57 protein-coding genes and 1 riboswitch (2 of these 58 only partly in view) are annotated in these 55,663 nt (G+C 57.0%); of the genes, 9 read left to right on the top strand and 48 right to left on the bottom strand.

Going from position 1 to position 55,663, the window contains the following annotated elements; translation table 11 throughout:
- Positions 1–328, top strand: partial view of a CatB-related O-acetyltransferase gene (locus B5E84_RS07630; RefSeq protein WP_087221451.1) — the 3' portion only. The gene continues 314 nt to the left of window position 1, outside the view; only the last 328 of its 642 coding nucleotides appear in the window; the start codon falls outside the window, past its left edge; its stop codon occupies positions 326–328.
- 19 nt (positions 329–347) lie between these two features.
- On the opposite strand, the gene B5E84_RS07635 is transcribed toward B5E84_RS07630, so the two are convergent.
- The 24 genes from B5E84_RS07635 to B5E84_RS07750 all read right to left on the bottom strand — a co-directional run bounded on the left by B5E84_RS07635 (position 348) and on the right by B5E84_RS07750 (position 22,872).
- Positions 348–1,226 carry a hypothetical protein gene (locus B5E84_RS07635; RefSeq protein WP_087221454.1) on the bottom strand — a complete coding sequence of 293 codons (879 nt, stop codon included), beginning with the start codon at positions 1,224–1,226 and terminating at the stop codon, positions 348–350.
- Entirely contained in the window at positions 1,198–1,740 is a 543-nt protein-coding gene (locus B5E84_RS07640; RefSeq protein ID WP_087221456.1) for a sigma-70 family RNA polymerase sigma factor, read from the bottom strand. Before B5E84_RS07640 ends, B5E84_RS07635 begins: the two co-directional genes overlap by 29 nt.
- 9 nt (positions 1,741–1,749) lie before the next feature.
- Positions 1,750–2,445 carry a hypothetical protein gene (locus tag B5E84_RS07645; protein ID WP_087221459.1) on the bottom strand — a complete coding sequence of 232 codons (696 nt, stop codon included), beginning with the start codon at positions 2,443–2,445 and terminating at the stop codon, positions 1,750–1,752.
- Positions 2,446–2,547: 102 nt separating this feature from the next.
- Positions 2,548–2,886: a hypothetical protein gene (locus tag B5E84_RS07650; protein ID WP_087221462.1), complete on the bottom strand. Its 339-nt coding sequence runs from the start codon at positions 2,884–2,886 to the stop codon at positions 2,548–2,550.
- 227 nt (positions 2,887–3,113) lie between these two features.
- Positions 3,114–5,114, bottom strand: coding sequence for a molecular chaperone HtpG (gene htpG, locus B5E84_RS07655; protein WP_087221465.1), 2,001 nt, complete (start codon positions 5,112–5,114; stop codon positions 3,114–3,116).
- A gap of 441 nt (positions 5,115–5,555) precedes the next feature.
- Positions 5,556–5,936 carry an Asp23/Gls24 family envelope stress response protein gene (locus tag B5E84_RS07660; RefSeq protein WP_087221468.1) on the bottom strand — a complete coding sequence of 127 codons (381 nt, stop codon included), beginning with the start codon at positions 5,934–5,936 and terminating at the stop codon, positions 5,556–5,558.
- Between the two features lie 107 nt (positions 5,937–6,043).
- Entirely contained in the window at positions 6,044–6,820 is a 777-nt protein-coding gene (locus B5E84_RS07665) for a SpoIIIAH-like family protein (protein WP_087221471.1), read from the bottom strand.
- Between the two features lie 16 nt (positions 6,821–6,836).
- Positions 6,837–7,403: a hypothetical protein gene (locus tag B5E84_RS07670; protein WP_330374209.1), complete on the bottom strand. Its 567-nt coding sequence runs from the start codon at positions 7,401–7,403 to the stop codon at positions 6,837–6,839.
- Positions 7,375–8,286 carry a stage III sporulation protein AF gene (locus B5E84_RS07675; RefSeq protein WP_087221477.1) on the bottom strand — a complete coding sequence of 304 codons (912 nt, stop codon included), beginning with the start codon at positions 8,284–8,286 and terminating at the stop codon, positions 7,375–7,377. Before B5E84_RS07675 ends, B5E84_RS07670 begins: the two co-directional genes overlap by 29 nt.
- A gap of 11 nt (positions 8,287–8,297) precedes the next feature.
- Entirely contained in the window at positions 8,298–9,560 is a 1,263-nt protein-coding gene (locus B5E84_RS07680; RefSeq protein ID WP_087221479.1) for a stage III sporulation protein AE, read from the bottom strand.
- Positions 9,561–9,569: 9 nt separating this feature from the next.
- Entirely contained in the window at positions 9,570–9,956 is a 387-nt protein-coding gene (gene spoIIIAD, locus B5E84_RS07685; protein WP_087221481.1) for a stage III sporulation protein AD, read from the bottom strand.
- 12 nt (positions 9,957–9,968) lie between these two features.
- Positions 9,969–10,163, bottom strand: a complete 195-nt coding sequence (gene spoIIIAC / locus B5E84_RS07690) for a stage III sporulation protein AC (RefSeq protein WP_087221482.1) — start codon at positions 10,161–10,163, stop codon at positions 9,969–9,971.
- Between the two features lie 9 nt (positions 10,164–10,172).
- On the bottom strand, positions 10,173–10,700 hold the full coding sequence (locus tag B5E84_RS07695) for a stage III sporulation protein AB (RefSeq protein WP_087221484.1): 528 nt from the start codon (positions 10,698–10,700) through the stop codon (positions 10,173–10,175).
- Positions 10,681–11,646: a stage III sporulation protein AA gene (gene spoIIIAA, locus B5E84_RS07700; protein WP_087221486.1), complete on the bottom strand. Its 966-nt coding sequence runs from the start codon at positions 11,644–11,646 to the stop codon at positions 10,681–10,683. The genes B5E84_RS07695 and spoIIIAA overlap by 20 nt, the downstream gene beginning before the upstream one ends.
- Positions 11,647–12,042: 396 nt before the next feature.
- Positions 12,043–12,786: an N-acetylmuramoyl-L-alanine amidase family protein gene (locus tag B5E84_RS07705; protein WP_087221488.1), complete on the bottom strand. Its 744-nt coding sequence runs from the start codon at positions 12,784–12,786 to the stop codon at positions 12,043–12,045.
- Between the two features lie 113 nt (positions 12,787–12,899).
- A complete protein-coding gene (locus B5E84_RS07710) occupies positions 12,900–13,532 on the bottom strand; it encodes a hypothetical protein (protein ID WP_087221490.1) in 633 nt (210 codons plus the stop codon).
- A 13-nt stretch (positions 13,533–13,545) separates the two neighbouring features.
- The gene (locus B5E84_RS07715; RefSeq protein ID WP_087221492.1) at positions 13,546–14,787 is read right to left on the bottom strand and encodes a hypothetical protein; all 1,242 of its coding nucleotides are present in this window, start codon (positions 14,785–14,787) and stop codon (positions 13,546–13,548) included.
- Positions 14,788–15,155: 368 nt separating this feature from the next.
- On the bottom strand, positions 15,156–16,568 hold the full coding sequence (locus tag B5E84_RS07720; RefSeq protein WP_087221494.1) for an oxaloacetate decarboxylase subunit alpha: 1,413 nt from the start codon (positions 16,566–16,568) through the stop codon (positions 15,156–15,158).
- A 46-nt stretch (positions 16,569–16,614) separates the two neighbouring features.
- Positions 16,615–17,766, bottom strand: coding sequence for a sodium ion-translocating decarboxylase subunit beta (locus B5E84_RS07725; protein ID WP_087221496.1), 1,152 nt, complete (start codon positions 17,764–17,766; stop codon positions 16,615–16,617).
- A 50-nt stretch (positions 17,767–17,816) separates the two neighbouring features.
- Positions 17,817–18,188, bottom strand: a complete 372-nt coding sequence (locus B5E84_RS07730; protein WP_087221498.1) for a biotin/lipoyl-containing protein — start codon at positions 18,186–18,188, stop codon at positions 17,817–17,819.
- Positions 18,189–18,207: 19 nt separating this feature from the next.
- Positions 18,208–18,978 (bottom strand): OadG family protein, encoded by a 771-nt coding sequence (locus B5E84_RS07735; protein ID WP_087221500.1) that lies wholly within the window; start codon positions 18,976–18,978, stop codon positions 18,208–18,210.
- 18 nt (positions 18,979–18,996) lie between these two features.
- A complete protein-coding gene (locus tag B5E84_RS07740) occupies positions 18,997–20,451 on the bottom strand; it encodes an acyl-CoA carboxylase subunit beta (protein ID WP_087221502.1) in 1,455 nt (484 codons plus the stop codon).
- Between the two features lie 125 nt (positions 20,452–20,576).
- Positions 20,577–21,461 (bottom strand): YitT family protein, encoded by an 885-nt coding sequence (locus B5E84_RS07745; protein WP_087221504.1) that lies wholly within the window; start codon positions 21,459–21,461, stop codon positions 20,577–20,579.
- A gap of 169 nt (positions 21,462–21,630) precedes the next feature.
- A complete protein-coding gene (locus B5E84_RS07750; protein ID WP_087221506.1) occupies positions 21,631–22,872 on the bottom strand; it encodes a D-alanyl-D-alanine carboxypeptidase family protein in 1,242 nt (413 codons plus the stop codon).
- Positions 22,873–23,172: 300 nt separating this feature from the next.
- Between B5E84_RS07750 and B5E84_RS07755 the strand changes: the two genes are divergently transcribed.
- Both B5E84_RS07755 and B5E84_RS07760 read left to right on the top strand, forming a co-directional pair.
- Positions 23,173–24,453, top strand: a complete 1,281-nt coding sequence (locus B5E84_RS07755; protein ID WP_087221507.1) for a DNA polymerase Y family protein — start codon at positions 23,173–23,175, stop codon at positions 24,451–24,453.
- Positions 24,431–25,372, top strand: a complete 942-nt coding sequence (locus B5E84_RS07760; RefSeq protein ID WP_087221509.1) for an RluA family pseudouridine synthase — start codon at positions 24,431–24,433, stop codon at positions 25,370–25,372. The genes B5E84_RS07755 and B5E84_RS07760 overlap by 23 nt, the downstream gene beginning before the upstream one ends.
- Here B5E84_RS07760 and B5E84_RS07765 read toward each other — a convergent pair.
- The gene (locus tag B5E84_RS07765; protein WP_087221573.1) at positions 25,332–26,759 is read right to left on the bottom strand and encodes an RsmB/NOP family class I SAM-dependent RNA methyltransferase; all 1,428 of its coding nucleotides are present in this window, start codon (positions 26,757–26,759) and stop codon (positions 25,332–25,334) included. The two genes, B5E84_RS07760 and B5E84_RS07765, sit on opposite strands and share 41 nt — an antisense overlap.
- A gap of 95 nt (positions 26,760–26,854) precedes the next feature.
- Between B5E84_RS07765 and B5E84_RS07770 the strand changes: the two genes are divergently transcribed.
- The gene (locus B5E84_RS07770; RefSeq protein ID WP_087221511.1) at positions 26,855–27,403 is read left to right on the top strand and encodes a hypothetical protein; all 549 of its coding nucleotides are present in this window, start codon (positions 26,855–26,857) and stop codon (positions 27,401–27,403) included.
- Positions 27,404–27,472: 69 nt separating this feature from the next.
- Here the strand turns inward: B5E84_RS07770 and B5E84_RS07775 are convergent, their stop codons facing one another.
- From B5E84_RS07775 to yedF, 3 genes are all read right to left on the bottom strand, one after another.
- On the bottom strand, positions 27,473–27,886 hold the full coding sequence (locus tag B5E84_RS07775) for a DUF6465 family protein (RefSeq protein ID WP_087221513.1): 414 nt from the start codon (positions 27,884–27,886) through the stop codon (positions 27,473–27,475).
- A gap of 202 nt (positions 27,887–28,088) precedes the next feature.
- Positions 28,089–28,610 (bottom strand): DNA-deoxyinosine glycosylase, encoded by a 522-nt coding sequence (locus tag B5E84_RS07780; RefSeq protein ID WP_087221515.1) that lies wholly within the window; start codon positions 28,608–28,610, stop codon positions 28,089–28,091.
- Positions 28,607–29,611, bottom strand: coding sequence for a sulfurtransferase-like selenium metabolism protein YedF (gene yedF / locus B5E84_RS07785; protein ID WP_162612826.1), 1,005 nt, complete (start codon positions 29,609–29,611; stop codon positions 28,607–28,609). Before yedF ends, B5E84_RS07780 begins: the two co-directional genes overlap by 4 nt.
- 222 nt (positions 29,612–29,833) lie before the next feature.
- On the opposite strand from yedF, the gene B5E84_RS07790 reads away from it, so the two are divergent.
- Positions 29,834–30,949 carry an aldo/keto reductase gene (locus tag B5E84_RS07790; protein ID WP_087221519.1) on the top strand — a complete coding sequence of 372 codons (1,116 nt, stop codon included), beginning with the start codon at positions 29,834–29,836 and terminating at the stop codon, positions 30,947–30,949.
- Between the two features lie 15 nt (positions 30,950–30,964).
- Here the strand turns inward: B5E84_RS07790 and B5E84_RS07795 are convergent, their stop codons facing one another.
- The 7 genes from B5E84_RS07795 to B5E84_RS20600 form a co-directional block, all read right to left on the bottom strand.
- A complete protein-coding gene (locus B5E84_RS07795) occupies positions 30,965–32,071 on the bottom strand; it encodes a patatin-like phospholipase family protein (protein ID WP_162612827.1) in 1,107 nt (368 codons plus the stop codon).
- 290 nt (positions 32,072–32,361) lie between these two features.
- Positions 32,362–34,734, bottom strand: a complete 2,373-nt coding sequence (locus B5E84_RS07800; protein ID WP_087221523.1) for a ribonucleoside triphosphate reductase — start codon at positions 34,732–34,734, stop codon at positions 32,362–32,364.
- Positions 34,735–34,910: 176 nt separating this feature from the next.
- The gene (gene hflX / locus B5E84_RS07805) at positions 34,911–36,164 is read right to left on the bottom strand and encodes a GTPase HflX (protein WP_087221525.1); all 1,254 of its coding nucleotides are present in this window, start codon (positions 36,162–36,164) and stop codon (positions 34,911–34,913) included.
- A gap of 6 nt (positions 36,165–36,170) precedes the next feature.
- Positions 36,171–36,998, bottom strand: coding sequence for a tetratricopeptide repeat protein (locus tag B5E84_RS07810; protein WP_162612828.1), 828 nt, complete (start codon positions 36,996–36,998; stop codon positions 36,171–36,173).
- A 92-nt stretch (positions 36,999–37,090) separates the two neighbouring features.
- On the bottom strand, positions 37,091–37,522 hold the full coding sequence (locus B5E84_RS07815; RefSeq protein WP_087221529.1) for a dUTP diphosphatase: 432 nt from the start codon (positions 37,520–37,522) through the stop codon (positions 37,091–37,093).
- 11 nt (positions 37,523–37,533) lie between these two features.
- Positions 37,534–38,025, bottom strand: a complete 492-nt coding sequence (gene nrdG, locus B5E84_RS07820) for an anaerobic ribonucleoside-triphosphate reductase activating protein (RefSeq protein WP_087221531.1) — start codon at positions 38,023–38,025, stop codon at positions 37,534–37,536.
- 141 nt (positions 38,026–38,166) lie between these two features.
- Positions 38,167–38,340, bottom strand: a complete 174-nt coding sequence (locus tag B5E84_RS20600) for a hypothetical protein (protein ID WP_162612829.1) — start codon at positions 38,338–38,340, stop codon at positions 38,167–38,169.
- 197 nt (positions 38,341–38,537) lie between these two features.
- Here B5E84_RS20600 and B5E84_RS07825 point away from each other — a divergent pair, with 197 nt between their 5' ends.
- Positions 38,538–38,999, top strand: coding sequence for a MarR family winged helix-turn-helix transcriptional regulator (locus B5E84_RS07825; protein ID WP_162612830.1), 462 nt, complete (start codon positions 38,538–38,540; stop codon positions 38,997–38,999).
- The gene (locus B5E84_RS07830) at positions 38,996–39,484 is read left to right on the top strand and encodes a GNAT family N-acetyltransferase (protein ID WP_087221535.1); all 489 of its coding nucleotides are present in this window, start codon (positions 38,996–38,998) and stop codon (positions 39,482–39,484) included. Before B5E84_RS07825 ends, B5E84_RS07830 begins: the two co-directional genes overlap by 4 nt.
- 51 nt (positions 39,485–39,535) lie before the next feature.
- On the opposite strand, the gene B5E84_RS07835 is transcribed toward B5E84_RS07830, so the two are convergent.
- Entirely contained in the window at positions 39,536–40,339 is an 804-nt protein-coding gene (locus B5E84_RS07835) for a MerR family transcriptional regulator (protein ID WP_087221536.1), read from the bottom strand.
- Positions 40,340–40,422: 83 nt separating this feature from the next.
- On the opposite strand from B5E84_RS07835, the gene B5E84_RS07840 reads away from it, so the two are divergent.
- A complete protein-coding gene (locus tag B5E84_RS07840; protein ID WP_162612831.1) occupies positions 40,423–41,751 on the top strand; it encodes an MATE family efflux transporter in 1,329 nt (442 codons plus the stop codon).
- A 137-nt stretch (positions 41,752–41,888) separates the two neighbouring features.
- Here B5E84_RS07840 and nrdD read toward each other — a convergent pair whose 3' ends face one another.
- The 8 genes from nrdD to B5E84_RS07880 all read right to left on the bottom strand — a co-directional run bounded on the left by nrdD (position 41,889) and on the right by B5E84_RS07880 (position 49,839).
- Positions 41,889–44,021, bottom strand: a complete 2,133-nt coding sequence (nrdD, locus tag B5E84_RS07845) for an anaerobic ribonucleoside-triphosphate reductase (RefSeq protein WP_087221540.1) — start codon at positions 44,019–44,021, stop codon at positions 41,889–41,891.
- Positions 44,008–45,267 carry an SMC-Scp complex subunit ScpB gene (scpB, locus tag B5E84_RS21490; protein ID WP_330374210.1) on the bottom strand — a complete coding sequence of 420 codons (1,260 nt, stop codon included), beginning with the start codon at positions 45,265–45,267 and terminating at the stop codon, positions 44,008–44,010. The genes nrdD and scpB overlap by 14 nt, the downstream gene beginning before the upstream one ends.
- A 33-nt stretch (positions 45,268–45,300) precedes the next feature.
- Positions 45,301–46,095 (bottom strand): segregation and condensation protein A, encoded by a 795-nt coding sequence (locus tag B5E84_RS07855; RefSeq protein ID WP_087221542.1) that lies wholly within the window; start codon positions 46,093–46,095, stop codon positions 45,301–45,303.
- A gap of 102 nt (positions 46,096–46,197) precedes the next feature.
- Positions 46,198–47,037: a metallophosphoesterase gene (locus B5E84_RS07860; protein ID WP_087221544.1), complete on the bottom strand. Its 840-nt coding sequence runs from the start codon at positions 47,035–47,037 to the stop codon at positions 46,198–46,200.
- An 11-nt stretch (positions 47,038–47,048) separates the two neighbouring features.
- Positions 47,049–47,642: a rubrerythrin gene (rbr, locus tag B5E84_RS07865; RefSeq protein WP_087221546.1), complete on the bottom strand. Its 594-nt coding sequence runs from the start codon at positions 47,640–47,642 to the stop codon at positions 47,049–47,051.
- 99 nt (positions 47,643–47,741) lie between these two features.
- The gene (locus B5E84_RS07870) at positions 47,742–48,116 is read right to left on the bottom strand and encodes a winged helix-turn-helix transcriptional regulator (RefSeq protein ID WP_087221548.1); all 375 of its coding nucleotides are present in this window, start codon (positions 48,114–48,116) and stop codon (positions 47,742–47,744) included.
- Between the two features lie 155 nt (positions 48,117–48,271).
- The gene (locus tag B5E84_RS07875) at positions 48,272–49,003 is read right to left on the bottom strand and encodes an ABC transporter permease (protein ID WP_087221550.1); all 732 of its coding nucleotides are present in this window, start codon (positions 49,001–49,003) and stop codon (positions 48,272–48,274) included.
- Positions 48,994–49,839: an ABC transporter ATP-binding protein gene (locus B5E84_RS07880; RefSeq protein WP_087221552.1), complete on the bottom strand. Its 846-nt coding sequence runs from the start codon at positions 49,837–49,839 to the stop codon at positions 48,994–48,996. Before B5E84_RS07880 ends, B5E84_RS07875 begins: the two co-directional genes overlap by 10 nt.
- Before the next feature lie 201 nt (positions 49,840–50,040).
- Positions 50,041–50,199, top strand: a riboswitch (M-box (ykoK) riboswitch).
- A gap of 237 nt (positions 50,200–50,436) precedes the next feature.
- On the opposite strand from B5E84_RS07880, the gene mgtE reads away from it, so the two are divergent.
- A complete protein-coding gene (gene mgtE / locus B5E84_RS07885; RefSeq protein ID WP_087221554.1) occupies positions 50,437–51,840 on the top strand; it encodes a magnesium transporter in 1,404 nt (467 codons plus the stop codon).
- A 120-nt stretch (positions 51,841–51,960) separates the two neighbouring features.
- Here mgtE and B5E84_RS07890 read toward each other — a convergent pair whose 3' ends face one another.
- The 4 genes from B5E84_RS07890 to B5E84_RS07905 form a co-directional block, all read right to left on the bottom strand.
- Positions 51,961–52,248, bottom strand: coding sequence for a DUF503 domain-containing protein (locus tag B5E84_RS07890; RefSeq protein ID WP_087221556.1), 288 nt, complete (start codon positions 52,246–52,248; stop codon positions 51,961–51,963).
- Positions 52,245–53,030, bottom strand: coding sequence for a nucleotidyltransferase domain-containing protein (locus tag B5E84_RS07895; RefSeq protein WP_242963323.1), 786 nt, complete (start codon positions 53,028–53,030; stop codon positions 52,245–52,247). Before B5E84_RS07895 ends, B5E84_RS07890 begins: the two co-directional genes overlap by 4 nt.
- Positions 53,031–53,032: 2 nt before the next feature.
- Positions 53,033–54,049 carry a nucleotidyltransferase domain-containing protein gene (locus B5E84_RS07900; protein ID WP_087221577.1) on the bottom strand — a complete coding sequence of 339 codons (1,017 nt, stop codon included), beginning with the start codon at positions 54,047–54,049 and terminating at the stop codon, positions 53,033–53,035.
- A 140-nt stretch (positions 54,050–54,189) separates the two neighbouring features.
- A protein-coding gene (locus tag B5E84_RS07905) for an ATP-binding protein (RefSeq protein ID WP_087221558.1) crosses the window boundary here: on the bottom strand, positions 54,190–55,663 show its 3' portion. Its footprint extends 707 nt past the window's final position; 1,474 of the gene's 2,181 nt are visible here — the last part of the coding sequence; its start codon lies beyond the right edge, outside the window — the gene reads right to left on this strand; the stop codon is at positions 54,190–54,192.

Genomic DNA, 55,663 nt, shown 5'->3' on the forward strand with positions numbered 1-55,663 from the left:
AAGAGACGTCACCAAAGCCTGGGACAATAAAGGGGACATTACCATCGGAAATGATGTATGGATTGGATATGAGGCCATAATTTTGGCTGGCGTCACCATTGGCGACGGAGCGGTGATCGGAGCGCGCTCCGTGGTCACAAAGGATGTGGCGCCGTACACCATCGTGGCAGGCGCTCCCGCCCGGCCAGTCCGGAAACGGTTTTCAGAGGAAACCATCAGAAAACTACTAAAGATCCGGTGGTGGGACTGGCCCCAGGAGCGGATCTCCCGCTGCCTGGAGGCCATCCAGACCGGCCAAATTGACCGGCTTACGGCATCGCCCCAATAAGGGCTCTGCCCATGAAACCTTATCCCGCCGGGGCCTCTCCCATTCTGCCGCTGTCCACATACAGAGAAAAGTCGTCGCCGTAGCGCTCCTCTAAAGCTACCGCTGCCTCCTCCGCGTCCTCTCTGGTATCGTAGCCTCCCACAGCGATGAGATAGTCTCCGCTCTCCGCCTTCACCTGGACGGGGGATTCCTTCCAGTACTGCTCCAGCAGCTCCCTAAGCTCATCCCCGAAGGCAACCGCTTGAGAGCGAAGGAAATAGATCTCCTGATCCGGGTGGGGTTCCCCTTTCTCATAGTAAGCATCGGGATAAAAGCTCACAGTCAGCTCTCCCGGATCCGCAAACTCCATCACTTCGTAGTTATAGCCCTTGTTCAGCGCGATGACAAAACTGAAGTCCGCAGCCCGTCTGGCAATGGTTTCATAGACGTCCCGCACGGCCGTGGCCTTTAAAATCTCTTTCCGGATCATCTCAAAATCCATCTGGGCGGCGCCATGGAAAATGACCTCCAGCCTGGCCGGTGCCAGATGAGAAGACACAGAATAGGAGAGGGCGCGGTCCGTCTGTCCGTCCTCCCCCACAAAGGAAATCACCGCCTCCTTCGGGCCGCCTTCCACCAGAACAGCTACGTTCTCCAGCTCCTCTCCGCCCTCTCCCGCCTGAAAGGCCTGTACAAAAAAGCGCAGAATGGGAATCTCCTCCGCATAAGCGGAGACAGAAGGAACATTGGCACACACGGAAACGGCCAGGAATACAGAGGCCGCGGATACCGCGAACCGGCGCAGCCGTCTCATTCTCCTCATCCGATGGTTCTTCACAAACCCCCGGTCAATGGCCAGGAGTAGCTTATCATCCGGTATGGGGATCAGGTCATACCGTTCTTTTCCCGGATTTCCCATCTCGCTCCCCTCCTTCCATATAGGTCCGCATCCGCCTCAGGCATTTGTACACCCGGGACTTTACCGTGCTCTCCGGCTCTCCCAGCATGGCGGAAATGTCGCTGAACGAATATTCTTCAAAGTACTTCAGGATAATCCACATCCGTTCCTCCGGCTCCAGGATGTCCATGGCGGAGTAGAGGTCAAACAGGATCTCCTCGTCCGGAGGATCCGCAAACAACCCCTGTTTTTCCACCATGCCGTCCTCCAGCGCGACCCATCTGCCCCGCCGTTTCACATCGTCAATGGCCGTATTGATCACAATCCGCGTCATCCAGGTGAGGAACAGGGATGGCTCCTTTAAGGAACGGATATGTTTCAATCCCTTATAGGTGGCCTCACTCACAATATCCAGAGCATCGTGCTCGTTTTTCGCATAGCTGTAGGCGATCCGGTAGAATCTCTGCCGATACTCCGTCATCAGCGCCGCGAATTCCTGCTCGCTGATATGGCCCCTGCCCTCCAGAAATCTCATAAAAGCTGATCAATCCTCCAAGGTGAGAACATCCGCATTCTCGTCATAAGTCATGTTGTCACAGATCACGGCGGTCCCCTTCAGCTCATTGGGATCCACCATCTTTTCGGTATCCCACACATTCTCGTAAATTCCGTCCTCAGACGCGGTGAGCTCCACGATCTCTGAGCTGCCTCCATCTGTCCGCTCCAGCACCAGGTTGTGATAGCCATTGGTACTCTCCTCGGAGATCACCACCGGGGCGTTAAAGGCGGTAAACGCCTGGCGGACCGTCATATCGTCGTTTAACAGAAGGGCAGAGGTGCCGCCGGAGCCGCCCACATACTGGCCTACGGCCAGCACAAGGATCTCATCCTTTCCGTCATCATTCAGGTCCACATGATTATAGTAATATCTCGTATTGGCCAGCTCCTCATCCGGGACCTCATAGTAGTCCACAATGGCGTCCCGGATCTTCTGATCCGGCTCCGTCTCGGAATTCATCATCTCTACGCTGTCCGGAATCCAGGCTCCGGAAACCGGAATTTCCGCGAAATCATCCTCCATGAGAATTTCTTCCTCCGCGCTCTCGCTGTCTGCGGCCGCGCTCTCAGTCACCTTTCCCAGCCCACGTCCTTCCTTTAACTGATCTATCACTCCGCAGCCTGCCAGCAGGGACAGGGACGCGGCTCCAAGGCACGCTATCTTCGCAAAATTTTTTCTCATGTTCTTTATCCTCCGTCTTAAAAAAGATTTTGTATACTTATTAGACGGAGCAAAGACCAGTTTCGGCGAAACCATTTATAAAAATTTTTATTTTTTTCTCTTTCAGTCCCACCGGTAGCGGCATTTGGGGTTCTGACACTCGTACTGCCTTCCCATCGCCTGCCTCTCATAAGGCTCTCCCGCGATCAGAGCCGCCAGCAAATTCGACCGCACCATCCGCTCCTCCACCGACAGCCGCCTCACCTCCCTGCAGCCGCATTTCGGACAGAAGGGATACCGGCCGCTTTCGTCCCTCTCACACTGGGGCACAAAAGAATTCCAGGGAAACTCCCGTCCCGCGTCCTCCACATAGGCGCCGCAGGTCCTGCATTTTTTCACTTCCACCTGGTTCACCGTCTCCACCTCAAATTCCGTTCCCCCGCAGTGCGGACAACGCTCCATAACCATCTCTCCTTCCGGATTTCCAATTCCTGTATGTCCTTGATTCTATCACAGGGCCGGGCAGGGATTCCATTACCATTCTCTTATATTTCTCTTAAAAAACAAAAAAAACGGAAAACATCCCTTTGAACCAGCAAAAAGGCGGAAACTCCTCCGTCCCACCGGATTCGTCTCCGCCTTTTCCCGATTTCTAACCGCTCATTTCTTTCCAATCGCTTATGAACCGCTTATTTCTCCGCCATAGCCATCATAATCTCATTGCTTCTCTCAATAAATTTCGTCATTCGCTCCGGCGTCAGGGTGCCGTGGCTGAGCTCTGCCAGGTCGTAGAGCTGCTCACAGATCGCCGAAGTGTGGGCTCCGTCCTCGTGCTCCAGCACGTATTTCACCAGCGGATGGTTCACATTTAACACCAGCGTCTCGCTGTTTCCGCCAAACATGGAGGTGTCGCCCATGCCGTACATTTTCATCATATCCTGCATTCTTCTGCTCTCCTCGGATACGGTGATCATGGAGGCTAAGGACGCGTCCTTTAATTTCTCCGCCTTCACCTCCAGCTGATCCATGGAAAGAGCCTTTCTCACGATGCCGGTCAGCTTTTCGCCCAGCTTGCCAAACTCCTCGGCGTCCTCCTCCTTCGTCTCCTCCTTAAACACATCGTTTAAATCGGCGTCAATGCGGAGGAATTTTAAGCCCTCGTTCTTCTGCTCCAGATGGCTGATGAAGGGGTTGTCAATGTTGTGAGGAAGGATGACCGCGTCCAGTCCCTCTTTCTGAAACATATTGATGTACTGGCTCTGTTCCTTCTCGTCCGTCACATAGAAAATGGTGTTTTCGTGCTTTTCCTTGTTCTCCTCCAGGCAGTCCTTTAAGGTCAGGTATTTTCCATCCAGGTTTTTAAACAGGATGTAGTCGTTCATCTTCTCCGCGAATTTCTCGTCCTTGATGCAGCCGAACTTGATAAACGGAGCTAAGTCATCCCAGTATTTCTCGTAGGTCTCCCGCTCGGTCTTGCACATTCCTGACAGCTTGTCCGCCACCTTTTTGCTGATGTAGTCGGAGATCTTCTTCACGAAACCGTCGTTCTGCAGCGCGCTTCTGGACACGTTCAACGGCAGGTCCGGGCAGTCGATGACGCCCTTTAACAGCAGCAGGTACTCCGGAATCACTTCCTTAATATTATCCGCGATAAACACCTGGTTGTTGTACAGCTTGATGGTGCCCTCCAGGCTGTCGTACTCCGTGTTGATCTTCGGAAAATAGAGGATTCCTTTCAGATTAAAGGGGTAGTCCATGTTCAGATGGATCCAGAACAGGGGCTCTCTGTAGTCCAGAAATACCTTCCGGTAAAAGGCCTTGTACTCCTCCTCCGTGCACTCGTTGGGGTGCTTGTTCCACAGAGGATGGGTGTCGTTTAAGGAAACGGGACGTTTTAAAATCTTATACTTTTCCGTCCGGGGAGAAACGACCACCGTCTCCTTGGTGCCGTCCTCATTCTCCTTCTCCTCCGTCTTTTCCTCCTCCACGATGGTCTCCACCACCGTGTCCTTCTCCGTCAGCTCCTCTTTCTCCACGGTCTCGTACTGCGGCTCCGCGTCTGCGTTCACCAGGTAAATGGGGAAGGGCATGAACGCGCAGTATTTCTCAATGACCTCTCTGGCCCGGTACTCGTTGGAAAACTCGGCGCTGTCCTCGTTTAAATACAGGGTCACACAGGTTCCCGTGCCCTCCCGGTCGCCGTCTCTCATCTCAAACTCCGTGCCGCCCTCGGACTCCCAGTGCACCGGGGCCGCGGCCGCCTTGTAGGAGCGGGTGTCGATGGTCACCTTGTCCGCCACCATGAACGCGGAGTAAAAGCCCAGTCCGAAATGGCCGATGATCTGATCCTCGTTGGCCTTGTCCTTGTATTTATTTAAGAAATCCTGGGCGCCGGAGAAGGCGATCTGGTTGATGTACTCGTCCACCTCGTCCGCCGTCATTCCCATGCCGTTGTCCTCCACGGCGATGGTGCGCTCCTTCTGGTTTACCGTCACAGTGATCTTGTACTCCGGGTTTTCCGGCTCCTCGTACTCGCCCATGAGAGCCAGTTTCTTTAATTTCGTGATGGCGTCGCAGCCATTGGAAATCAGCTCCCGGTAAAAAATGTCGTGGTCGGAATACAGCCACTTCTTGATGATTGGGAATATATTCTCGCTGTTGATGGACAAACTGCCTTTCTTTTCTGACATTTCAAAATCACTCCTCATTTTCTTTATTTGCCGCGGCCGGCGACAGAACAGTCCAGATTCCTGAACCCCCTTGTTCCCTTGCCGGACTTCCGTTTCCGGCCTTTTGGACGCCGGACCGCCGCTTTATCCGGACAGCGGGCGGGCCGCTGTTCTAGTTTGATTATCACAAACCATATTATAATACTGCGGTTTTGAAATGTCAACGAAAAATCAGCACTCATTTTTATCGAGTGCTAACACAGAGGATACAGGACGCTACCGCACCGTCCAGTGAGATAAAAAATGGGCGCATCCGCATAGCGGGTGGTTTCTATTTCTCACGTCTCCGTTCCTATGCTAAGAAACTCCAACATCCTCAACCCGGTCTATCCGCCCCACAACGAAAAACAGCGCGGCAGGAGCTCTCCCGCCGCGCCGCAGTCCGCAAACGCTTTTTTCACATTAATTGTTCATATTGACTCCGGCAATCTTCACGTTCACATCCAGGACCATGAGGCCGGTCATGTTCTCAATGGCTGTCTTCACCCGGTCCTGCACCTTCTCGCTGACGGCGGGGATCTTGTAGCCATACTTGATATTCAGGGAGAGATCCACGGAAACGTGCTCCTCCGTCACATCCACCTTCACGCCCTTGGAGAGATTTTTCATGCCCAGCTTGCCAACCAGCTCGTTGGTAATATTGCCGGCCATGGAATCCACGCCCTCCACCTCTGTGGCCGCCAGTCCGGCGATGATCGCCACCACCTCGTCGGCGATCTGGACCTCGCCCAGTTTTTCCTTCTCGTACACTTTATGGGTGTTTCTGTTATCCATCTCTGCCATGTCAAATCCCTCCTGTATATCAAATTTCTGCAATTCCGTTTCTTATGGCTTATTTTATCACAACGGCAGGGATTTGACAACGGGCGGCGAAAACCTTTTCCGGTCTTCTACCCCTCTGTGTCCAGCAGGGTGATCACGATGTTTTCCGCCCCCACCTCCGCTTTCCGTTTTACAATATCCTCAATCTGAGCCCGCTGGGGATCGGTGATGCTGGCGGCGTTGATGACCACATCCACCTTCTCGCCGGTGATGCTCACCACCGGGTCCGCAAACCCTTTGGCCAGCAGCAGGGTCTCCGCCGCGTTCTCCTTCTCCGCCACCTCCGTCAGCTTTACCATGTTCTGGACGGCCTCCTGCCTGGAGCTTTCGTCCAGGGTCTGGTTGTTGATGATCTCCGTCAGGGTCTCTTTATTTTTGGCGCGGACCTGCTCCCGGTTCAGCTGCACCCCCGCTATGTACTCAGAAACATTCATCCCGCTGGTGAGAACCGCCTCTCCCGGATTGTCAATGCCCGCATCCGCCGCGTCCGAGGTCTGGATCTGCTCTCCCGCTGCCGCCTGTTCCGCCGCCATGGTGGCCTCCTCCACGCTGGCCGCGTTCTCCGCCTCGTCGGAGGGGTCATTGTCCAGGCTGGGGATCTCAAGCAGTCCGTCTGCCCCGGCTGCCGCCTGGTTTTCCGCCAGAATATCCTCGTCGGAAATCTCCATCACTCCCGCCTCGTAGACCTCGTCCCCGGCCGCCAGCTGCTCTTTTCCCGCATAATTCAAATATCCCGCCGCCGCGATCATCACAGCCAGCGTGGTGATGATGATCTGGTTCCTGCGGAATATCTTTTTCACCTTGAGATTTTTCATGCCCTTCATATGGCTCCTGATCGTCCTCATCGCTGCATACACTCCTTTATTCCACCCGCTTTAATACTCTTATCTTATGCTGAGGCACATGGAATAATGCCTCCATGGCCGCGGAAATTTCTGCCTGCAGCCGCACATCCCCGCCTCCCTGGGCGCTGATCACCACGCCCTCAATCTCCGGCATCAGCTCCTTTTCCACAATGGGCTGGGAACTGCTGCCGCTCCCGGTGAGCACGGTGCTCTCCTGGCTCTCCCCGTTTTTCACGCTCCGGCTGCCCCCGGCGCTGTCCGTCTCCTCCGTCACCGACTGGGATTCCGAACGGTCGATTCGAAGCACCTTTTCCTCCGTGGATTTTAAGGTGATCATCACCTCCACCTCCCCCACGCCGTCCACCGTCCGCAGAAACTCCTCCACCCGCCGCTCCAGCTCCCGCTCGTAATTTCTCCCGGAGGAAACGGCCGTTCCCCCGGCCGGGGCGTTTCCGGCGGCGGTCTGGGCCGACGGGGCATTTCCCTGCCTGCCGGACGGCACCGCTAAGAGCATCAGGCAGATTCCGGCGGCCAGCACCAGCAGCCATTTTTCTTTACTCATGTTCCAGTTGAATTTCCACATGGCCTTCCTCCAAATGATAATATTCCGCGATCCGGCGGCGCAGGTCCGCGGAAACCTTCGATTCCCCGGCGGAATCCAGATTCTGTTTCGGAGCTGTTTCCGCCTCCTCCGGCGCCGTTTCCGGCTCCTGTCTGGCGGTCACCGCGGCATTTCCGGAGGACGCGGGGGCATTTTCCGGCTTTGAGCCGTTTCTTTCTCCATCATCCGGCCCGGATTTGGGCGCTGGGCCGTCATCAGGGGCGGGAGCTGGCGCAGTTTCCCTCTCTGATTCAGTTCTCTCAGGCAAATCCAATAAAACTCCCTCTTGTCCCCCGTCCCCTCCGGCCGTCTCCTGCCCCGCCTTCCCTTTCTCCTTTCCGATTCCGATCTCCACCGGCTCCACCTCCCGGACCGCCTCTACGGAAATCCGGCTGCCTTCCAGACTGGTTTTCCGCGGCTCTGTTTCCGTTTTTCCCTTTCCAGCGGCCACCACCGCCACCTCCGTCACCATCCCAAACCTCTCGCTCTCCCGGTCCCCGTCGATCTCCACCTCCACCCGCTCCGGCTCCACCCCGGCCTCCCTGGCCATCTCTCCCACCTGCTCCGCCACCGTTTCCTCATATTTGCTCGTCAGCTCCTCCATACGCCGTTCTTCCATTCCCATCAGCTCCCGTTCAAAATCCGCCGCCTCATTCTGAAAGCTCACCTGCTCCATATACCCGGCCAGCTTTTCCTCCAGCCGCAGGCTCACCGTAAAGGGGCGGACAGCCGCCAGCACAAATACCATCCCCGCGAACAGCCTGACGTATTTCTCATACTTCCCCGCGGGCAGAAGGCTGAGCGCCAGAGTCAGAAACAGGAGATAAAACACGAGATTTTTTACCCAATCCACCACGCCTTCCATATTCTGCCCTCCTAACTCCCGTAATACGTCACATTGGTCGCCATGCAGATCATGGCAATGGCAATCACAAACAGCCCCAGGGCCGACGCCACCAGTTTGACCAACAGCTTGTACCCTTCCGCCGCCTCCGCCACACAGGAGGTGATCCTCTTGTCACACACCGGTTCCATAGCCGCCGACGCCAGCTGATAGAGCACCGCCAGCACGGCCAGCTTGACTAACGGAGCTAACACCGTAATCGCCAGTACAAACACTGCCCCGGCTCCCATGGTATTTTTAATCAGCACCCCGGAGCCCATAACCATCTTTGCCGCCACGCCAATCCCGCGGCCGATTCCCGGAATCGCCTCCAGCGCCTTCGTGATCCCGCTGTTTTTCACCGCGTCCGCGTAGGGCAGGATCATGCCCTGAAGCAGGTTGATCCCCACCACCAGGCCGGCCATGGTGCGGATTCCCCAGCTCACCGCCGTTTTCACCAGGTCCCGAAACCGGGACAGCATATCTTCCTTTATCATATGCCCCGCCAGCACCAGCAGGAAATAAATCTGCACCCCTGGCAGCAGTACCGTCAGAAACAGCCACTGCACGCCGGAAATCAGGAACAGCATTCCCTCATAAAGTCCCGCCGCCGTCACCGCCCCGCCGGAAAACGCCGCCGCCAGAAAATAGGCAGGCATCAGGGCCCGCATAAATTCCAGCACATCCTCCAGAGCCCCCTGGGCCAGGGCCGCCCCCTGGGAAAATCCGGCCGCCAACAGGGTAAACACCAGCAGATAGGTGACGAAAAACCCGGTTTCTGAGATCTGTCCCGTCTGAAACACTCCGGCAAAGCCCGCGAACACCGCCCCGGCCACTCCCAGGACCAGAATCTGGCCCAGAAATCCGGCGCTATCCGCCATTCCCCCAAGAAACGCCTCCTTCGCCGCCGTCACCAGCAGCTCTGCCGCCTCAGAAAACTGTCCCGCCATCAAACGCTCCAGAAGGCTGCTGAAGGAAATTTCCTCTCCCCCGTGCCCTTCCAGCTGATCCAAAAACTGCTCCACCTCCGTCAGATCGTAATCGGACAGCTCCGGCGCCGCCCACTCCCCGCCTCCGGAATCCTCCGTGGCCGGCGCCGCGGTTTCATACGTCACAATTTCTCCTCCGCTGTCCCGTTCCGCCCCTGCCGCTGTCCCCGCGGCCATTCCCACCGCGGCTGCCACCACCGCCGCTGCCAATGCCAGCCGCGCCAGAGGCGCCAGGTATCCCTTTCCCCTTTTTCTCCGCCCGCTCACATCCGCCTCCTACCCCAAAAACGACTGCATCGTCTCGATCAGCCCCACAAATACCGGCATACTCACCGCCAGAATGGACAGCTTGCCAAACATTTCAATTTGGCTGCCCACCGCCCCATATCCGGCATCCTTGCAGATCCCCGCCGCGAACTCCGCCACGTAGGCAATGCCGATCATTTTCACAATGGTATCCAGATACACCCGTTCCACCTGGATATTGGAGCGGATCAGCTCCAGGGTCTCTAAGATCACCCGAAACTTAGAGCAGCCGTAGAGAAAAATAAAAACGCCGGCCGCCATCACCAGATAGACGCCGTACTCGCTTTTTACGCTTTTTAACTGCACCGCCAGCAGCACTGCCGCCAGGCCTGCCGCCGCGATCCCCACGATTGTCAACTCTCATCCCTCCTACAGCGCGAACAGCTCCTTGATGGTCTCAAACAGCTCATAGATATATGGAATCATCCAGAACAGCACCAAAATAAGCCCTGCCAGGCTGGTGAGAAACGCCTGCTCCTCCCGTCCGCTGTGTTTCAACACCTGGCAGACCACGGAGACCAGGATCCCCACCGCCGCGATTTTAAAAATCAGATTGACCTCCACGCCATCCTCCTAACACATCAGAATAATGAAAAAAATCCCTCCCGCCAGGGACAGGCCTGTATACAGCCGGCACGCCTCCTGCCTTCTCTCCCTCATGGAGCGGATGGAGAGCTCCAGCTGTTCCAGGTAAAGGAGCATGGTCCGCTCCTGCATCTGCCGGTCCAAATACCCCAGCTGCCTGCCAAATTCCTCCAGCTGTCCCAAATCCTCCTTGGAAAGGGGAAGATCCTGGAGGTTTTTCACTTCCTCCCTCCAGATCTCTCCGAACCCCCGGCCCTGTTTCTCACCGATCCGCTCCGCCACCTGGACCGCCAGCCCTCCCATCCGGCCGCCCAGACGGTGCCCCGCCCGGCAAAACGCCTCGTCCAGGGAAGAATTGGCGTAGAGGATTTCTCCTTTTAACAGGTAAACCAGCCGCCTCGCCTCCTCCAGCAGCCGCAGCCTGGTGAGAAACCGGGAAGAAAACATTCTCCCCATTCCCCCCGCTCCCAAAAGCACCAGCACCGCCCCTGCCGTCCTAGCCATCAAAGATGCCATTCCACACCAGCCTCCCCTCTCCGTCCCGGATCTCCCGGACCCGTCCGGCCTGCTCTCCGTTTCCCAAAAGCACCAGCCTCCCAAACAATCCCCCTCTCACCAAAGCCCCCAGCCCCGGTTTTCCAAGAATCTCCTCCAGACTGCCGCCGTGAGCCGTAGCCAGCACCGCGCAGCCGCAGCCTGCGGCATATTCCACCGCCTCCAGATCCTCCCGGCTCCCGATCTCGTCCACCGCCACCACCTGGGGCGCCATGGAGCGGATCAGCATCATCATTCCCAGGGCCTTCGGACAGCAGTCCAGCACATCCGTCCGCGCCCCCAGGTCGTTTTGAGGGATCCCCTGATAACAGGCTCCGATTTCCCCCCGCTCGTCCACCACTCCCACATTTCTGCCGGGGACCGTCTCCGTCCCGTCTGAGAGCAGACGCACCAGATCCCGCAGCAGGGTGGTCTTTCCTCCCCTGGGCGGGGAAATGAGCAGACTATGGCAGAGCCTTTCTTCCTCAAACAAAAAGGGCAGCACCTTCTCCCCACAGCCCTTGATCTGGTGGGCAAACCTTACATTGAGGGCTGATATGTATTTCAATGTTTTCAGATTCCCATTCTCCATCACCGCCTTCCCGGCAAGCCCCACCCGGTGGCCTCCCCGTACTGTGAGAAACCCCTGACGGATCTCGTCCTCAAAGGCATAGAGGGAATAATTTCCCATACATTCCACCGTCTCCCGCAGCTCCCGCTCCGAAATCCGCCGGAGCCCTTCTCTCCCAGCCTGTCCCAGCTGCCCTCCTTTCGTCACCCCGTACTCCCTGTTTCCATACCAGAGAAATAAAGGGGCATCCACCCGCATTCGGATTTCCTGCAGCTGTTCAAACTCCAGGGAAAGGCCTTCCAGCACATCCCGGACGCTCCTGGCGAACATCCGGCTCCATTTCTCTCCTCCACCCATGTCCTCACCTCTTTATCTCAATATATGAGGGCCTGTTCCAATTATTCCGCTCCCTTTTTCCCATCCGTTCCTCACCGGGCCTGTGAGAGAACCGTTTCCAGCCTCAGGAGCGGACCTTTCGTAAATTATGTGCCCCCTCCAGGCCGTCTTCTCCCACGGGATACCGCCCTGGAGCGCAGGGTCACGGACAATCTGCTCTCTGCGGCATACAGGAGGGACGTCTGCGGCGCCGGGTACGCCGGTTTCTCTGCCATAAAAAGTGTGCGCCTCCCGCCGGAGGCTTTTGTGTCATAGGGGACGCAGTTCCCTACGGCGCAAAAAAAGAGGACCACCTCACTCCGTGATCCTCTCATTCTTTCCTATATTTATCTCTTTTCTGTCTTCCGTTTTCACACCCTACTGCTGGCAGATCCCATTGGCATCCACATAGAAACCGTCCGGCGTCGTAGTGTTGGTGAGCATGGCCCCGCTGGCGTCGCAGTAATACCAGACTCCATTCCAGGAAACCCAACCGGTTTTCATGTAACCGGACTCATCAAAGAAATACCACAGGTCGCTGATGTATCTCCACTGGCTCACCGGATAGGTTCCATCCGTATCCAGCCACCACCAGCCCACATTGTCCTTCTGCCAGCCGGTCTGTGCCGTCCCCGTAGTACCTGACGGATCCTGACCTACCGCGTCCCCAGGCCCGGAGGCTCCCGACGGGATATAGACCTTATCCTCCGAATTCTGGCTGAGGTTCTTATTCTTCTCTGCCATGGTCTCGTCCACCACGTAGCTCTCCGACTCCTCGGACCACTCGCTGTGGTAAAAGCTGGAGCTGCCGCTGCGGGCCCGGGCCCGCACCTGGAACGTATACTCACCGGAACGGTCCATTCTGGATCTGCACTCCAGTTTCGTGCTCTTGGTCTTCACCGTATCCACCCGGTAGCCGTCCCGGTAAATCTTCACCTCATACTGGTAGGCATCCTCAATCTCGTCCCACTCTGCCTTCGTGTCTTCCCACCAAACTCCCGGCGTTTCTAACTGCACCGGTTCATCGGAATCGCCTTTTGCCGCCCAAGCGCTCATGGCGCTACCGGCCAGCATGGACACTGCCATTCCTAAAACGGCAACCATCCGCATCCATCTTTTCATATGCCATTACCTCCAAAAGGCCCGCGCAATCTCAAATTCCCGCGCAGCCAACCTGTTTTGCCTGTATTATACTCCCTGGCCTCATCCGGCCGCAACTACATTTCGCCGGGAATTCATGAATTTTTCGTGAACCCTTCTCCCACGGTCCGCTCAATATACCTCTGGATTCCCTCCTCCGGATAGGACAGCAGCCGGCCGAATTCCTCTGCGATCCGCCTTCGGTTCCCTCCCTCGTAGGAGCCTTCCTCCTTCATCCTGGCCTGCTCCTTTTTTAAAGACAGGTAAGCCTCCAGCGTCTCCTCCGTCCGGTAAAACAGGTAATTATACTTTCCCTTATTTAACTCCTCCGGAAACAGATCCGTCAGAAACGCCTCATCTTCCCCGTAGAAACATACCCCGTACCGGCGGCACAGCGCCTCCACAGCCTCCTGGTAGGAATCCCGTTCCTCCCTCGTATCGCAGGGATGGCTCATGGCCAGCCGTTTCAAACCGGCCGCCACCATCTCGCAGAAACAGTCCATCACTCCCAGCTCGTAGGAGTACCGGTCCACCGGCCGTCCCCTTTCCACGTCCGCCAGCTCATATTCCTCCTCGTCCAAGGATAAAGGCACCCCGGAGGGGGTGGTCACATGAATGCCTCCGTACCACGTCCCCTCCACGGTAAACACGTCTCCCACCTGGTAATCCTGGGAGTAGTCGTCATTCTTTTTTACAATCCGGACCTTTGCGCCCTTTTTCGCGCCCATGGCCTCCGTCCTCCTAATTGATTCGTTTAATGATGTAGCCGCCGTCGTCGTCCTTGTCCACGTCATATTTATTTCCGTCGGCATCGGTGGCGGTTCCTCCGGTCTTCACCTTTCCACTCTCATTCACCAGATAATCCTTGCCGTCCACGGTCACAACCTCGTAGCGCAGGCCTTCCTCCGCCCGCACCAGAGCACCGTTGTCATAGAGGTAGCCGTCCTTTACGCCAGTGTATCCCGCGCCGATATTTCCCAGGGATCCGCTCTTGTCGTAGTAGAAGGTCTCTCCGTCGATCTCTACCCGCCCTGTCACCATGGCGCCGCTCTCATCAAAATAGTAGATCCTTCCGTCCGAAAGCTCCAGCTCACCGGTGACCATTCTGCCCCGGTTTGTAAAGCAGTACACCTTATTGTCAATTCGGGCTACCCCGTAGCGGTCATTTAAGGCTGTGGTCTTATAGGAAGACGTGTAGGCCCGGCCGTTCCGGAAATAGTACCAGTTCTCATCCGACTCGTCGGGAGTCACCAGATAGCGCCAGCCGCTGGCCGCCGCGCCGCTGGACTCACAGTAGATCAGATGGTTCACATCCTCTGTCACATTGTCATAGTAGGAGCTGGTGAAATGCTCCGCGTCCACCCATCCCGTGAGCATCCGCCCGTACTGGTCAAACACGTAGTCCGCCCCTCCGATGGTCTGCTCCCTGGATTTGGACATCCGCCCAGTAGAGCTGAAATAGTACCAGTTCTGGTCGCTCCAGTCGTCCGCCCGGTCGGAATAGAGATACTGCCAGCCGGTAACCATAACGCCGTCGCTCCCCAGATAATAGGTATTGTCACCGTCGTCAAACCATCCCGTATCCATCTGCTGGCCGGAAAAATGATATTTCACGCCGCCGATGGTCTTCCAGCCGTCCTCGTAGGCCTGACCGTTGCTGCCGAAATAGTACCAGTGGCTCTGAGCCGACCAGGGATCGTCCTGGATCAGTCTCCAGCTATTGGTGATCATGACTCCGCTCTCATTCACATAGTACGTATCGTCAATGAGCTGGCTCACCGCCATGGTGCCGTCATAGTCCAGAAAATACCAGTTTCCATTGTCCTGGACCCACTGCCCGTACAGCGGGGAACCACTGTCGTTGTAGTAATACCACTGTCCATTGTTCTGTGCCCAGCCCGCCGCCTGAGCCGTCACTGCCATCCCGGCACTCATGACCGCCGCGCAGGCAACCGCAATCAGCATTCTGTTCCGTTTTCTCATATCCACTCCTCCTTTATCTTAATATATCTGGAAATTTATCGAAATTCCCTATATGTTTCTTTTATTATAGCATAGATTTCAGAAAATTTCCCAACTTAATTCTTACGATTCCGTTTAGATTTCTTAAGGAAATAAGGAGTGTACCAGTCTGAACCGACGCTAGGGCAAATAAATCACCGTTTCCGGCGCTGACCATGAGGCACAAACCCGCGCCGGAGCGGGACTGCTATCGAAGGCTTAATGTAGTAGGAAACGGCGTTTCCTGTTACATACCTGCTACACAAAAGGCCCGGTGCCTGACGGCACCGGACCTCTTTTTAAGCTTTCCCAAATCTCCTGGGAAAAGCCATACCTTTCTGCAAATGAAATTATACGGGATAAGCCTTGCTCCCCGTGTCCGCGACAGCGGCATCCACTTTCTTCTGCTGTGCCTCGCGGTACTTGAAGAACTCCTCTGCCACCTTCGGGAACAGGGCGTAGGACAGCACATCCTCATCCTGCTGTTTCCACTGAGCGCACTCTTTCTCAAACTGCGGCAGCTGCGGCTCGATTAAGTCGGCCGGACGGCAGGTGATGGGCGTCTCGTCGCCGATGATCTTCTTCTGAACCTCTTTGTTGAACGGAGCTACCGTCTGTCCGAACTCGCCCAGCATGATCTTCTTGGACTCCTTCGGCACCAGCTTGTAGCGCTCGCCGGCGATCACGTTCATCACCGCCTGAGTGCCCACGATCTGAGAAGACGGGGTTACTAAGGGCGGATCTCCGAAGTCTTTTCTCACTCTCGGGATCTCCTCCAGTACCTCCTGGTACTTGTCCTCCTTGCCGGCCTCCTTCAGCTGGGAAACCAGGTTGGAGAGCATTCCGCCGGGAACCTGATACTGCAGGGCTTTAATGTCCACACCCAGCACCTTCGGGTTCATCAGGCCGCTCTTTAAGCACTCCTCCCGAAGGGGACGGAAGTAGTCCGCGATCTCCGCCAGCAGGTTCTGGTCATAGCCAGTGTCATAGGGAGTGGGACGGAAGGTCTCCACCATCACCTCCGTAGCCGGCTGGCTGGTGCCAAGGGCGAAGGGGCTCATGGCGCAGTCGATAATGTCGCAGCCTGCCTCCACAGCCTTTAAGTAGGTCATGGACGCCACGCCAGAGGTATAGTGGGTGTGCAGGTCGATGGGCAGGGAGGTAGACTCCTTCAGGGCACCCACCAGCTCTGCGGCCGCATAAGGGGTGAGCAGTCCGGCCATATCCTTGATGCACAGGGAATCGGCTCCCATCTCCTCGATCTCCTTCGCGATCTTCTTCCAGTACTCCATGGTGTAGGCATCGCCCAGGGTATAGCAGAGAGCGATCTGCACGTGAGCCTTCTCCTTGTTGGCCGCCTTCACCGCCGTCTGCAGGTTGCGGATGTCGTTCAGACAGTCAAAGATACGGATGATGTCGATTCCGTTTGCCACGGACTTCTGCACGAAATACTCCACCACGTCGTCGGCGTAGTGATTGTAGCCCAAGATGTTCTGGCCGCGGAACAGCATCTGCAGCTTTGTGTTCTTAAAGCCGTCTTTCAGTTTCCGCAGTCTCTCCCACGGATCTTCCTTTAAGAACCGCAGGCAGGCGTCGAAGGTGGCGCCGCCCCAGCACTCCACGGCGTGATAGCCAACCTTGTCCATCTTCTCTACAATAGGAAGCATCTGCTCGGTGGTCATTCTGGTTGCGATTAAGGACTGGTGGGCGTCACGCAGGACGGTTTCCACAATCTTAACCGGCTTTTTCTCTATTTCAGCCATGATTATTCCTCCTAAAACGAAATGTATGAAACCTCAGCAAGAGGCATTATTTGACTCCAAAGATCGCCATGAAGGCTCCCGCCGCCACAGCCGTACCGATTACGCCGGCCACGTTGGGACCCATAGCGTGCATCAGCAGGAAGTTGGTGGGATCCGCCTCGGCGCCCACCTTCTGGGACACACGGGCTGCCATGGGCACTGCCGACACGCCGGCGGAACCGATCAGCGGATTGACCTTGCCGCCGCTCAGCTTGCACATGATCTTTCCGAAAATCACGCCGGCCGCCGTACCCAGGGCAAAGGCCACAAGGCCCAGCACCACGATCTTGATGGTATCCAGCTTTAAGAATGCCTCAGCGCTGGTGGTAGCACCAACAGAGGTTCCCAGCATGATTACCACGATGTACATCAGGGCGTTGGAAGCGGTCTCCGTCAGCTGTTTTACCACGCCGGACTCCCGGAACAGGTTTCCTAACATCAGCATACCAACCAGGGGCGCCGTGGTGGGAAGGATCAGACAGACCACAACGGTTACGATGATGGGGAACAGGATCTTCTCCAGCTTGGAAACGGGACGAAGCTGCTCCATCTTGATCTTTCTCTCCTTCTCCGTGGTCAGGAGTTTCATGATCGGAGGCTGGATAATGGGCACCAGAGCCATGTAAGAGTACGCCGCCACCGCGATGGGGCCCATGTACTCCTTCTGTCCCAGCTTTCCGCACAGGAAGATGGAGGTGGGGCCGTCCGCTCCGCCAATGATGGAGATGGCAGCCGCCGCCTTGTCGTTAAAGCCCATGAAGATGGCCATAAAATACGCTCCGTAAATACCGAACTGAGCCGCTGCGCCTAACAGAAAGCTCTTGGGGTTGGCGATCAGGGGACCGAAGTCCGTCATGGCGCCTACGCCCATGAAGATCAGAGACGGGAAGATGCTCCACTCATCCAGAATGTAGAAGTAGTACAGCAGGCCGCCCACCCCGTTTGCGGAATCTTCAGGAGCCAGCATAATATCCGGATAGATATTTACCAAAAGCATACCGAAGGAGATGGGAACCAGAAGAAGCGGTTCAAATCCCTTTTTGATCGCCAGATACAGGAACACGAATGCCACTGCGATCATAACGAAGTTGCCCCAGGTCAGATTTACAAATGCCGTCTGCTGAAGAAGATTCCCAAATGTTGTTAAAATATATTCCATTGTTCATCCCTCCATAAAGATACGCTCAACTCACGCATCCGATTCCAGTATTAGTTTAAGGTTGCGATGGTCGCGCCAGCCTCTACGGAGTCACCAACAGCTACATTGATGGATGCCACAGTTCCATCCTCGGGAGCCACGATCTCATTCTCCATCTTCATGGCTTCCAGGATCAGCAGAACCTCACCCTTCTTCACAGCCTGGCCCACGCTTGCCTTCACGCCCAGGATCTTGCCCGGCATGGGAGCGGAAACGGTAACTGCGCCCTGTGCTCCGGCGGGTGCTGCCTTGGGAGCTGCCTTCGCTGCGGGAGCGGCCTTCGGGGCTGCCTTGGGAGCGGCTGCGGGAGCGCTTACGGCTCCGTTTTCCTCTACGGTTACATCATATACATTGCCGTTTACAGTGATCGTATAGCTTTTCATCTTTTTCTTCCTCCTAGAATTATACTCGTTTCCATTTTGAACCCGGCGCTCTCTTGATGGAACGGACCACCAGTCCGTCTGCCGGTGTGCCGGTAGATGCCGCGATTGCCGCGGTGATGACCGCTACCAGCTCCAGGTCATCCACAAGCTCCTCCTCTGCTGGAACGGCTGCCTCCGCGGCTGCCGGTGCGGGAGCGGGAGCCGGCTCTGCCGGGGCATTCTTCGCTGCCATCTTTTTCTCCCAGGCATTGATGAATTTAAAGCAGCTGATCAGCAGGCTGATGAAAATCAGCACAATAAACACGGTTCCCATACCGATCAGCGTGTTCAAACCGGCTTTCACAAGACGCTCGCCTGTGGTGTACCGGGGAGACATACTGATGGAGGTTATCTCTGATATATCCTTTGTGTAATAAATGGTGCAGTCCACCAGGCGTTCCTCAAACTGAACCACCATGTCGCAGGCGTACTCGTCATCCTGCAGTGTCACATTCGTGCTCTCTACCTTCACAAAGCTGCCGGTGTCCGCCATAATGTTTTTCCAGGTGGTATACGCCTCCACGGAAAAGGCGCTGTCCGCCTCCTCGCTCTCCGCGATGTACTGGTCCACCGCATCCTCCGACACGGAAGTGACACTCTGCAATATTCCTTCGGAATACATGGAAACGGCGCTGGTAACTCCAAGATCCAGCTCCTTCGGCGCATTCTCCTGAGGAGCCGAGCAAGCCGACAGCGCAGCGATACCGGCCGTCACGCAAAACGCCAGCAAAATTTTCTTTATCTTCCTCATATCACTGTCACCTCGTCCTTAGACCGTGCCATGTTTCTTTGCCGGCCTGTCCTCTCTCTTTGTAAACAGCATCTCAAACGCAGCGATCACCCGTTTTCTCGTCTCCTGCGCCTCAATAATATCGTCTACATATCCCCTTCTGGCTGCTGCCTCCGCGCTGGACTGAAGTGCGCGGTACTCCGCCGCCTTCTCGCTGATCAGGGCCGCCGCGTCCTCTGACTGGGCGATCTCGCCGGCATACATGATCTTTGCCGCGCAGGCCGCATCCATCATGCCGATCTCAGCGTTCGGCCAGGCGTATACCATATCCGCTCCCACTGCCTTGCTGGCCATGGTCAGATAGGCGGTGCCGTAAGCCTTTCCGGTGATCACCGTCACCTTCGGAACGGTGGCGTTCGCGTAAGCATAGGTCAGCTTTGCCGCTGCCTTCGCGATCTTCTTCTCCGTGCACTTTACAGCCTGATAGCCCTTTACATTTACCAGGGTCAGCACCGGGATATTGAAGGCGTCGCAGAACTTCACCATCTCCTCGGCCTTCTCGCAGCCTCTGGAGGTGAGTCCGCCGTCAAATTCCTTCTCCTTCTCTCCGTTCTCCCCGTACACTTCCGTGCGGTTGGCCACACAGCCTACGGTCATGCCGTTTAAGCGGATAAAGCCGGTCACCATGGCCGGTCCGTAAGCCGCTTTCGTCTCCACGAAGAAGTTGTCATCGGAGATGGCCTTTAACGCCTCTTTCGTATCGCCGGCCCAGCCCTCAATGCCTTCGCAAAGACGGTTCAAGTCATCGGTGCACTCGTCGTAGGACATATCGTCTTCATTGTTTGCGGGAAGAATGGAAATGAGAGTTCTGATCTGCTCCAAAACCTCTGCCTCAGAGCCGGTGAAATCGACGGTTCCCGTCTCCTCACTCTGGAACTTCGCGGAGGAGGTGTCGCATTTCTCCTTATAGTTTCCGTCCAGGGTGTTCGGGGAATTGACAAAGAGCCTGCCTGTCTTCTCCTCCATGAGGGTAAAGTCAGCGAGAGCCGCGGACACTGCCATGCCGCCGCCGCAGGAACCAAATATAGCACAGATCTGCGGAACGACGCCGGAGGCCAGGGACTGTGCCAGGTACAGCTCACCGAATCCGGCCAGGGCATCGGTCGCTTCCTGCAGTCTCAGTCCGGCGCAGTCGATGAGGCCAATGACAGGGGCGCCCATCTTCATCGCCATTCCGTAGATATTGGAAATCTTTTTCGCGTGCATCTCACCGATGGAGCCTCCCAGTACAGAGGCATCCTGGCTGTACACATAAACGAGCCCGCCGTCAATGGTGCCGTATCCGGTAACCACGCCATCGGCAGGAGTTTCTTTCGCAGTCATGTTAAAATCAGTGTTTCTGGCAGTCACGCGACCGCCGATTTCCACAAAACTGCCCTCATCAAGTAACATCTGAATCCGATTACTTGCTGATGTTTGTGCTGAATTACTCATTTTGCAGCCCTCCATTTTGTAATATTTTCACAATAGTGTTAAATCCTTAACAAACTATTGCTTGGTAAATCAAATTTCTGCCGATTATAATTGTATAATGAGTTCCCAAAAATTTCAAGTGATTTTTAGGAATTTTTGCCAATGGATCCACTCTGCTGTTCTTTTTCTAAAAATCGTTTCCCGAGGGTGAATCCGCGGCCCCGCACCTCCGTAACCCGGTTGATGATCATAAAGGCTTTGGGATCCAGCTCCGTCACCAGGGCGCTCAGCCGGTGGAGCTCCCTGCTGCTTAAAACAGTCATGATCTCGTAGGACTCCTCTCCCAGATAACCGCCCTTCATGGCCAGAAGGGTGGTGCCCCGGTCCAGGCGGGTCTGGATGGCCAGGTTGATCTTCTCGTAGTTTCCGCTGATGATCTTTACCTGTACCTGAGAGGTGCCCAGAGTGATGATTTTGTCGATCACCGTGGTGTAAATGACGATCAGAATAATGCTGTAGAGCATCCGCTCCAGGCCGGAAAAGCCCACCTGGAAAGCCAGGATGCAGAAGTCAAACACGTACATGGTGGCCCCCACGGGAAGTCCCAGTTTCCGGTTCAGAAGGATGGGCGGGATGTCCATGCCTCCGGTGGAGGCGCCTACCCGCAGCACCAGGCCCAGGCCCAGACCCACCAGAAGGCCGCCGATGACTGTGGCCAGCATCATGTCCTCTGTTAAAGGCACCGGCACCATGCGCTGCACCAGCTCCAGAATAAAGGGGGAATAGAAGGTGCTGATGATGGTCATAAGGGCAAAGCCTTTCCCGAGAATGGCCGCCCCCACTAAAAATAAGGCCACGTTAAGCACCGCCAAAGCCACGGAGACGGGGATTCCCGTGTAGTGATTCACCGCCAAACCGATACCGGTGGCCCCTCCCATCATCATCCCCGCCGGGATGAGAAAGCCGCCGATCCCCAGGGCGGATATGGTATTTCCCAAAAATACGCTGCCAATGGTCATGATCCGTTTCATAACATTTCTCCTTTTATCACTTTAGTCCTTTACAACAGGCCCGCCGCAAAGGAAAAGGCAGGCCCTGGGGCCTGCCTGTGGTTTCTGATGATGCTGTTGTTCCATTTTTCCATCTTGTGCGGTCTGTCATAATGGTACTGCCTTTCTTTACCTGTCTGAGTATAGCACGCTAGCCGCGGCTGCGCAAGAAGTATTTTCCCAGCACATCCTCCAGACACCAGCGCATGGTGATCTCCCCCACATTTCCTCTGGCGGTCACGGGAAAGGTGGCCACCACCTCCCCGTTCAGAGAGTAGATCACCCGGCCCACCTCCTCCCCTTCCCGCACTGGGGCGCGCAGGGTTTTCGATTCCCGATAGCTCACCTTTACCTCCTCTCCCTCCTTTAAAAGGAGCTCCAGACTCCCGCCTCCTTCCGGCAGGCCGATTTCCACCTCCGCTTTCTTTCCCAGATTCCCGTCCTCCGGGATCCCGTTTTCCACAGAGGCCGGGAGGAAGGAACGGTCCCTCCACACATCGCGGTACTCGTATTCCTCCAGGCCATATTCCATCAGCTCTCTCGTATCGGACCACTTATACGTCTTGTGAGGGGGCCAGCCGCAGCCTAAAAGGGCCACGATCAGGGATTTTCCGTCCCGCTCCAGGGCGCCCACGTAGGAGTAGCCGGCTCCGCCTGTAAATCCCGTCTTTCCCGACAGCGCTCCTTCCATCATGGTGAGAAAGGCGTTGTGGTTTACACAGGAATAGGTTCCTTTCCCGTCGAGATCGGAAAAGGAGTAGGACGGGGCCCTGGTGATTTCCAGAAATTCCTCCCGTTTCGGCGATTCGTAGACGCAGTAGCGCATGATCCGCGCCAGATCCGCCGCCGTGGTGGAATGGGGACGCTCCGTTCCCGTCTCGTCCGCGGAGGCGGCGTCCAGGCCGTTTGGCGTCACAAACCACGTGTCGGCACAGCCCAGCTCCCCGGCTTTTTCATTCATCCGGGCAGCAAAGTCCTCCACAGTGCCGGCAATGGCCTCTGCCACTGCCACCGCCGTATCGTTGTGAGACTCCAGCATCAGAGAATGGAGGAGATCCTTCAAATAGAATCTGCGGCCGGCGGGAGCGCCCAGTTTTACCTGGGGCTGGGAGGCGGCCAGGGAGGAAAATTCCACCTCCGCCGCCGGATCCCCCTGCTCCAGGGCCAAAATGCAGGTCATAATCTTGGTGGTGCTGGCCATGGGCCGCTTTTCTCTCTCATTTTTTCCATATAAAATGCGGCCGGAGTCCCCGTCCATGAGCACTGCCGACTGGGCGTACAGCTCCGGTGCTTTTTCCCTTTCCTCTCCGCGGACGGCCTCCGCCCCGCCGCCGCTTATGAGCGCCGCCGCAAGCAGTGCCGCCAGAAAATGCCTCAGCCGCCGGATCCTCATTTCCGCCAGCCTCCCGTCCCGGTTTCCTTTTATTTTATTCGCGGCGGGGCGGTTTTATGCGGCTGGGTTTTATGCCTGGATGTTTTATAATATTGAAGGAATTTCTCTGCTGACTTTCAGGGCTGACTTTTTGGTGCATTTTTTGCAAAAGCCCTCTTGTAATCGAACATACATTCTGTTATAATAAGGACAACCCTTTCTTCCCGGTGATTGTCTGATCCGTTTCCCCCTTTCTTTCAGATTGATTTCCTCCCGCAGGAGGATGGCCGCCGGAAGATTTCTCTGCTGTGAGGTGATATTATGGAACGGGAACGTCTGATTTTTCATATTGATGTGAATTCCGCTTTTTTAAGCTGGGAGTCCGTGGACCGGCTAAAGAAGGATCCTACGGCTCTGGATCTGCGCACCATCCCTTCCGCCGTGGGCGGCGATGCCAGCAAACGTCACGGCATCGTGCTGGCAAAGTCCACCCCGGCGAAACGATACGGCGTCACCACGGGAGAACCTCTGGCTCAGGCGCTGAAAAAGTGTCCGCATCTGATGGTGGTTCCCTCCCACTTTGAGATCTATGTGGCCAGCTCCCGCCGGCTTTTAAAACTTCTGGAGGAGTATACCCCGGACATTGAGAAATTCAGCATTGACGAGGCGTTTCTGGATATGACGGAGACCATTCATCTCTTTGGGGAGCCTCTCGCGGTGGCGGATGGAATCCGCAGACGGGTGCGGGAGGAACTGGGCTTTACGGTAAACGTGGGCATTTCCTCCAATAAGCTCCTGGCAAAAATGGCCTCTGATTTTGAGAAGCCGGACCGCACTCACACCCTGTTTCCCGCCGAGGTTCCGGAGAAAATGTGGCCCCTGCCGATCCGGGAGCTGTTCCTGGTGGGAGGAGCCGCCCAGAAAAAGCTGGAGTCCCTGGGACTGCACACCATCGGCGAGCTGGCTCACAGCGACCCGGAGCTTTTAGCCCTGCATTTAGGCGGAAAATACGCCCGCCTCATCCACGACTATGCCAATGGGCTGGACAGCGAGCCGGTTGCCGAGCGAACTGCCATGAACAAGGGCTACGGCAACCGGATTACCCTTTCCCGTGACGTCTCCGACATGGAGGAGGCCCGCCACGTCCTCCTGTCCCTGGCGGAGACCGTAGGCGCCCGCCTGCGGGCGGACCACGTACTGTGCAACCAGGTGTGCGTGGAGCTGAGGGACTGGAGATTCCATTCTTCCTCCCACCAGGGCGCTCTCCACTTCGCCACCGATTCCACTTCCGTGATCTACGAGGAGGCCTGCCGGCTGCTGGAAGAATTCTGGGACCGAACGCCCGTCCGCCTCATCGGGATCCGCACCGGGAAAATCTCCGATCACGGCTTTGTCCAGATGAGTCTGTTTGAGACAGAGCAGGACCGGAAACGTCTGGAAATGGAAAAAGCAGTGGACGCCATCCGCAGCCGTTTCGGCACTGACAGTGTGAAACGGGCCAGTTTCCTGGCAAAGGATTCCCTGGTCGATCACGCAGCCTCCAAACACAAGCATCTTGGAAATCAGAAGGGAGACCCTCATGAAACGGACACTGACCTATGAGATTGAGCCGGAAGCAGCCGGCCTGACCGTGGGACAATACTTAGAGGAGCTTGGATGCTCCAGAAATGTCATTTCCCGCCTGAAGACTTCTCCGGCAGGGCTTTGCGTGGACGGAACGGAAGTCTTTTCCTCTTACCGCCTCACTGCCGGGGAAGCCCTGACCATCTGCCTTCCGGAGGAGGAGACTCCCCAGGCCTTCGCGCCGGAGCCTATGGATCTGAATCTTGTCTACGAGGATGAAGACCTGCTGGTGGTAAATAAGGCCAGCGGCGTTCCCGTTCACCCTTCCCCCGGCCATTATACCGGCACTCTGGCCAACGGGATGGCCTGGTATTTTCTTCAGAAGGGAGAACCCTTCGTATACCGGGCAGTCAACCGGCTGGACCGGGACACCACCGGCCTGCTGATCCTGGCCCGGAACCAGCTCTCCGCCTCCATTCTCTCCTCCATGGGGGAAAAGCGGCTTATCCGGAGAGAGTATCTGGCCATCGCCAAGGGGAAGGTTCCTGAGGAAGGCATCATCGACGCCCCCATCGCCAGAAAGGAGGGCTCCATTCTGGAGCGGATCGTGTCCCCAGGCGGAGAAACGGCCCGCACCCGCTACCGGACGCTCCTGTACCATCCTTCTCTGGATCTCTCCCTGGTGAGTCTGCGGTTGGAGACGGGACGGACGCACCAGATCCGCGTCCATATGGCCCACATCGGCCATCCTCTGCCAGGTGATTTCCTGTACTGCCCCGACTTTTCCGTGATCCAGCGGCAGGCCCTTCACTCCCACGCGCTGACCTTTCCCCATCCCATCACGAAAAAGGAGCTCCATTTCGAAGCTCCTCTGCCAGATGATATGCAGTTTATTCTCTCCGGCGTCTCTCTGCCGGCTACAGCTGGCGGCGCAGGCCTTTGGGGTAGTGGTTTTTAATCATTCCGCCGGCCTGCTTTCCCCATCCCAGGGAATAGCCGTCCACCGTCACCAGGGTCCATCCCTTTTCCCCAGCCTGGCTTATGGTTTCTCCTCCTACGTACCGTTTTGCCTGTTCCTCGTCCAGGCGGCAGACGCGGGCAGCCTCCTGCTCCTTCAGCGCGGCCGCCAGGGCGTGAGCCGGCTCCAGGCGTCCTTTCCGGACTGTTGCCACGTGAAGGCCCGGCCGCAGCACCTTCAGGCCGGCAAAATCCGGCATCTCCTCCGGCAGCAGATACACCTGTTCGCCAAACAGAATCCATTCTTTTCTGTCCCGCAGCCATTCCGCTCCAGGGCAGATCTCCCGGATCATCGTCTCCAGCGATTTGCAGAGGGTTTTGTCCCTGCAGTATCCCGGCATCCGGATGCCCTCCGCCCGTTTCGTTCTGCGGCCTGCGCTGACCTGACCAACGTCTTCCCCGCTGTCCACTTCTCCCCGTTTTTCCAGCAGGGCCAGATAGTGGCCTTCCCCGTCCGCCTTATGGGGCCAGATACGGAAGGTCCGGGAGAGATCCTCTCTCCCGCCTTCCACCCACTGAGGCCGTCCCTGGGACGCACCGGGAACCTCCCGCCCCTCCCCAATGGAAAACTCCGGATGGGAGGCCAGAAAGCGCTCCACAGCTCCCTCATCTTCCTCCGGGGCAAAGGTGCAGGTGGAATAGACCAGCTTTCCGCCGGGGCGGAGCATGGCTGCCGCGCAGTTTAAGATCTCCTGCTGCCTGGCTGCGCAGAGGGCCACATTCTCCGGGCTCCACTGCGTTCTGGCCTCCTCGTCCTTGCGGAACATTCCCTCGCCGGAACAGGGCGCGTCCACAATGATCCGGTCAAAAAAGCCGGGGAAATAGGCCACCAGTCCCGCCGGATCGGAACAGACCGTCACGCCGTTTTTGCAGCCCATCCGCTCCATGTTCTGGGAGAGGATCCTGGCTCTGGCGGGATGGATCTCATTGCTCACCAAAAGCCCCTCTCCTCTCATGCGGGAGGCGGCGTGACTGCTTTTTCCTCCGGGAGCGGCGCACAGATCCAGCACCCGCTCTCCCGGCTCCGGAGCGAGGAGCTCAACCACGGCCATGGCACTGGGCTCCTGGATGTAGTATGCCCCGGCTTCGTGGTAGGGGGATTTTCCAGGCCTGGTGTCCCCGTCATAATAAAAGCCTTCCTCCGCCCAGGCTACCGGGCGAAGGCCAAAACGGTCTGCCAGTTTCGCAAACCGTTCCCTGTCCCCTTTCAGAAGATTCGCCCGAAGTCCCTGGGATCTCTCGTTCCCGTAACTGGCCTCAAACGCCTCGTATTCTTCTCCTAAGAGCTCTTTCATCCGTTCCGCAAATAATTCCGGAAGTCCTGTCATTCCAAACCTCTTTCCAACCTCTCCCGTCAGGAAAATATCCCCAGCCTTCCCGTTCCGTTTTCCGGGCATACTGAACCTGTAAAGGAGACAGTTTCATGATCTACGATTTTCTTGCTTATGTGTTTATTCCGCTGGCCTCCGTGTGGTTCGCCGGAGCCACTGACTGGATGACCACCAATTTTTCCATTCTCCGGAACAGCGGGGAAAAGGAAATTCTGTTCCTGACCTGGGGAGCCATCCTCCTGTTTTGTTTCTCTCTCTGGTTTCGGGACATCTCCCGCAGGCTGGACCACACCCGGACTGCCCTGTGTCTGACACGGGCCGCCTGTCTGATTCTCATTCTGGCAATGCTGACCCCTTACCTGCCGGAGCGGTTTCCCTTCTGGTCCAGGATTCATTTTTACTGCGCCTTCCTGTCACCGGTGCTCTTTTTAATCGGGCTGCTGTTTCTTCTGCTGCGCTACCGCCAGGAAAATCCCTGCATCGCCAAACGGTATCTGTGGGGATTCTGGATCATTTCCGCCCTCTCCCTGATTCTCTTATGGAAGGCGGGAATGGTCACCAGCGCCCTGGAAATTTTCTTTGCCTCCTCCTGCTCCATCCTGCTGCGCCGCCTGCACAGGAGGGTGGCCGGCTGTCCGTGACAGCGGGAGCACCATTCCCTATAACACGAAGAAAGCCGCATACCCTTCCGGTATGCGGCCCTCACCGTCTTAAAACTCTACCTTATCCTCGGGATCGCCGACTCCGCCGTTTACTACGTAGTAAGCTACGGACTCCTCCGGCTTAATATATAAGTGGATGCTCTTTAACTCGGTTCCTTCGTGTTTCTCAGCAAAGTCCTTCTTCGCTGCCTCCAGCACATCTTTTGCAACGATCTGTCTGCCGCCAAACTCGATCACAACCTCTGCCGCCGGCTCTGCTTTCTTTGCCGCCGCTCTCTTTGCAGGAGCCTTCGCCGGAGCTTTCTCCTCGGCCTTCGCCGCGGTCTTGGCCGTCTTTGCGGTTTTCGCTGCCTTTGCAGGAGCCTTTGCCTCTGCCTGTGCGGCAGCTACCTTGGACTCAGCCTTTACCGGCTCCGCTGCCTTCGCCGTATCCACCTTTGTAGTTGTTTTTCTGGGTGCCATAACTTTTTCCTCCTCGTAATCTTTTCCCTATATATTCAGGTATTACAAGCTGTCTCGTTCTAGGAATTACCGAGGAGATTATACCCCTGTTCTTCCCATTTGTCAACACGGGGGCAAATTCCAGCTGCAATGGCAGGCATTGGAAGGACATTGGCAAGCCCTTTTTCCATCGCGGAAACCGACTGTTTCCAGGGTCATCCCGTCACAGATATTCCAGGATCCGCCGGTACTCCTGCTCCAGGGTTTCCCGAGAAACACGGCAGTTTGCCGGGCTGGTGGACGGCAGTGGAATCGGCTCTAAACCAGCGTCCTCCATACAGTAGCGCCGAAACAGGGCCGTGGCCTTCGTGCCGGTGGTAAACACCGCCTGGATATTGGCATGGTCCATGATTTTCCTCATCTGATTGGGAACGGGATTGCGGATGCTGGTGTCGTCAGCCCCGTGAATCTCGCAGCTTTCCAACACATCCCAAATAGCCACGCCGTGTTTTAACGCCAGGTTCTTCTTCTCCTCTATGGTTTGGGGACAGGATTCTCCGAGAACGGCTGCCAGAACCGGCCAGAACCGGTTTCTGGGATGGCCGTAGTAAAACCCCTGCTCCCTGGACTTGGGCGAAGGCATGGTCCCCAGCACTAAAACCCTGGAATTTTTGTCAAACACTGGCGGAAACTGGTGGGTGACCCGCTCCAGGCCGGCCGGGGACGAAACGGCGTGCCCGGTCATGGCCGGATGATCTTTCCGGCCTGGAACATCAGGCTGGCCAGCTCATACATATTGGTGACCTCTCCTACCTTCAGCTTGTCAAACAGGCCGTAGTGATTTAAGCAGGTGCCGCAGGAGAGCAGGCGGACGCCTCTGCGCTCCAGCTCTTTTAAGTCGTTGAGCACCGCGGAGCCCTCTGTAGTAAGAAATACGCCGCTGTTGTAAAACAAGATGGTCTCCGGGAGCTGTACCTGCTCCACCGTCGCATAGAAAAATCCCTTCATAAGAAGGCGGCCCAACTCGTCATCCCCGTTTCCCATGGCATCGGAGGCCAGCACCAGCACAGTTCCCTTCGCGGTGGGGGAAGGAATGCCTGGTTTCGGCTGCTCCTGGGGCACAGAGGCCGGAGGTACGGGTACGGGTGCCGCTGCCGGAGCAGAAGATACCGCAGGCGCAGGTGCCGCTGCCGGGGCCGGCGATACCGCAGGCGCGGGCACCGCTGCCTTCGAAACTTTGGATCCCGCAGACTCGGGCGCTGCCGCCAGAACCGGCGATTTCTCAGAAACCGGCTCGTCTAACGGTTCTGCCGGGGCCTGCGGCTCCAGTCCAGCCTTTTTCAGCACCTCCTGAGGGCTCATCAGCTCACAGGTCTCACAGCTCTCCGGCCCTCCCTCTGCCGCCTCACGGACGGGCTCCTGAGACTCTGCCGGTTTCTGCCACTCCTGCTTTGTCTCTGCCTCCTGTTCCTTTTCGTGATGCGTATCAAAAATATTAAAATATTCATCCACTTCCCGCAGAGCCTTCTGACCAACCAGGATCTGGACCTTAAATTCCTTCTCTCCCGTTTTGGACCAGTTGGAGGTGTATCCTTTATATTCCGCGAATTTTTCCAGATTCTGGACTGCGGCCTGATTATCTACCACAACGATCAGCTCGCCGGCAATCATATTGTCCGTTTTCTTTTTGACGGCCACCACCGGCCCAGGGCAGGGAACACCCCGCATATCCATGGTTTCTCTCATGTTTCGTTCAGTCTCCTTTTCCATTCCTGCATTCCCCGGGAGCGCCGTCCCTTTGCCGGCCTCCCAATACAGGCGTTATTTTCTTTCCCATCATATCACAAACTTGCGGGAAATAAAAGGCGCCGCCCGGGAAATCCATGGGAACCATGGGAAAAGGACTTGACGGAGGCTCCCGTCCCTGTGGTAACATAGAGACAGATTCAAAGAAAGAGGGGATAATTCATGAAAAAATTAGGTTTTGGATGTATGCGGCTCCCGCTTTTAAACGGGGATGATCCCACCAGCGTGGATCTGGACCAGTTTTGCCGGATGGTGGATTTGTTTCTGGAGCGGGGATTTACCTATTTCGACACCGCGTATATGTATCACCAGAATACCAGTGAGGTATTTGTGCGGAAGGCTCTGACGGAGCGCCATCCGCGGGAGAGCTACGCCCTGGCCTCCAAGCTGCCGACCATGTCCTTAAAGGAGCCGGAGGATCAGCCGCGGATTTTTGAGGAACAGCTAGAAAAATGCGGGGTGGACTATTTCGACTACTACCTGCTCCACAACTTAAACTCCGTCAACTATCCCATTGCGGAAAAACTGGGCAGCTTTTCCTTCATCCAAGAAAAACAGAAGGAGGGAAAAATCCGCCATATCGGCTTTTCCTTCCACGACAGCGCCAAACTGTTGGATGAAATCCTCACCGCCCATCCGGAAGTGGAATTCGTCCAGCTCCAGATCAATTATCTGGACTGGGAGGACGAGGGAATCCAGTCCAGAAAATGCTATGAGACAGCCGTCAAACACGGCAAAAAGGTCATTGTCATGGAGCCGGTGAAGGGCGGCGCTCTGGCCCGTATCCCCAAGGAGGGAGAGGATCTTCTCCGCGCCTGCCATCCCCAGTGGTCCCCCGCGTCCTGGGCCGTGCGCTTTGCCGCCGGGCTGGATCAGGTGATGATGGTGTTAAGCGGAATGTCCAGCCTGGAGCAGCTGGAGGACAATACCTCCTATATGCAGGAATCCGTTTCCCTGAACCCGGAGGAGCTGACTCTCTTAGACCAGGTAACCGCCATCATCCACGGCGCCATCGCCGTTCCCTGCACCGCCTGCGGCTACTGTGTGGAAGGATGCCCGAAAAGCATCCCCATTCCCAACTACTTTGCCCTCTATAACGCCGAGTGCCAGGAGCTGACCAAAGGGGTCAACACCCATCGGTTCTACTATAACAACTATGCGAAATCCGGCGGACGGGCCTCCGACTGCATCGGCTGCAGAGCCTGTGAACGCGCCTGTCCCCAGCATCTGGAAATCTCCCGGCTGCTCAAAGACGTGGCGGCTGCCTTCGAGGACTGACCGGAGACCGGAATCTCACCGGTACGCCTGTTTCCACTTGCGAAAGCTCCACGTCTCCAGAAACCTTCTGGCCGCCCGCTCTCCATTTTGAAACAGGGCGGCCTGCTCCTCCTCCGTGATGGAGAAATCGGCGGCCCCGATCTTCTTCTCTCCCGCCCCGGTATCCACGGTGGCGGGAATGAGGATGGACCGTTCCCGGTCCCCCGCCTCCATCCGGCTGTTGTCGATGGCGTCCAGGCTGGTGGAGACAATGGACTGGAGATAACTGAGAAGACCTGGCCGGGAGGCGGCAAATGCCCCCTGTGTTTCGCGGAGGCAGGCCGTTCCCGGCTCCCGGTCTTTCGGACAGGGTTCTCCCCTCCGGTTCCCAGCATCGGAACCGGAAGGGTTCTTTAGCCTCCCACCTCCAGGATCACAGCCTTCTTTTGCGCTCCCGTCTCCATTTGATCCCTCCCCGGTCCCGTCCCCGTCTTCCCTGCCGCAGAACCGAAAGCCGAACACCGGCCGCTTTGTCTCCCTGCCGTCAAAGAGCCAGATGGGGTAATTGCTGAGGAGGCCGCCGTCCACGATCAGATGCGTCCTGCCGCGCCGATCTGACAAGCGGCACGGTTCAAAATAGATGGGAATCCCGGCGCTCATGCGCACCGCCTCCCAGACCGGAAAGGAATCGGGATCCCGTCCAAATTCCGTCAGGCTGTCCGGAAAAATAAGGAGTTTCCTGGCCGTCACATCGCTGGCAGTGATCTTAAGCTGCCTTCCAGACCCCTTCAGGTCCCCGAACGTCTCCACCCCCTTATTTTGCAGCAGCCCTCGCACCCACTGCCCCAGATAAACGGTGTCGTAGATTCCCAGGTGGAGGAGAAGGGATGCCCCTTTTCCCAGGGTTCCCAGGCGGTCCAGCCGGTCCCGTCCCCGCATTCGCCTGTAATCCGCCCGCCCCATCTCCCGTTTCAGCTCCCCGCAGTCGTACCCGGCAGCCAGAAGGGCAGCCACGATCGCCCCGGCAGAGGAACCGGCCAGGCGGCAGAACCGGTATCCCGCCTGTTCCATTACACAGGCAGCGCCCACGTGGCCGATGCCGCGGACGCCGCCGCCCTCAAACACTCCGTCGCACTCCTTCATCCCGTCCTCCCTTTTTCCGTCTCTCCCTGCCATCTTATGCAGAAAGGCCCGGAGACGGGACTGTCTCCGGGCCTTGTTCTTTAACAGGAAACTTCGTTTCCTGTTAAACAAGAATGCTCCGCAAGGAGGCACACTCCGCGCAAAGGAAAACGGCTGCTGGCGCAGCCGCGCTCCGGCGCGAGTGTGCGCTTGGCGCACACTTTTTTACCATAAAACCTGACATTCAGGTCATTTCTTCACAGGATGACGGCATCTCCGTTTTTACCGGGATGACATCGTTTTTAAAAAAATCAGTGTTTCCGCTCCTCTGTGTAACGGCGGATATTGGACGCGTTCACGTACTTCTGGATCTTTCCGTCCTTCACCAGCACCAGGGTGGGAGCCTGCATAATGCCTAACTGGCTGGACAGCTCCGGATTCTCCTCGGCGTCAATTACCTTGTACTCCACATCCTTTAAAAATTCCTTTGCAGCCTTGCAGTTGGGGCAGGTTTTTGTGGTGAACAGGTAAGCTCCCGCCGGCATGGCCTCCTGGGAGTTCTCCTCTTTCTCCTCCTTGGCGCTGATTTCCGCCTCCTTCACCTTCCAGCCCATGTGGAGCACGTCGTAGGTCTTCCGGTTCTTGTACTCCTGGAGCTTTCCTTCGTTCCAGTTTTTCACCGGACGGTAGTAGCCGGTGATCCGGCTGTACACCTCCGCCTCCTTGCCGCAGACGGGGCAGGTGAAGTGCTCTCCCGTCAGGTAGCCGTGATCCTTACAGATGGAGTAGGTGGGCGAAATGGTGTAGTAGGGCAGACGGTAGTTGTCCGCGATGGTCTTCACCAGCTTGGCCGCCGACTTCCAATCCGGCAGTTTCTCTCCCAGGAAGGCGTGGAATACGGTCCCGGAGGTGTAAAGGGTCTGAAGCTCGTCCTGGATGTCCAGGGCGTCAAACACGTCCGCCGTATAGCCCACCGGCAGATGGGAGCTGTTGGTATAGTAGGGGCTGCCGCAGTCTCCCGATGCCGTCTTGATGTCGGGATACCGTTTCACATCATGCTTTGCCAGGCGGTAGGAGGTGGACTCCGCCGGGGTGGCCTCCAGGTTGTAGAGGTCGCCGTACTGCACCTGGTAGTCGGACAGGCGCTCTCTCATGTGGTTTAACACCTGCTTGGTAAACTCCTGGGTCTCGGGGTGCGTCAGGTCCTTTCCGATCCATTTGGCGTTTAAGCCGGCCTCATTCATACCCACCAGTCCAATGGTGGAGAAGTGGTTTTCAAAGGTTCCCAGATACCGCTTGGTGTAGGGGTACAGCCCTCCGTCCAGCAGCTTGGTAATCACCTCTCTCTTGACCTTTAAGGAGCGGGCGGCAATGTCCATCATGTGGTCCAGACGGCGGTAGAAATCTGCCTCGTCCTTGGCCAGATAAGCGATTCTGGGCATATTGATGGTTACCACGCCCACGGAGCCGGTGCTCTCTCCGGAGCCGAAGAAACCGCCGGTCTTCTTTCTCAGCTCTCTTAAATCCAGGCGGAGACGGCAGCACATACTGCGGATGTCGCTGGGTTTCATGTCGCTGTTGATATAGTTGGAAAAGTACGGGGTGCCATATTTGGCAGTCATCTCAAACAGGAGACGGTTGTTCTCCGTGTCGGACCAGTCAAACTCCTTCGTGATGGAATAGGTGGGAATGGGGTACTGGAACCCGCGGCCGTTGGCATCGCCCTCGATCATGGTCTCGATAAAGGCCTTATTGACCATATCCATCTCTTTCTTGCAGTCCTTGTACTTAAAGTCCATCTCCTTGCCGCCTACGATGGCGTTCATCTCCGCCATATCGTCGGGAACCGTCCAGTCCAGCGTGATGTTGGAGAACGGAGCCTGGGTGCCCCAGCGGCTGGGGGTGTTCACGCCGTAGATAAAGGATTCAATGCACTTTTTTACCTCCGGATAGCTTAAATGGTCCACCTTTACGAAGGGGGCCAGGTAGGTATCAAAGGAGGAGAACGCCTGGGCTCCGGCCCACTCATTCTGCATGATTCCAAGGAAGTTTACCATCTGGTTGCACAGCACGGACAGGTGCTTTGCCGGAGAGGAGGTAATCTTTCCGGGAATCCCTCCAAGCCCTTCCAGAAGCAGCTGCTTTAAGGACCAGCCGGCGCAGTATCCTGTGAGCATGGACAGGTCGTGAAGATGAATGTCCGCGTTCCGGTGGGCCTCCGCCACCTCCTGGTCGTAAATCTCAGAAAGCCAGTAGTTGGCCGTCACCGCCCCGGAGTTGCTGAGGATCAGTCCGCCTACGGAGTAGGTGACAGTGGAGTTCTCCTTTACTCTCCAGTCCTCCACCTTCACATAGCCGTTTACCACGTCCTTGTAGTCCAGGATGGTGTTTTTCATGTTGCGGATGCGCTCCCGCTGTTTCCGGTAAAGAATGTATGCCTTCGCCACATCGGTGTAGCCCGTCTGCTCCAGCACCCGCTCCACACTGTCCTGGATCTGCTCCACACCGATGGTATCGCCGTTCATTTTATGCTGGAAATCCGCCGTCACCCGAAGGGAGAGCAGCTCCAGAATCTCGTTGTTATACTCCTTTTTCGTCGCCTTGAACGCCTTCTTGATGGCCTCTGTAATCTTGTTCAGGCTGAATTCCGCCGTTTCTCCGTCTCGTTTTATTACCTTTATCATGTACCCCTTACTCCTTTCAATGCGCCGAGGCGCCATGGAACCCATTATAGCAGACCCAAATAAAAAACACAATATCTATGATCATCATTTATGAAGAAACTAGATATTGTGTCTTATTATAATTTCTAATGACTGAAGAAACGCTTGTCCGCACACCGCAAACACGCCTGGGGCGATCAGGACGGCAGCACGGAGGCATAGACCTCTGCGGGGACATAGGCCTTCACAGCGATTCCCTCGTCTCCGTACTCCTCGGAGAGCAGTTCGCCGTACTTTCGGATGAGCTGCAGCTTTCCCGCCTGGGCGTAAGGATATGTCCGCTCCAGGTAGACTTTCCGGCTCCGGAGAATATTTCCCAGAACGTTCATCAGCTGGTCCAGACCCTGCCCGGTTTTGGCGGACACCTTAAGTTGGTAATCGGAATGGAAATCCCGGAGCACCGCCTCTCCCTCCAGCCGGTCTATTTTATTAAACAGGGTAATGAATTCCTTGTCCTGCACCCCCAGCTCCTTTAAGGTGTCGTAGACCACGTACATCTGCACGTCCATCCTCGGGTTGGAACAGTCCACCACGTGGAGAATGATGTCGCAGTACTTCGCCTCCTCCAGGGTGCTCTTAAAGGCCTCGATCAGGTGATGGGGCAATTTCCGGATAAAGCCCACCGTATCGGTTAACAGCAGCTCTTGACCGTCCGGCAGCCTTAAATTCCTCGTAGTGGGATCCAAGGTGGCGAACAGCTTGTCCTCCGCCAGGATACCGGCGTTTGTCAGACGGTTTAACAGGGTGGATTTCCCTGCGTTTGTGTAGCCTACAATGGCCGCCCGCAGCATATGGCTGCGCTCCCGCTGCTGCCTGGACACCTCTCTGTGGCGCTGGACCTCCTCCAGCTCCGATTTTAACTGGCTGATGCGGTCGTGGATCCGTCTCCGGTCGATCTCCAGCTTGGACTCGCCGGGGCCTCTGGTGCCGATTCCGCCTCCCAGCCTGGAGAGGGAGTTGCGAAGGCCCACCAGGCGCACCGCCCGGTATTTAAGCTGCGCCAGCTCCACCTGCAGCTTTCCCTCCCTGGTGGTGGCCCGGCTGGCAAAAATATCCAAAATCACCATGGTGCGGTCCATCACCTTGGTCTCCAGGGCGTCCTCCAGGTTGCGCAGCTGGGCGGGGGAGAGCTCGTCGTCGCAGACGATTCCCGTGGCATCCAGTTCCCACAAAAGCTCCTTCAGCTCCTGGATCTTTCCCTTTCCCAGGTACGTGCCGGGATGGATGCTCTCCCGGTTCTGGATCACCCGGCCCACAGCCATGCCCCCGGCGGTCTTTACCAGCTCCTCCAGCTCGTCCAGGGACGTTTCCGCGTCCTCCCCGTCGGCGACGCTCACCGCTACCAGAATCACCCGCTCCTCTACCTCTTTGATCTCTATCAGTTCTGCCATATTCCTCTACCTTGTCTCCAAAAATCGAATTTCCCGCTCCACCTCCGGGTCAGACCCGTAGGAGGCCGTGTACTGTTTTAAAAGCTCCAGGGCCTGGGAAAATTCTCCCCCGCTCTCCAGGGCTGCCGCCCGGTTTCGCAGCAGGGAGCCGTACTCCTCGCTTCCCGGCTGAGCCAGAGCCATGCCCTGGCTAAAATACTCCGCCGCCTCTGCCGGCTGTCCGCCCTCCAAAAGAGCCAGCCCCAGACTGCCGTAAAGCTCCGGCGTGGCCGTTCCCAGGGCCAGCGCCTTGTCAAAGGCGGCCTTGGCCCTTTCCGGATCCCCGGATTTCTGATATGCCGTCCCCAGGGCCACCAGGGCATCGTCCATCACCGGGGAGGCCTCCTTCTTTCCCTCCGCCATGGCGGAGGCGGCGTCAAAATCCTCCTGGGCCCGGGCGGTCTGCCCTTCCGCCGCCAGAGCCATACACCGCAGATAATAGAGGTCCGCGTCCTTTCCCTCCACCTCCAGCAGCACGTCGTAGGTGTGGGAGGCCGCCCCGTAGTCCTCTGCCTTATATTCTGCCTCCGCCCGATATTTTAATACGTCCACCTCAAAATCGCCCACACGGCCGTCAGAGTGGGCGATGGCCTCCTCAAAGGACTGGATGGCCGCCTCGTAATCCCCCGCCTCCAGCTGCTCAATGCCGGCTAAGCGGTACTCCTCCCTGGCAGGATCGGCGCCGGAACAGCCGGCCAGGGCCAAAGCCCCAAAAAGCGCCGTTCCAAACGCCGCCGCTTTCCGTCCTGCTCCTCTCCTTCCCGCCGTCAGCCGGAAGATATGCTGAAACTCCATTTTCCCGGATGTTCTCCGTGACACGGCATCCTTCATGCCCGCACCCCTTTCTCTCCTGCGCCCGCTCTCCTTCTCCTCATCCCTGCCTTTTCTCAGCTCTTTCCCGTGCTGCCGTGGCCGCCCCGGTCCTCATGTCCCAGGGTCTTCGTCTCCTCAAAGGTGAGGGCCGGCTGATGCTCCATGACGCGGAACTGACAGATGCGGTCGTTTACGTGAATCACCGTGTCCCGCAGGGCGTAGGCCGGGAAAAACCACTGGTCATTGTCGCCGCAGTAGGTCTCGTCGATGATTCCCATGCTGTTGGTCTGGATGATGCCGAAATTCTTAAAGGTGCTGCTTCTGGGAGCCACGTGAGCCTCGTAGCCTGTCGGCAGCTCCATGGCCACCCCCAGAGGGATGAGGGCAAACTCTCCCTTTTTCAACGCCACCTCCTTGGCGGCCCGCAGGTCAATCCAGTCGGATTTTCCGTCCACGTAGCGCAGTTTCTCGATTTCCTCTGTAAAATATTTAATCCTGATGTTCATTTCCGCTCCTCCTATTTGCAGTGCAGCACCACATCGCCCCGAAGAAGGCTGGGCTGCACGTCGATGACACGCTGGTTGGAGCTGCCGCGCCAGTGGAGCTGAGTGTTCTTTAAGGCGGCCACAAATTCTCCGTCTACCACCACGTCCACCTTCTTGATATAGGGGAGATCCCGGATGGCCTCCCACTGGTAGCCGGTGTAAAGCCAGATGGTCTTGTAGGGGAATTTCTGGGAAATCTCGTCGATCAGGGCCCCGATGTCCTCCCGGTTATCGGGATGCAGGGGATCTCCGCCGCTTAAGGTGACGCCAGATACGTGGGGCTTTTCCAGCTCCGCGAACAGCTCGTCCTTCGCCGCCTGGTCAAAGGGGATTCCCCCGCGGATGTCCCAGGTCACCGGGTTGTGGCAGTCCTTGCAGTTGTGGTTGCAGCCCGCCACCCAGAGCACAACCCGCAGGCCGTCCCCGTTTAACATATCGTCTTTGGTTATATTGTGATAACGCATAGTTCTGCTCCTTGTCTTGTCAGTCTAACGATGGGAGTATATCACATATGGAGCGTTTTTTCCACTACATCTTGTGGTAAATTCCAGTCGTTTTTCTATATGAGACACCAAAGGCGAAAGGACAGATACGGCCGGAGCCCTCTACGGGAGACGGTCCGGCCCCGGTTCCTCCTCCTCCGGCTCGTAGCCAAGGCCGGCCAGAAAGCGGAAAAGAAGGCGTCGCGCCGCCTGTTTTTGCTCCTCCTCCGGCAGGTCCTCAAACAGGACCGCCGCGCCGTCTCGCTCTATGTAAATCCTGGTTTTTGGCGGTTCCATGGCTCTCCCTCCTCTGTAAAGGATATGCGAGGGGCTGAAAAATATTTCTGCTGCCCTGCGGGAGATGGCGGTTTCCTGAAATACAATTTCCGCAAATGAGTTGACAAAATCAACTCTATGGTTTAAGCTTATAGTGTTGACAAAATCAACTCATCAAAATTCTATCACACACTGTGAAAACGGAAGGGGGGAACCATTTGGATCCGGAGCTTATTCAAACCATCCGTGCCTTCAACCGCTACTACACCGCCTGGCTGGACGTGCTGAACCGGGATTACCTGGAAACGGAGCTCTCCTGGGCAGAGGCGAGAGTCCTGTTTGAAATCCACCTTTTCCCGGAAATCACCGCCACGGAGCTGTGCAGCCATCTAAGCATGGATAAAAGCTACGTGAGCCGCCTTTTGAGTACCTTTGAAAAACGGGGATTTCTCACCAGGGAGCTCATTCCCGGCAGCAAGGGCGTAAAAAAAATACGTCTGACAAGGCAGGGGGAGCGGGAGGCGGCGCGCATCGACGAAAACGGCAGCCGGCAGATCCGGGACAAACTTTCCGGCATGGATGAGGGCACCTGCCGCCGTCTCTGCCAGGCCATGGTCTTTATCGAAACTGCCCTGCGGGAGCAGGACCAGAAACAAAAAGAGGAGGAGGAATTTTTATGAAATCAGACATCACCATCCGCACGTACCGGCCGGGAGATCCCAGCCTGGTGTGCTATTTTCAGTACCGGCTGTATGAAAAACAGTTCCATTTTAACGGGCTGTATGAACAGGAAATGTTAGGGGGAATGGCGGAGCTCTACGACGATCCGGAGGGCAGCCAGATGTGGATTGCCGAGGCAGACGGGGCCATCGTGGGAGACATCGCTATCATCAAGCGGGGCGAGCACCAGGCGCAGCTTCGCTGGTTCGGGGTGGATATGGCCATGCAGGGACAGGGGCTGGGAAACCGGCTGCTGCAGACGGCTATGGATTTCTGTGCCAAAAAGGGTTATACCCACGTTACCCTGGGCACCCTGAATATTTTGCAGCCGGCCCGTCACCTCTATGCCAAATTCGGATTCCAGAAAACGGAGAGCGAGCCTTTCAACGACTGGGATCCCAGCCGGGAGATGGAGCATGAGACCTGGGAGCGGAATCAGGGCTAGGACAATAGGCGCCCCGGAAGGAACCGGCGGCCCTGTTTCGCGGCGCCCTCCTTACTCCGGCAGGCTGCAGCGAATCTCAAACACCGGGGTGGAGTAATTGAATTTTCCGGAGAACAGCTCCACCTCCACCACCGTCTTTCCGTAATCCTGCTCAAACAGTTCTGGAAAGATCTGCGGGGCGCTGCGGATGCCGCTCTCTCTGGAGACGGCGCAGGCGTACATTCCCGCGGGAATCCGCAGGATCTGGGGAAAGGACTCCAAGGGCAGCTCCGTTTCCTGAATGTCGATGAACAGAAAGGATCGGATCTCCCCGCCCCTCCAGAGCAGCATCTGGCCGTTGTTATAGCCGGCCCGCAGGCCGTGTTTTTCCAAATCGGCAATCAGGCGGTAGACGGCCCCGTGAAAATCCGGCGCCGTCTGGGTCCCCTCGTAGGGGATCGTCCAGCACAGCCGTTCCGGAAAGTTGGCCGTCGCGCGGCCCTTTTGGAGGCATCGTTCCGCGTGAAGCATTTCCTGCTGGATCGTTTCCAAAAAGGTCAGACGTTTCTGGATGCGCTCCATTTTCTCCCGGGTCAGGCGGACTCCGTATTCCGCCAGCCTGGCGTAGTCGATCTGACCGTCTTCTTCCAGGAGAAATTCCCGGAACTGTTTCAGGGGGATGTCCAGCTCGGCGCAGTACTGGATCGCCTCCACAATTCTCGTCTGCTGAAAGGTGTAATACCGGTACTGGCTCTCCGGATCCACGTAGGCCGGTTTCAGGATTCCCAGGGTTTCATAGTAGCGCAGGGACTGGATGTGGACGCCGGTGAGCTTGGACAGTTTCCCGATGGAAAACAGCCTGTTTTTTTCTGTCATACGTTCTCCCTCTTGACTCTCATATTATATCAGACTTTATAATATGGCATTGCAGAAAAGAAGTCAAGCAAAGGAGAATGTGTATGGATCTTTTGAAGGAACCTATCGGAAAGCTGTATCTGAAATTCCTGCTGCCATCCCTGTTTTCCGCCCTGGTCACCACCGTCTACAGCTTTGTGGACACCATCGCCATCGGTCAGGGTGTGGGGACGGATGGAGCGGCGGCCTGCGCCATCATTTACCCCGTCTTCGGGGTGGCCTCCCTGTTCGGGTTTCTCTGCGGCATCGGCGGTTCCGTCCGCTTTGGAATGGCCCGCGGGGAGGGGCGGATAGAAAAGGCAAACGCCTACTACACCGCCTCTCTCCTGTTAGCGCTGGCCCTCACCGCCGTGGTGTGGCCGCTCACTGCCCTGTTTCAGAGGGAAATCTTTACCCTCTTTGGGGCCAGCGAGACCCTGATGCCCCTGGTGCTGGAGTATGGAAGCTGGATCGTGCTGGCCTTTCCCGCCTTTATCCTCTCCTCCTACCTCACCTGCATGGTGCGGTGCGACGGGGCGCCCGGCGTGGTGATGGGCGCAGTCATTACCGGCGGGGTGTTCAACGTGTTCGGGGACTGGTTTTTCGTCTTTCCCATGGATATGGGCATGGCGGGCGCCGCCATCGCCACGGTGGGCGGGACGGTGATCCAGTTTTTCATCCTCTTGGGATACCTCTTTACGAAAAACTGCCATCTGAAACTGGTAAAGCCCTGGGTGCTGTCAAAGGCATTTTTTAAAGCGGTCACAGCCGGATTCAGCGCCTCCGTGCTGGAGTTTGCGTTCATCGCCCTGACCTGCATTTTAAACAACCAGATTATGCGCTACGGCGGTGAGGTGGCCCTCTCAGTATTCGGCGTGGTGCTGAGCTGCTCCGGGATGTTTCAGCATCTTTTCACCGGCGTGGGGCAGGCCATTCAGCCCGTGGCCACCACAAACTACGGGGCGGGACAGCTGGGGCGCATCCTCTCTTTGCGCCGCGTTTCCCAGTGGACCGTGACGGCCTTCGGCCTGGTCTTTATGCTGTCCGGCCTTCTGTTTCCCACCCAGATCATCCGCTTTTTCGTAAACGCCACGCCGGAGGTGCTGGAGGCGGCTCCCACCATCATGGGGATCTATTTTATCTCCTTCCTGTTTATGGGGATCAATATCTGGGCTACTTTTTACTTTCAGTCCATCTTAAGGACCCGCCTCTCCACCCTGCTCACCGTCCTGCGGGGAATCGTCATCAGCGCCCTGCTGCTGTACCTTCTGCCCCTGTGGCTGGGAATCCGGGGCGTGTGGTGGGCCATGGTGCTCACAGAGGGGCTGGTGGCCGTCATCACCCTGGCCTGCATGGCCGTCACAGAGCGAAAGATGAGACAGAAGGCCCGGTGAGCGGAGCCGGCCGTTTCCCTCCCCTTTCATCAAAAACAGGGCAGCCGCGCCCCGAAAACCATCTGGTTTCAAAGGCGCGGCAGCCCTGCCGTTCGTTTTATCCTGTTCTTTTATGGCTTTTCTTCCGCCGTTTTTCCTTACATACTCTTTCTCTCAGCGATCTCCGCCATCTTGGCGTCGTTTAACCGGGTGTCTCCCTTGACTCTGGAATAGCTTAAATAGCCGTTCATGCGGTCAATCTTCGTTAAGTTGCGGCTGCCGCATTTGGGGCAGACATCCATCTCCAGCTCCTCGTGGCCGCAGTCGTCGCAGTAGGCCAGGGACAGGTTTACGCCCTCGTAAAAGCCTAAGTCCATGGCGCGGCGCACCAGGGTTTTCACCGCCTCCACGTTGTAGCTGATGGGGTATTTCACGTACTGGATCTTTCCTCCGTTGCACAGCTCCCAGAACCGGTACTCCAGATCCTGTTTCTCGATGGGGGTGATGTCCTCCGTCACGTGGCAGTGGAACCCGTTGCTCACATACTCCCGGTCGGACACGTTTTCCACGATGCCATATTTCTTGCGGAACTGCTTGATCTGCAGGCCGCAGAGGTTCTCCGCCGGGGTGGCGTAGATGGCGTACAGGTTGCCGTCCTCTTTTTTGAACTCGTCCACCTTTTTATTGATGTGCTCCAGGGTCTCCAGGGCGAAAGCGCCGTCCTCCACCAGGGATTTCCCGTTGTACAGGCGCTGGAGCTCGTTTAAGGCGGTGATGCCGAAGGAGGCGGTGGCCGTCTTTAACAGAGGCTTGATCTTGTCGTGAAGGCCCAGATGGCCGCCGTAAAAACCGCCCTCGCAGTAGGCCAGGGGGTTGGTGGACGCCCGCATCTCCCCTAAATAGGCGTAGGTGCGGATGTGCAGCTTGCGGATCAGGTTCAGGTAGTAGTCCAGCACCTCAAAAAAATCCCGGCTCTCCTGTCTGGCCTTTGCCAGGATCATGGGCAGGTGAAGGCTGACGACGCCTACGTTGAAACGGCCGACGAACACCGGCGCGTCCTTCTCGTCCGCCGGGTACATCCCGCCCCGCTCATACCAGGGGGATAAAAACGCCCGGCAGCCCATGGGGGAAATGATCTTGCCATACTGCTTGTACATACTGGCGATGTAGCCTTTTCCCGTGAGGGAGAGCCAGTCGGGGTACATGGTCTTTCTGGAGCACTCGATTCCCGCCTCGAAGACGTCCTCCAGCTCTCCTCCCGGCCCGTGCAGCTTTTCGTCGTAGAGGAACACGATTTTCGGGAACAGCACCGGTTTCCGGTGGCCTTTCTTTCCCTGTCCCTTTTTGCGGACGTTTAACATGGTGATGGTGGCCATTTTGGCGAAACGGCTGGTGCCGGTGCCGGCGGTCATGGTGATAAAGGGGTAGTCGCCGCGGCTGGAGGAAACGGAGTTGAATTTATACTCCCATCCCTGGAATCCCTGCTCCATATCCCTCTGCACGTCGGCCCAGGCTACCTCCTCGGCCTTGTCGTGGTCCAGCCCCAGGTTTTCGTATTTTTCCGTGTATTTCTCGTAGGATTTCTCCGCGTAGGGGGCTAAAATCTCCTCCACGCTGGGCACCGTAAAGCCGCCGTACTGCTGGCTGGCGGCGCTTAACACGATGTCTCCGATGACGTCGAAGGCCACGTCCAGGGTCTTGGGCTCGTTGTACCATAAGTTTCCCATCTCGAAACCGCCGGTGAGCACTTCCTTGACGTTAAACAGGCAGCAGTTCATGGTGTCCCGTCTGGCGGACATATCGTGGATATAAATGTAGCCGTCCCGGCAGGCCTGCAGCTCCTCCACCGTCATGAAAAACTTCTGGTAGAGGGATTTGTTCAGCTCGTTGAAAATCAGGCTGCGCTTGGTGGAAACCAGGGCGCTGTCGGTGTTGGAATTTTCCTTGTCGCCGATGTACATGATGGACTGGCTCTTTTTGTAGACCTCGTCCAGCATCTGCACGAAATCCTGCTTGTAGTTGCGGTAGTCCCGGTAGCTCTTGGCCACGGCCGGGTTTACCTTCTCCAGGGCGCCCTCCACCAGGTTGTGCATCTGGGCGATGGGGATCTCCGGCACGTCCAGGGCCTCCGCCTTCTCCTCCACAAACTGGCAGATGAAGGTGAGCTCTGCCTGGGAAAAGGTGATCATGGCCCGCTCCGCGGACTTATTCACCGCCACCACAACCTTCTGTACGTTAAATTCTTCCTTCGTTCCGTCTTTTTTTATGACTTTAATATCACTGCACTTCAATGGTCTCTCCTCCAATTTCTTCTGCCTGTCGCTGATCTGATTGCTGTCCCTCCGGCTGGTCGAAAATCCGTTCCTCCCGGGAAACCGTGGTATCCGCCTGGGCGGGCGGCTCCTGGGGCTTTTCCCCATCAGGGGAATCCAGCTCCTGGAATGTTTCCCCGTTCGCAGGCCCGAAATCCGCAGACGCATCCTGAGATGTTTCCTCATTCGCAAAATCCTCGTCCGGTTCTGGTTCCTGGGTGGTTTCCTCATCCGCGGAACCGGATTCCTCAGACACATCCTGGGATACTTCCTCATCCGCAAAATCCAAAGCCGCTGCCGGTTCCTGCGATCCTTCCTCTTTCACGGAATCGAATCCTTCCGCCCCGGCCTGGGATACTTCCTCATCCGCAAAATCAAATCCTTCCTCCCCAGCCTGGGTGGTTTCTTCATCCGCAAAATCCGCTCCCGCCCCGGTCTCCGACGCCGCGGCCGCCTCCGCAAAGGACAGCTGCTCCTGCTCTCCCCCGCTCTCCGGCTTTCCGTCTGCCTCCTCCGGGTGGTACTGCAGCTCCTCCTCGGCCTCCTGCTTAAACTCCTCGATCTGCTCCGGAGCCACGTCCGGCAGATCCTCTGTGGAGCCAATGCCGAACCTCCGCAGAAATTCTTCCGTGGTGGCAAACAGGGCCGGCCGTCCAGGGGCGTCCAGCCGCCCGGCCTCGTAGACTAAGTTGTACTCCACCAGACGGTTTACGGCGTGGTCGGACTTGACGCCGCGGATCTTTTCAATCTCCATTTTCGTCACCGGCTGCTTGTAGGCGATGATGGACAGGGTCTCCAGCATCACGTCTGTGAGCACCTGTTTTTTCGGCGCGGAGGCCACCCGGATCAGGTTCTCATAAAACCGGGCCTTTGTGCACAGCTGCACCCTATCCTCCAGCTCAATGACCTGCATCCCCCGGTTTTCCGCCTCGTACCGTTTTTTCAGTCTCTGTACCACCGTCCAGGCTGTCTTCATATCCTGGTCAATGGCCACCGCCAGCTGTTTTAACTCCACAGACGAACCCATGGTAAACAGCACCGCCTCCACAATGGCCTCCCAGTCGCTCTCCGGGTAGGCTCCCGGCCTGGCGGGCGGGGTCTCCTCCGGGAGTCCCTCCAGCCGCAGCTGCTCAAATTCCTCCCGCAAAAGCTCCTCCTCCATGGCCTCATGGCGGGCCATCACCTCATCCAAATGAAATTCCTCGTCCTCGTATCTGTCTCCCATATGTAAACTCCCGCTTTTCTTTTTGCCTGCCGCCTATTCCAGCTCCCCGATGCCCTCTAAGTCCAGTTCCTCCTCCTCGCCTTCCGCTTCCAGAGTCTCGATCTCCATGTCGTCAAAGAGCTCCTCCTGGGTAAGGCGGATCTTTCCGATTTTCATCAGCTCCAGCACCGCTAAGAAGGTGACCACGATCTCCAGCTTATCCCCCTGCTTTTCCAGCATGGAGCGGAAACTGAATTTCCGGTGCTCTCTGGCGTAGCCCATGACGGAGGCGATCTTCTGCTCCAGGCTCACCGGCTCCCGGCGGATGGTGCCGAACCGGCTACGGATGGGATCCACCTTGTCCTCCTGACGGCGCATCACCGCCTCGAAGATCCCCTGAAGCTTTGCCAGGGTCAGCCCGTCTAAGAGCTTGTCCAGATCCACCGGCGGCTCGTACTTTGCCACCTCCTTGGGGATGGTGGGGGCTTTGTAGAGGACCTTGTCCGCGTCCAGCTCCCGGTCCTTTAGCTCCAGAGCCATGTATTTGTACATCTTGTATTCCAGCAGTCTGGCCACCAGCTCCGCCCTGGGATCCTCCTCCTCGCCCTCCTCGTTCACCTCGGCTGGCAGGAGCATCCGGGACTTGATGTCCAGAAGGGTGGCCGCCATCACCAGAAATTCGCTGACCACATTTAAGTCCTCCCGCTCCATCCGGCTCACGTAGTCCAGGTACTGCTCCGTGATCTCGGCGATGGGGATGTCATAAATGCTCACCTTATTTTTTTCAATCAGGTGCAGCAGCAAATCCAGGGGCCCCTCAAACTGCTCTAATTTATAGGAAATACTCATGTTCTCTCTGTCCTTTCCCGCAGCGTTTCCCTGCGGAATCGCGATACTCAGTATAGCAGACTTTTCCCATTCTGTAAATAAGCCATTTTACCAAAATATAGATCAGGATTTCAAACGCACCACAACAACTTGTGGTTTGTTGTTGAACCGGATGCGGATGGAATGGGTGCCCAGCCCGCGGCTGACGATCATCCGTTTCCCGTCCTCCTCAAAGTCCCCGGCGCAGCAGGGCAGGAAAAACTGATACTGGGGCGTCATCACCCCGCCAAGCACCGGCAGGCGGATGGTTCCCCCGTGGAAATGGCCCGCCAGCGTCAAATCCGCCCCCCAGCCCCGGTAGGCGTCAAAAAACAGGGGAGAATGGGCCAGAAGGATCTGAAACCGCTCCCGGTCCGCCCTCCCCGCCAGACGGGCCACGTCTTCCCTCTTTAATTTGGCCGGGCGGAATTTCTCGTAATACGCCTTTTCCAGGTCAATCCCGGTGATGGCCAGATCTCCGTCCACCGCCGTCTCATTGGAAAGGCAGACGGCCCCCGCCTGTTTCAGCTCCCTGACATACTCCTCATACCGCTCTCTCTGCGGCCCGGCGGCCATCCGCGTCTCGTGGTTTCCGTTCCCGCAGTAGACGGGATAGCGGGACGCCAGCTCTTTGATCAGATGAAGGGCCGGCTCCAGCTCATAGGCACCCTTAGCCACCATCATGTCCCCGCCGATGAGAATCAGGTCGGGACGGACGGCGCCGATGGCCTGCAAAAGCTCCCGGTTTCCCGGCCCAAACTCCTGGTTATGTAGGTCGGACAGGAACACCGCGGTCCTGTCCTTTCTGATTTTTTTCGATGTGACGGTGTATTCCTCCGCCACAAAGTGGCGTTTCTCATACTCTGAGCGGAGCAGCCCGCCGGCTGCCGCCAGACAGGCTGCTGCTGTCAACTCTAAAATCATGGTTCCTCCCATCACTGGATATAAGGGGCCAGCTCCAGACGGATGAAATACCCCTGCTCATGGCTGCACACCGGGCATTTTGCCGGGGCGTTCTTTCCGTGGTAGACATAGCCGCAGTTTAAGCACATCCAGCCTGTGTCAATCTCTGACACAAAGAGCTGGTTCTTTTCCATCATCTCCGCAAACAGATGGAACCGGTCCCCGTGAACCTTCTCGATGGACGCGATCATCTCAAAACTGCTGCTGATCCGGTCAAAGCCCTCCTCCTTGGCGATCTGGGCAAACCGGCGGTACACGTCGTCGTGCTCCTCGTACTCGTTGTGGCGGGCCGCCTTTAAAAGATCCAGGGTGCCGGGGTAAATGTCCACCGGGTAGCCGCCGTCGATCTGGATGGTCTGTCCCGCCAGCTCCTCCAAGTGGTTGTAAAAGATTTCCGCGTGCTCCTTTTCCTGGTTGGCGGTGAACTGGAAAATGGCCTCGATCACCGGCAGCCCTTCCTTCTTCGCCATCCCCGCCGCGAAGGTGTAGCGGTTTCTGGCCTGGCTCTCTCCCGCGAAGGCCCGCATTAAGTTTCTGGCAGTCTCACTGTTTTTCAAATCTGGCATTGTCATGTCCTCCTGTTCCGAAATGTTCCTGTTTTGGATTCCATGTTATCATGCCCTGAATTGGAAAATTTTATGTAAGAAACCGCCTTTTCCTGCCGGTTACCGGTAGTCGCACCGCCTGCACTGCACCATGGACGGCTCCCACTCCTCTCTGTGGTAGGCCCCCGCCCACTGGCAGATGGTCTGCAAAATGGGAACCACCGAGTTTCCCTTTTCCGTCAGGGAATACTCCACCCGCGGCGGGATCTCGTCGTAGGATTTCCGGGCGACCATGCCGTCCGCCATCAGTTCCTTTAAGGTGGCGGCCAGCACCGCGTCCGTGATATTTCCCATTTCCCTGCGCAGCTCGCTGTAGCGTAGCACCTTCTTTTCCGCCAGTACGCAGATAATTCTCGACCTCCACTTTCCGCCAAACAGCTCCAGGCCGTATTCCAGCGGGCAGCGGATGTCCCGTTCCAGTTTATGCTGATACATAAAAGCCCCTCCTTCCGGGGAGAATCGTCTCCCTCTGTGCCGATTGTACCCAATCCGCTGGCCTGGCGCAAGTTACTATGAAATTTATGAGTGAGCGGATTGCAGGGCGCGCGGCAGGAAACCATTCCCCGTCCAAGGCGTCCCCGTTTCCTCCGTCACACCTCCCGGTAGCAGGCCCGCACGCAGAGGAAGGAGAAGGCCGCCGTAAACAGCACCGCCGCCGCCATGGACGGCCAGTACACGCTGCCCCCGAAGGACAGCTCCCGGATGAGCCGGGTGGTGTGGGTCAGGGGCATGGCGTTCACCACCCATTTGAGCACCGTAGGAATCCCCTCCAGGGAGAAAAAGGTGCCGCAGAGGAAGGACATGGGGGTGATGACGATGTTGGTAAAGTTATTCATGTCGTAGTGGCTCTCCATGAGCATGGCCGCCAGAAAGCCCAGGGCGGCGAACATCAGGGCGTTGACGGCCACGGCGGCAAAGAGCCAGCCGTTTAAAGCCAGGCCGGCCCCGGACACCAGTCCCAGGATCAGGATAAAGAGCCCGGAGTACATTCCCCGTAGCGCCCCCGCCAGGATATGGCCCATGGCCAGAAGGTACATCCTGGTGGGAGAATAGAGGTAGCACTCAAAGCTTTTCTCGTGGAGCCGCATAACGCTGATGCGGGTGGAAACGGAGGTGTAGCTGTTTCTCATGGTGGTCATGGCCAAAAGCCCCGGCAGCAGGTAGGACAGATAGGGCCTTCCATCCACCTCCATCACCCGCCCCAGGCCCATGCCGAAGGTGACGAAGTACAGCAGGGGCGATACCATCTGAGACAGGGTGATGCGCCAGAATCTCCGCTTGAAAAACAGCCATTCCCTCCACAAAATCGTGGTTATCTCCATCCTCCCACCTCCTTGCTGGTATAGTGAAAGAACACGTCCTCCAACGTGGATTTTCCCACGTTGCAGAGCACATCCATCCCGGCGGCCCTGGCTCTCGCCTCCGCCAGGGTGGGGAAAAATTCTGACCGCCGTTTCTCTCCCCCGTCGTACTCCACCTTAAAGCTGCCAATCTCCGCGATCAGCCCCTCCGGCGTGTTCTCCCGGAAAATTTTGCCTCCGTCAATGAGCATCACCTGGTCGCAGAGCTGCTCCGCCTCCTCGATGTAATGGGTGGTGAGGAGGATCGTTTTCCCCTCCTTGTGCTGCAGGCGCAGAAAATCCCAGATGTCCCGGCGGGCGTTGGGGTCAATGCCCACGGTAGGCTCATCCAAAAACAGGTACTGGGGGTCGTGGATCAGGGATTTGGCGATCATCAGTTTCCGTTTCATCCCTCCCGACAGGTTCTGGGCCACCCTGGTTCTCACCCCGTCCAGCCCTAAAAATGCCAGCAGCCGGTCCGTGGCCGCTGCGATGTCCCCTTTGTCCATGCGGTACAGCCGGCCGGCGAACTCCATATTTTCCTCCACCGTCAGCTCCTTGTCCAGGTTGATGTGCTGGCTGGTGATCCCGATGGCCTGTTTTACCTCCACCGCGTTCCGGTCCATGACCTTCCCGTCAAAGGACACCGTGCCGGCATCGGGCATCAAAAGCCCGGTCATCATCCGCATCAGGGTGGTTTTCCCCGCCCCGTTGGGCCCTAAAAGCCCCAAAAACGTCCCGTCCGGCACCTTCATGGACACCTCCCGGACGGCGTCTACCGTTCCAAAGCTCTTGCAGAGCGCCTCGCATACAATCATCGAATCTCCTCCCCGCCCCCAAAACAGGCGGCAAAGAGACCGTAAGCCGTGTTTCTTCCCATCTTCTGACCTTTCGTTTCCCTCTCATAAAAATGTGCAGGCGGAAACCTGCGATACATAGCATGGTAGCACACTTTAAAGGCCGGGGCAAGATTTATTTTTCCTTGACAACGGCCGCCGTCTGTGTCAGAATGAAGGGGCAATAATATTCGGTAGGTGAGGCTACCTCAGGGATATGGGTTGCTGCCGGTTAAAGGTGGAGACACTCTTAATCTGGTCAACAGTCTGCGTCGTTTCAAGGCGCCGAATAACGCAACTGCACGCCCTGGGAAGCTAAAGCTTGAACGATATGATACGTACCCGTACCGCCATATCATACGTTTAGGCCGTGTGATATGGCTTTTTTATGTCATAGGAAAGCGTTTCCCATGACACAAAAGCCTCCGGCGGGAGGCGATCTATTTTGATGAGAAAGGAGGCAGATGAATGGACGGCGACAGTTACCCTGACACAACTAACACGGGATATGCGGACCTATGCGGCCGTTCGGCATCTGCGGGGGTTCGCCTGTCCCTCTGACGAAAAGGAGGAACCCCTATGAAAAGACAGGACTTTATCAACGAGAACATGACCCTGGAAATCATCCGTTTCATCCGCAGGAGCCCGGACCAGACGGCGCTCCTCTCCGGCCTGGACGCCTACCATGACCGGGATATCGCCCTGGCCCTGGAGGCCCTTACCCCCGCTGAGCGGCAGGCCCTCTACGGCGTCCTGGGCGAAGGATGGACGGCGGAACTTTTCCCCTACTACGAGGAGGCGGACAGCCGCTTGACGGAGCTGACCCCGGACCAGGCGGCAGGCATCCTGGAGCACATGGATTCCGACGAGGCCGCCAGGCTTTTGGAGCAGGTGCCGGAATCCTTCGCCCGCAGCGTCGAGCCGCGGCTGAGCCGGGAAACCTCCGGGGAAATCCGGTTTCTCGCCTCCTACGGAGACGATGAGATCGGCAGCCTTATGACCACCAACTACATCTCCATCCGCCGGGATCTGACGGTCAAGGAGGCTATGACAGAGCTGATCCGCCAGAGCGAGGAAAACGACAACATTTCCACCCTCTACGCCGTGGACGAGTCCGGCCGCTTTGCCGGAGCCATCGACTTAAAGGAACTGATCCTGGCCAGGGAGCACACGCCCTTAGAGACCATTATCACTGCCTCTTACCCCTTCGTTTACGACCACGACGACCCGGAAGCCTGCATGGACTGGATCCGGGACTATGAGGAAGACTCCCTTCCCGTGCTAAACGGGGACCGCCGGCTGGTGGGAGTGATCACCGTCCAGGACGTGGTGGACTACGTGGAGGCCAGATCCAGAGAGGTCTACAGCAAGCTGGCGGGCATCGCCGAGGGCGGGGAAAATGAGGATTTAAAGGAAACCCTGGCAGTGAGCATGAAAAAGCGGCTCCCCTGGCTGGTGGCCCTGCTGTTTCTGGGAATGATGGTGTCCACGGTGGTGGGGATGTTTGAGGGCATTGTGGCAAAAATCGCCCTTCTCATCTGTTTCCAGTCCCTGATCCTGGATATGGCGGGAAATGTGGGCACCCAGTCCCTGGCGGTCACCATCCGGGTGCTCATGGACGACGGGGTCACCATGAGAGAAAAGCTGGCCCTGGTGTGGAAAGAAGTGCGGATCGGCCTGGCAAACGGCGGCCTTTTAGGCCTGGTGGCCTTCGTCTGCATCGGAATATACGTGTTTCTGCTCAAGGGCCAGGCCCTGGTGTACGCCTTTTCCGTCTCCGCCTGCGTGGGCATCTCCCTGGTGTTAGCCATGGCCATCTCCAGCCTGGCGGGAACGGTCATCCCCCTGTTTTTCCACAAGATCAAGGTGGATCCGGCGGTGGCCTCCGGCCCTCTCATCACCACGGTCAACGACCTGGTAGCCGTAGTCACCTACTATGGGATGGCCTGGCTGATGCTGGTTCGCCTGCTGCGGCTGGCGTGAAGGCTGAGGACGGCTGAAACCGGTGGGGAGCTGAACGGGTTTCCAGCGCCCAGGGCGCAAAACGGCCGGGCCGGAAATATCTGAATTTCCGGCCCGGCCCATGGTTTTTCATCCCCCTGTCTACCGCAGCTCCCGCTCCACGGAGACGATTTCCGCCTCCGTATTCCTCTCCACAAAGTCTAAAATATCTTCCATCACGCTGTCCGCCTGGGCGCTGTGAGCCGCGACGGCCGCGATCCCGATGACAATGGTCTGGTGGACGTCCTGCTCCCCGGTCTCCGCTGCCGACACATGATACCTGTTTCCGATTTTTCCCAGCAGGCTTTTTACCACCATCCGTTTCTCCTTCAGGGAGTGCACCCAGGGGGCGTACAGCCGCAATTCCATCACTGCCACGTGAACCTTCATCCCTTTCCTCCCTTCTTCCATCCAACCGCCTTCAAAAACGCCCCGTTCAGCCCGCTCCAGTCCCGTTTTCTGTCGTCTGGCAGCGTTTCCGCCAGGGTTTTCTGCCGTTCCAGCTCCCCCTCGATAAATTCCTGGAGGATGGGGTTTTGGGGATGACGCTCCTGTTCTGCGGAGACCAGCTTGACCGCCAGCACCTCCCCGATGGCCTCTTTTAAGGCCGGGGGCAGCTCCTGTTTCAGCAGTTCGTCAAAGGGAACAGGGGCTGGCCGCCGCCAGGTCTCCATATACCGCACCGCCAGCAGGGGGCGCAGGGCATAAAAATACTTCTTGTACCGCACCTGTTCCTCCTGCAACTCCTGGAGATACGTGTTTTTGGCTGTTCCATAGTAGTGGTACACCGCCGTTTTCATGGAAAAATATGGCTCTGCCGCCTGAAACACTTCTTTCCAGCCCTCTGTGGTGCGGTACACCACCGGGGAATTGGCCCACTCAAAGAGGGTGGCGTTTCCTCTCTGAAACTGGATCAGGGCTTTCTTCAGATCCCAACCGTTCACATCCAGCACCTCGTCCAACTGCCACTCGATCACGTCCCTGGGGCCGTCCAGGCGCAGATATTCCTCCGCTGGGCGCACGTAAACAAAACGCACGTCGTAGTCGCTGTCCGGGGATGCCAGCCCCCAGGCCCGGCTCCCGGACTCCACAGCGTGGAGAATGCGTACGTTTTCCCGTTTTTCAATCTCCAGCAACGTTTCCTCAATCTCTTTTCTGATGTCTCTCTCCACGGCTACACCTCCAATGCCCTGCGGTTTATGGACTCCACAAACGTTTCCACCCGCTCCATATCCGGGTTGTCCGGCAGAATGCTCTCCCTGGCCGCTCGCTCCAGACGGGTTTCATAGTCTGCCAGCAGGTCGTAAAATTCCGGGGAGAAGGTTTTATCCTCCCGCTGGAACCCGCCGGTCCGGATCCGGACCAGTAGGTCATGTTCTTCTGTCCGCCTGGTGCGGATTTCTCCCCGCTCCAGAATGTCTATGGCCATCATAAACAGGCGGATCAGGTGCATGGCGTGCTTGTTTAAATGGTTGTCGTCCTTTTTTCGGTTCCGTTTTCCCAGCTTATCGTAATCCTTTACCACGTTGTGCATGGCGGCCCACATCCGTTCGTAGTCCCGCAGAGGCAGGTGGCGGTAGTCCGCGTCCACGAAGATTTCCGTCTCCAGCCCCGGATGCTCCGCCTGGTCGATGTAGAGCCGGATACTGCCCTTCTCAAAGGAGGCGTAGCGGCGCTGAAAGTCCTCCAGGGCGTTCCTCACGGAACGGAGAATGTGCTGCTCCCGCTCCTTTTGAGGCATGGAATCCCTGGCGATGGCGTTCTGCAGCCGCCGCAGCTGGGCTCCGGCGTAGCCGCCGAAGGATTTCGCCGCCCGCTTGGACAGGAAGATGGCCCTGTTTTCCAAAAGCTCCCGGCCCAGGGGGGTTAACATCAGGTACTGATCCTCCTCCAGCCCCAGGATCTCGCAGGTGTTGGGGTTACACTCCAGAAGGAGTTTCACCATCTTATTGAAGGAATAGATCACCGTGTCCGTGCGGGTGTCCTCATACTGCTCAAACTCCGTCAGTCCTAACAGGTCGGAGGGCAGGTTTAAGGTGATGCCGCGAAAATCAATGTCGCTGTTTTCGTTATGGGTGCCGTAGGCGTAGCTGCCGCCCAGGCCCAAAAGAAGGATCCGCTTTCCCAGACGGGGCTCCGTCTGTAAAAAACGGTATAACTCTGTATTCAATAGCGCTTTAAAATCCGGCATAAAAGCCCCCTTTCTGGGGAATTCCCCATCGGTTTCCCGGCATTTCAAAGGGACAGCCCTCTCCCGGGGTTCTGCCGCGGCCGCGGCTGATTTTTCCGCTGGAATAGCGTGGCCTTTTCCCCTCATTTTCCCGCCAGCCCTCACAGCACCTCGTCTATATGCTCCCCAATATCCGTTTTCAGGATAAATCCATCCAGAAACCCGTTTTTCAGATACCAGGAGAATTTCTCCTCCTCTTTTCCGCTCATGAGAACGAGGCGGATGCCGGGATTTAGTTTCCGCACCATTTCCGCAAACTCCAGCCCGTTGATGGAGGGCATGGAGTAGTCGGTGAGGATCACGTCGCACAGCTCCCGTTTCTTTTGCAGCTTGGACAGCACCACCGCCGGATGGCTCCAGCACCTGACTTTGTACCCCTTTCGGGAGAGAAGGAGCTCCAGCGTCCGGAGCATCTCCGGATCGTCGTCCACCACACCCACACGGCTGACTTCCCTTCCGTTTTCCCCGCTGGTTTCCGGGACGTCTGCCTCCGTTTCCGGAAAATAGAGGAAAAATTCGGTCCCTTTTCCCGGCTCGCTCTCCAGGCGGATGGAACCTCCCGCCACGGATACCATGTTCTGAATCACCGCCAGCCCCAGGCCAGTCCCCTTTCCTCTCCCCTTCGTGGTGTAAAAGGGCTCGAAAATCTTCTCCTGGGCCTCTTTGCTGATGCCGCAGCCCGTATCTTTTACCCGCAGCACCGCCCATGAGGACTCCGTCAGGTTCTCCTGCCCTTCCGGCGGGGGTACGGAGGTCTTATAAATCACGGACAGGCTGCCGCCGGTGTTCTCCATGGCATGAAAGGCATTGTTGCAGAGGTTCATAAGGATCTGCTCCGCCATTCCCGCCCGTCCTTTGATGTAAAAGTCCCGCTCCTCCAGCTCCGCGCGGAAACTGACGGATTCCGGCACCAGCTGGCGGATCATATCCACCGCCTGCCTCATTCCTTCCGTCAGATTGACGGCAGTGAGCCGGACGCTGGAATCCTGCCGGCTGAAGTCCAAAAGCTTTCTGGATAAGTCCGCCGCCTGGGAGGCCGCGTCCAGAATGCCCCGCACCAGCTCCTGATTTTCCGCCGAGATGGTCTCATCTGTCTCCAGCAGGCCGCCGTACACCATGACCGGCGTCAGATAGTTGTTGAACTCGTGGGCAATCCGGCTGCTCATCTGTCCCACCGACTGCATCCGCTGGTACTGCTGGATCTGCTCCTCCTTCCGGTACAGCAGTTCCATGCCCTCGTTGATCTCCTTTAAATAGGCGATCTCCCGTTTCTGCCCTCCGTATCTGACCACGCTTTTTGTGGTCACGTACACAAACAGGGCCACCATCAGAAGAAAGCATCCGCTCACCCAGGCCAGGCGCTGAATCATCCTGTTTAAGGGGCCGTTCAGCTCCTCGTAGGGGATGGTGGAATTGACAATCCAGCTCTCCCCCGGCAGCTGGATGGTGGTGTATGCCACCACCCGCTTTTCCGGGTTCGGGTTCGGGCCTTCGTCGTCCCACTGGTAAGAATTGATCAATCCCACCCCCGCCGGCTGCTCCTGCTGCAGCTGAATCCAGGCGAAAAGGTCGGTG

Origin of the sequence: Lachnoclostridium sp. An14, from assembly GCF_002160755.1 — a bacterium.
Lineage (GTDB): Bacteria > Bacillota > Clostridia > Lachnospirales > Lachnospiraceae > Lachnoclostridium_A.

What these genes read in the sequence shown, in the direction of transcription:
- scpB (WP_330374210.1), bottom strand. Translation starts at nt 45,267, where the DNA reads ATGGGAGACAGATACGAGGACGAGGAATTTCATTTGGATGAGGTGATG.
- B5E84_RS07810 (WP_162612828.1), bottom strand. Translation starts at nt 36,998, where the DNA reads ATGGAGTTTCAGCATATCTTCCGGCTGACGGCGGGAAGGAGAGGAGCA.
- B5E84_RS07670 (WP_330374209.1), bottom strand. Translation starts at nt 7,403, where the DNA reads ATGTGGAAATTCAACTGGAACATGAGTAAAGAAAAATGGCTGCTGGTG.
- B5E84_RS07755 (WP_087221507.1), top strand. Translation starts at nt 23,173, where the DNA reads ATGGAACGGGAACGTCTGATTTTTCATATTGATGTGAATTCCGCTTTT.
- B5E84_RS07840 (WP_162612831.1), top strand. Translation starts at nt 40,423, where the DNA reads ATGGATCTTTTGAAGGAACCTATCGGAAAGCTGTATCTGAAATTCCTG.
- B5E84_RS20600 (WP_162612829.1), bottom strand. Translation starts at nt 38,340, where the DNA reads ATGGAACCGCCAAAAACCAGGATTTACATAGAGCGAGACGGCGCGGCG.
- B5E84_RS07835 (WP_087221536.1), bottom strand. Translation starts at nt 40,339, where the DNA reads ATGACAGAAAAAAACAGGCTGTTTTCCATCGGGAAACTGTCCAAGCTC.
- spoIIIAA (WP_087221486.1), bottom strand. Translation starts at nt 11,646, where the DNA reads ATGGGTGGAGGAGAGAAATGGAGCCGGATGTTCGCCAGGAGCGTCCGG.
- B5E84_RS07705 (WP_087221488.1), bottom strand. Translation starts at nt 12,786, where the DNA reads ATGAAAAGATGGATGCGGATGGTTGCCGTTTTAGGAATGGCAGTGTCC.
- B5E84_RS07665 (WP_087221471.1), bottom strand. Translation starts at nt 6,820, where the DNA reads ATGAGGACGATCAGGAGCCATATGAAGGGCATGAAAAATCTCAAGGTG.
- B5E84_RS07740 (WP_087221502.1), bottom strand. Translation starts at nt 20,451, where the DNA reads ATGAGTAATTCAGCACAAACATCAGCAAGTAATCGGATTCAGATGTTA.
- B5E84_RS07790 (WP_087221519.1), top strand. Translation starts at nt 29,834, where the DNA reads ATGAAAAAATTAGGTTTTGGATGTATGCGGCTCCCGCTTTTAAACGGG.
- B5E84_RS07900 (WP_087221577.1), bottom strand. Translation starts at nt 54,049, where the DNA reads ATGCCGGATTTTAAAGCGCTATTGAATACAGAGTTATACCGTTTTTTA.
- B5E84_RS07890 (WP_087221556.1), bottom strand. Translation starts at nt 52,248, where the DNA reads ATGAAGGTTCACGTGGCAGTGATGGAATTGCGGCTGTACGCCCCCTGG.
- B5E84_RS07800 (WP_087221523.1), bottom strand. Translation starts at nt 34,734, where the DNA reads ATGATAAAGGTAATAAAACGAGACGGAGAAACGGCGGAATTCAGCCTG.
- B5E84_RS07750 (WP_087221506.1), bottom strand. Translation starts at nt 22,872, where the DNA reads ATGAGGATCCGGCGGCTGAGGCATTTTCTGGCGGCACTGCTTGCGGCG.
- B5E84_RS07710 (WP_087221490.1), bottom strand. Translation starts at nt 13,532, where the DNA reads ATGGGCGCGAAAAAGGGCGCAAAGGTCCGGATTGTAAAAAAGAATGAC.
- B5E84_RS07775 (WP_087221513.1), bottom strand. Translation starts at nt 27,886, where the DNA reads ATGGCACCCAGAAAAACAACTACAAAGGTGGATACGGCGAAGGCAGCG.
- hflX (WP_087221525.1), bottom strand. Translation starts at nt 36,164, where the DNA reads ATGGCAGAACTGATAGAGATCAAAGAGGTAGAGGAGCGGGTGATTCTG.
- B5E84_RS07795 (WP_162612827.1), bottom strand. Translation starts at nt 32,071, where the DNA reads ATGAAGGAGTGCGACGGAGTGTTTGAGGGCGGCGGCGTCCGCGGCATC.
- B5E84_RS07815 (WP_087221529.1), bottom strand. Translation starts at nt 37,522, where the DNA reads ATGAACATCAGGATTAAATATTTTACAGAGGAAATCGAGAAACTGCGC.
- B5E84_RS07870 (WP_087221548.1), bottom strand. Translation starts at nt 48,116, where the DNA reads ATGTATCAGCATAAACTGGAACGGGACATCCGCTGCCCGCTGGAATAC.
- B5E84_RS07880 (WP_087221552.1), bottom strand. Translation starts at nt 49,839, where the DNA reads ATGATTGTATGCGAGGCGCTCTGCAAGAGCTTTGGAACGGTAGACGCC.
- B5E84_RS07765 (WP_087221573.1), bottom strand. Translation starts at nt 26,759, where the DNA reads ATGACAGGACTTCCGGAATTATTTGCGGAACGGATGAAAGAGCTCTTA.
- B5E84_RS07695 (WP_087221484.1), bottom strand. Translation starts at nt 10,700, where the DNA reads ATGGCATCTTTGATGGCTAGGACGGCAGGGGCGGTGCTGGTGCTTTTG.
- B5E84_RS07650 (WP_087221462.1), bottom strand. Translation starts at nt 2,886, where the DNA reads ATGGAGCGTTGTCCGCACTGCGGGGGAACGGAATTTGAGGTGGAGACG.
- B5E84_RS07730 (WP_087221498.1), bottom strand. Translation starts at nt 18,188, where the DNA reads ATGAAAAGCTATACGATCACTGTAAACGGCAATGTATATGATGTAACC.
- B5E84_RS07675 (WP_087221477.1), bottom strand. Translation starts at nt 8,286, where the DNA reads ATGGAAGGCGTGGTGGATTGGGTAAAAAATCTCGTGTTTTATCTCCTG.
- nrdG (WP_087221531.1), bottom strand. Translation starts at nt 38,025, where the DNA reads ATGCGTTATCACAATATAACCAAAGACGATATGTTAAACGGGGACGGC.
- B5E84_RS07760 (WP_087221509.1), top strand. Translation starts at nt 24,431, where the DNA reads ATGAAACGGACACTGACCTATGAGATTGAGCCGGAAGCAGCCGGCCTG.
- B5E84_RS07855 (WP_087221542.1), bottom strand. Translation starts at nt 46,095, where the DNA reads ATGAGTATTTCCTATAAATTAGAGCAGTTTGAGGGGCCCCTGGATTTG.
- rbr (WP_087221546.1), bottom strand. Translation starts at nt 47,642, where the DNA reads ATGCCAGATTTGAAAAACAGTGAGACTGCCAGAAACTTAATGCGGGCC.
- B5E84_RS07745 (WP_087221504.1), bottom strand. Translation starts at nt 21,461, where the DNA reads ATGAAACGGATCATGACCATTGGCAGCGTATTTTTGGGAAATACCATA.
- B5E84_RS07660 (WP_087221468.1), bottom strand. Translation starts at nt 5,936, where the DNA reads ATGGCAGAGATGGATAACAGAAACACCCATAAAGTGTACGAGAAGGAA.
- B5E84_RS07735 (WP_087221500.1), bottom strand. Translation starts at nt 18,978, where the DNA reads ATGAGGAAGATAAAGAAAATTTTGCTGGCGTTTTGCGTGACGGCCGGT.
- yedF (WP_162612826.1), bottom strand. Translation starts at nt 29,611, where the DNA reads ATGAGAGAAACCATGGATATGCGGGGTGTTCCCTGCCCTGGGCCGGTG.
- htpG (WP_087221465.1), bottom strand. Translation starts at nt 5,114, where the DNA reads ATGTCAGAAAAGAAAGGCAGTTTGTCCATCAACAGCGAGAATATATTC.
- B5E84_RS07770 (WP_087221511.1), top strand. Translation starts at nt 26,855, where the DNA reads ATGATCTACGATTTTCTTGCTTATGTGTTTATTCCGCTGGCCTCCGTG.
- B5E84_RS07780 (WP_087221515.1), bottom strand. Translation starts at nt 28,610, where the DNA reads ATGACCGGGCACGCCGTTTCGTCCCCGGCCGGCCTGGAGCGGGTCACC.
- mgtE (WP_087221554.1), top strand. Translation starts at nt 50,437, where the DNA reads ATGAAAAGACAGGACTTTATCAACGAGAACATGACCCTGGAAATCATC.
- B5E84_RS07720 (WP_087221494.1), bottom strand. Translation starts at nt 16,568, where the DNA reads ATGGCTGAAATAGAGAAAAAGCCGGTTAAGATTGTGGAAACCGTCCTG.
- B5E84_RS07645 (WP_087221459.1), bottom strand. Translation starts at nt 2,445, where the DNA reads ATGAGAAAAAATTTTGCGAAGATAGCGTGCCTTGGAGCCGCGTCCCTG.
- B5E84_RS07640 (WP_087221456.1), bottom strand. Translation starts at nt 1,740, where the DNA reads ATGAGATTTCTGGAGGGCAGGGGCCATATCAGCGAGCAGGAATTCGCG.
- B5E84_RS07635 (WP_087221454.1), bottom strand. Translation starts at nt 1,226, where the DNA reads ATGGGAAATCCGGGAAAAGAACGGTATGACCTGATCCCCATACCGGAT.
- B5E84_RS07715 (WP_087221492.1), bottom strand. Translation starts at nt 14,787, where the DNA reads ATGAGAAAACGGAACAGAATGCTGATTGCGGTTGCCTGCGCGGCGGTC.
- B5E84_RS07830 (WP_087221535.1), top strand. Translation starts at nt 38,996, where the DNA reads ATGAAATCAGACATCACCATCCGCACGTACCGGCCGGGAGATCCCAGC.
- B5E84_RS07875 (WP_087221550.1), bottom strand. Translation starts at nt 49,003, where the DNA reads ATGGAGATAACCACGATTTTGTGGAGGGAATGGCTGTTTTTCAAGCGG.
- B5E84_RS07860 (WP_087221544.1), bottom strand. Translation starts at nt 47,037, where the DNA reads ATGATTTTAGAGTTGACAGCAGCAGCCTGTCTGGCGGCAGCCGGCGGG.
- B5E84_RS07725 (WP_087221496.1), bottom strand. Translation starts at nt 17,766, where the DNA reads ATGGAATATATTTTAACAACATTTGGGAATCTTCTTCAGCAGACGGCA.